The sequence below is a fragment of the Exiguobacterium sp. SH0S2 genome, assembly GCF_004337185.1.
Classification (GTDB): Bacteria; Bacillota; Bacilli; order Exiguobacteriales; family Exiguobacteriaceae; genus Exiguobacterium; species Exiguobacterium aurantiacum_A.
The window spans coordinates 574,618-631,380 of the sequence record NZ_SJVB01000001.1 but is presented as its reverse complement, the minus strand read 5'-3'; the positions used below and the strand labels follow the sequence as shown (position 1 = coordinate 631,380).

General features: G+C 50.7%; 60 protein-coding genes (1 of these 60 only partly in view). 45 read left to right on the top strand and 15 right to left on the bottom strand.

All coding sequences use genetic code 11. The features are described from left to right. The 3 genes in view from opp3C to EVJ21_RS03255 are tightly spaced (at most 23 nt apart) and all read left to right on the top strand, a layout consistent with a single transcriptional unit that may run on beyond the window. Positions 1-999, top strand: the 3' portion of a protein-coding gene (gene opp3C / locus EVJ21_RS03265; RefSeq protein WP_070327636.1) for an oligopeptide ABC transporter permease. 27 nt of this gene lie to the left of the window's left edge; only the last 999 of its 1,026 coding nucleotides appear in the window; its start codon lies off the left edge, out of view; the stop codon is at positions 997-999. 23 nt (positions 1,000-1,022) lie between these two features. Continuing rightward, entirely contained in the window at positions 1,023-2,096 is a 1,074-nt protein-coding gene (locus EVJ21_RS03260; protein ID WP_131440849.1) for an ABC transporter ATP-binding protein, read from the top strand. After that, positions 2,096-3,046 carry an ABC transporter ATP-binding protein gene (locus EVJ21_RS03255; RefSeq protein ID WP_131465411.1) on the top strand — a complete coding sequence of 317 codons (951 nt, stop codon included), beginning with the start codon at positions 2,096-2,098 and terminating at the stop codon, positions 3,044-3,046. The genes EVJ21_RS03260 and EVJ21_RS03255 overlap by 1 nt, the downstream gene beginning before the upstream one ends. A gap of 78 nt (positions 3,047-3,124) precedes the next feature. Here the strand turns inward: EVJ21_RS03255 and EVJ21_RS03250 are convergent, their stop codons facing one another. Then, positions 3,125-3,655: an HD domain-containing protein gene (locus EVJ21_RS03250; protein WP_070327633.1), complete on the bottom strand. Its 531-nt coding sequence runs from the start codon at positions 3,653-3,655 to the stop codon at positions 3,125-3,127. A 223-nt stretch (positions 3,656-3,878) separates the two neighbouring features. Here EVJ21_RS03250 and EVJ21_RS15415 point away from each other — a divergent pair, with 223 nt between their 5' ends. The 4 genes from EVJ21_RS15415 (at position 3,879) to EVJ21_RS03235 (ending at position 6,727) form a co-directional block, all read left to right on the top strand. Further along, positions 3,879-4,016, top strand: a complete 138-nt coding sequence (locus EVJ21_RS15415; protein ID WP_167331259.1) for a hypothetical protein — start codon at positions 3,879-3,881, stop codon at positions 4,014-4,016. Positions 4,017-4,192: 176 nt separating this feature from the next. Then, complete coding sequence (gene spxA / locus EVJ21_RS03245; protein ID WP_015881217.1) at positions 4,193-4,591, top strand: transcriptional regulator SpxA; 399 nt, start codon at positions 4,193-4,195, stop codon at positions 4,589-4,591. A gap of 175 nt (positions 4,592-4,766) precedes the next feature. Next, a complete protein-coding gene (mecA, locus tag EVJ21_RS03240) occupies positions 4,767-5,423 on the top strand; it encodes an adaptor protein MecA (RefSeq protein ID WP_071399493.1) in 657 nt (218 codons plus the stop codon). Positions 5,424-5,491: 68 nt separating this feature from the next. Continuing rightward, positions 5,492-6,727, top strand: coding sequence for a DUF2254 domain-containing protein (locus EVJ21_RS03235; RefSeq protein ID WP_131465409.1), 1,236 nt, complete (start codon positions 5,492-5,494; stop codon positions 6,725-6,727). Between the two features lie 63 nt (positions 6,728-6,790). Here EVJ21_RS03235 and EVJ21_RS03230 read toward each other — a convergent pair whose 3' ends face one another. Continuing rightward, positions 6,791-7,516, bottom strand: a complete 726-nt coding sequence (locus EVJ21_RS03230) for an SDR family NAD(P)-dependent oxidoreductase (protein ID WP_131489875.1) — start codon at positions 7,514-7,516, stop codon at positions 6,791-6,793. 83 nt (positions 7,517-7,599) lie between these two features. Between EVJ21_RS03230 and cls the strand changes: the two genes are divergently transcribed. Genes cls through pepF form a run of 3 tightly spaced genes read left to right on the top strand, consistent with a single transcriptional unit; the run spans position 7,600 to position 12,005 of the window. Beyond that, on the top strand, positions 7,600-9,111 hold the full coding sequence (cls, locus tag EVJ21_RS03225) for a cardiolipin synthase (RefSeq protein ID WP_070327629.1): 1,512 nt from the start codon (positions 7,600-7,602) through the stop codon (positions 9,109-9,111). A 12-nt stretch (positions 9,112-9,123) separates the two neighbouring features. Then, positions 9,124-10,185, top strand: a complete 1,062-nt coding sequence (locus tag EVJ21_RS03220; RefSeq protein ID WP_131489874.1) for a competence protein CoiA — start codon at positions 9,124-9,126, stop codon at positions 10,183-10,185. 17 nt (positions 10,186-10,202) lie between these two features. Next, positions 10,203-12,005 (top strand): oligoendopeptidase F, encoded by a 1,803-nt coding sequence (gene pepF, locus EVJ21_RS03215; RefSeq protein ID WP_131489873.1) that lies wholly within the window; start codon positions 10,203-10,205, stop codon positions 12,003-12,005. 226 nt (positions 12,006-12,231) lie between these two features. Here the strand turns inward: pepF and EVJ21_RS03210 are convergent, their stop codons facing one another. Together EVJ21_RS03210 and EVJ21_RS03205 are read right to left on the bottom strand one after the other, a co-directional pair. Next, positions 12,232-12,756: a DsbA family protein gene (locus tag EVJ21_RS03210; protein ID WP_236633408.1), complete on the bottom strand. Its 525-nt coding sequence runs from the start codon at positions 12,754-12,756 to the stop codon at positions 12,232-12,234. Positions 12,757-13,089: 333 nt separating this feature from the next. After that, positions 13,090-13,671, bottom strand: coding sequence for a CYTH domain-containing protein (locus EVJ21_RS03205; protein WP_201738984.1), 582 nt, complete (start codon positions 13,669-13,671; stop codon positions 13,090-13,092). A 108-nt stretch (positions 13,672-13,779) separates the two neighbouring features. On the opposite strand from EVJ21_RS03205, the gene yjbM reads away from it, so the two are divergent. The 3 genes from yjbM to EVJ21_RS03190 are packed head-to-tail and all read left to right on the top strand — an operon-like array spanning position 13,780 to position 16,107. Continuing rightward, positions 13,780-14,424, top strand: coding sequence for a GTP diphosphokinase (gene yjbM, locus EVJ21_RS03200; protein ID WP_070327625.1), 645 nt, complete (start codon positions 13,780-13,782; stop codon positions 14,422-14,424). 12 nt (positions 14,425-14,436) lie between these two features. After that, entirely contained in the window at positions 14,437-15,234 is a 798-nt protein-coding gene (locus EVJ21_RS03195) for an NAD kinase (RefSeq protein ID WP_070327624.1), read from the top strand. 3 nt (positions 15,235-15,237) lie between these two features. Continuing rightward, entirely contained in the window at positions 15,238-16,107 is an 870-nt protein-coding gene (locus EVJ21_RS03190) for an RluA family pseudouridine synthase (protein ID WP_131465403.1), read from the top strand. 41 nt (positions 16,108-16,148) lie between these two features. On the opposite strand, the gene EVJ21_RS03185 is transcribed toward EVJ21_RS03190, so the two are convergent. Then, positions 16,149-17,315 carry an FtsW/RodA/SpoVE family cell cycle protein gene (locus EVJ21_RS03185; protein WP_071399502.1) on the bottom strand — a complete coding sequence of 389 codons (1,167 nt, stop codon included), beginning with the start codon at positions 17,313-17,315 and terminating at the stop codon, positions 16,149-16,151. Between the two features lie 149 nt (positions 17,316-17,464). On the opposite strand from EVJ21_RS03185, the gene fabI reads away from it, so the two are divergent. Further along, the gene (gene fabI, locus EVJ21_RS03180) at positions 17,465-18,238 is read left to right on the top strand and encodes an enoyl-ACP reductase FabI (RefSeq protein ID WP_071399503.1); all 774 of its coding nucleotides are present in this window, start codon (positions 17,465-17,467) and stop codon (positions 18,236-18,238) included. A gap of 83 nt (positions 18,239-18,321) precedes the next feature. Further along, entirely contained in the window at positions 18,322-18,510 is a 189-nt protein-coding gene (locus EVJ21_RS03175; protein WP_016510315.1) for a hypothetical protein, read from the top strand. A 2-nt stretch (positions 18,511-18,512) separates the two neighbouring features. Here the strand turns inward: EVJ21_RS03175 and EVJ21_RS03170 are convergent, their stop codons facing one another. Further along, positions 18,513-19,022: a YjcG family protein gene (locus EVJ21_RS03170; RefSeq protein ID WP_070327620.1), complete on the bottom strand. Its 510-nt coding sequence runs from the start codon at positions 19,020-19,022 to the stop codon at positions 18,513-18,515. Between the two features lie 174 nt (positions 19,023-19,196). Here EVJ21_RS03170 and EVJ21_RS03165 point away from each other — a divergent pair, with 174 nt between their 5' ends. The 7 genes from EVJ21_RS03165 to EVJ21_RS03135 all read left to right on the top strand — a co-directional run bounded on the left by EVJ21_RS03165 (position 19,197) and on the right by EVJ21_RS03135 (position 24,798). Continuing rightward, entirely contained in the window at positions 19,197-19,742 is a 546-nt protein-coding gene (locus EVJ21_RS03165) for a phosphatidylglycerophosphatase A family protein (protein ID WP_070327619.1), read from the top strand. Beyond that, a complete protein-coding gene (locus EVJ21_RS03160) occupies positions 19,742-20,326 on the top strand; it encodes a phosphatase PAP2 family protein (RefSeq protein ID WP_070327618.1) in 585 nt (194 codons plus the stop codon). The genes EVJ21_RS03165 and EVJ21_RS03160 overlap by 1 nt, the downstream gene beginning before the upstream one ends. Continuing rightward, positions 20,323-20,856 carry a hypothetical protein gene (locus EVJ21_RS03155; RefSeq protein ID WP_131470811.1) on the top strand — a complete coding sequence of 178 codons (534 nt, stop codon included), beginning with the start codon at positions 20,323-20,325 and terminating at the stop codon, positions 20,854-20,856. Before EVJ21_RS03160 ends, EVJ21_RS03155 begins: the two co-directional genes overlap by 4 nt. Further along, positions 20,853-21,035 (top strand): hypothetical protein, encoded by a 183-nt coding sequence (locus EVJ21_RS03150; protein ID WP_131489871.1) that lies wholly within the window; start codon positions 20,853-20,855, stop codon positions 21,033-21,035. Before EVJ21_RS03155 ends, EVJ21_RS03150 begins: the two co-directional genes overlap by 4 nt. A 179-nt stretch (positions 21,036-21,214) precedes the next feature. Next, positions 21,215-23,233: a BglG family transcription antiterminator gene (locus EVJ21_RS03145; protein WP_131489870.1), complete on the top strand. Its 2,019-nt coding sequence runs from the start codon at positions 21,215-21,217 to the stop codon at positions 23,231-23,233. A 3-nt stretch (positions 23,234-23,236) separates the two neighbouring features. Next, the gene (locus EVJ21_RS03140) at positions 23,237-23,503 is read left to right on the top strand and encodes a PTS sugar transporter subunit IIB (RefSeq protein ID WP_034776979.1); all 267 of its coding nucleotides are present in this window, start codon (positions 23,237-23,239) and stop codon (positions 23,501-23,503) included. Positions 23,504-23,535: 32 nt separating this feature from the next. After that, positions 23,536-24,798, top strand: a complete 1,263-nt coding sequence (locus EVJ21_RS03135; RefSeq protein ID WP_131489869.1) for a PTS ascorbate transporter subunit IIC — start codon at positions 23,536-23,538, stop codon at positions 24,796-24,798. A gap of 53 nt (positions 24,799-24,851) precedes the next feature. Here the strand turns inward: EVJ21_RS03135 and EVJ21_RS03130 are convergent, their stop codons facing one another. Next, positions 24,852-25,139 carry a hypothetical protein gene (locus EVJ21_RS03130; RefSeq protein ID WP_070327615.1) on the bottom strand — a complete coding sequence of 96 codons (288 nt, stop codon included), beginning with the start codon at positions 25,137-25,139 and terminating at the stop codon, positions 24,852-24,854. A gap of 272 nt (positions 25,140-25,411) precedes the next feature. Continuing rightward, the gene (locus tag EVJ21_RS03125) at positions 25,412-26,143 is read right to left on the bottom strand and encodes a hypothetical protein (RefSeq protein ID WP_131440409.1); all 732 of its coding nucleotides are present in this window, start codon (positions 26,141-26,143) and stop codon (positions 25,412-25,414) included. A 151-nt stretch (positions 26,144-26,294) separates the two neighbouring features. On the opposite strand from EVJ21_RS03125, the gene EVJ21_RS03120 reads away from it, so the two are divergent. From EVJ21_RS03120 to nadE, 7 genes are all read left to right on the top strand, one after another. After that, positions 26,295-26,861 carry a GNAT family N-acetyltransferase gene (locus tag EVJ21_RS03120; protein ID WP_131489868.1) on the top strand — a complete coding sequence of 189 codons (567 nt, stop codon included), beginning with the start codon at positions 26,295-26,297 and terminating at the stop codon, positions 26,859-26,861. 2 nt (positions 26,862-26,863) lie between these two features. After that, positions 26,864-28,135 (top strand): alpha/beta fold hydrolase, encoded by a 1,272-nt coding sequence (locus EVJ21_RS03115; RefSeq protein WP_161568937.1) that lies wholly within the window; start codon positions 26,864-26,866, stop codon positions 28,133-28,135. 67 nt (positions 28,136-28,202) lie between these two features. Beyond that, the gene (locus EVJ21_RS03110; protein WP_070327611.1) at positions 28,203-28,442 is read left to right on the top strand and encodes a hypothetical protein; all 240 of its coding nucleotides are present in this window, start codon (positions 28,203-28,205) and stop codon (positions 28,440-28,442) included. A 70-nt stretch (positions 28,443-28,512) separates the two neighbouring features. Continuing rightward, a complete protein-coding gene (locus EVJ21_RS03105; protein WP_201739976.1) occupies positions 28,513-29,604 on the top strand; it encodes a virulence factor in 1,092 nt (363 codons plus the stop codon). A gap of 240 nt (positions 29,605-29,844) precedes the next feature. Continuing rightward, complete coding sequence (locus tag EVJ21_RS03100; RefSeq protein ID WP_070327609.1) at positions 29,845-30,039, top strand: hypothetical protein; 195 nt, start codon at positions 29,845-29,847, stop codon at positions 30,037-30,039. A gap of 100 nt (positions 30,040-30,139) precedes the next feature. Further along, a complete protein-coding gene (locus EVJ21_RS03095; RefSeq protein WP_236636553.1) occupies positions 30,140-30,949 on the top strand; it encodes a BsuPI-related putative proteinase inhibitor in 810 nt (269 codons plus the stop codon). A 116-nt stretch (positions 30,950-31,065) separates the two neighbouring features. Continuing rightward, on the top strand, positions 31,066-31,881 hold the full coding sequence (gene nadE / locus EVJ21_RS03090; protein ID WP_070327608.1) for an ammonia-dependent NAD(+) synthetase: 816 nt from the start codon (positions 31,066-31,068) through the stop codon (positions 31,879-31,881). Between the two features lie 51 nt (positions 31,882-31,932). On the opposite strand, the gene EVJ21_RS03085 is transcribed toward nadE, so the two are convergent. Further along, positions 31,933-32,322, bottom strand: a complete 390-nt coding sequence (locus tag EVJ21_RS03085) for a disulfide bond formation protein B (RefSeq protein WP_070327607.1) — start codon at positions 32,320-32,322, stop codon at positions 31,933-31,935. 110 nt (positions 32,323-32,432) lie between these two features. Between EVJ21_RS03085 and EVJ21_RS03080 the strand changes: the two genes are divergently transcribed. The 5 genes from EVJ21_RS03080 to EVJ21_RS03060 all read left to right on the top strand — a co-directional run bounded on the left by EVJ21_RS03080 (position 32,433) and on the right by EVJ21_RS03060 (position 37,901). After that, on the top strand, positions 32,433-33,311 hold the full coding sequence (locus EVJ21_RS03080) for a transcriptional regulator CcpC (RefSeq protein WP_070327606.1): 879 nt from the start codon (positions 32,433-32,435) through the stop codon (positions 33,309-33,311). Continuing rightward, a complete protein-coding gene (locus EVJ21_RS03075; RefSeq protein WP_070327605.1) occupies positions 33,308-34,429 on the top strand; it encodes an N-acetyldiaminopimelate deacetylase in 1,122 nt (373 codons plus the stop codon). The genes EVJ21_RS03080 and EVJ21_RS03075 overlap by 4 nt, the downstream gene beginning before the upstream one ends. 267 nt (positions 34,430-34,696) lie before the next feature. After that, positions 34,697-36,085, top strand: a complete 1,389-nt coding sequence (locus EVJ21_RS03070) for a cytochrome ubiquinol oxidase subunit I (RefSeq protein ID WP_131465385.1) — start codon at positions 34,697-34,699, stop codon at positions 36,083-36,085. Positions 36,086-36,099: 14 nt separating this feature from the next. Continuing rightward, entirely contained in the window at positions 36,100-37,131 is a 1,032-nt protein-coding gene (locus tag EVJ21_RS03065) for a cytochrome d ubiquinol oxidase subunit II (RefSeq protein ID WP_070327603.1), read from the top strand. Positions 37,132-37,238: 107 nt separating this feature from the next. Beyond that, entirely contained in the window at positions 37,239-37,901 is a 663-nt protein-coding gene (locus EVJ21_RS03060; protein WP_071399517.1) for a potassium channel family protein, read from the top strand. Between the two features lie 29 nt (positions 37,902-37,930). On the opposite strand, the gene EVJ21_RS03055 is transcribed toward EVJ21_RS03060, so the two are convergent. Further along, on the bottom strand, positions 37,931-38,719 hold the full coding sequence (locus EVJ21_RS03055) for a Cof-type HAD-IIB family hydrolase (protein WP_173647404.1): 789 nt from the start codon (positions 38,717-38,719) through the stop codon (positions 37,931-37,933). A 208-nt stretch (positions 38,720-38,927) separates the two neighbouring features. On the opposite strand from EVJ21_RS03055, the gene rnjA reads away from it, so the two are divergent. Then, positions 38,928-40,595, top strand: coding sequence for a ribonuclease J1 (rnjA, locus tag EVJ21_RS03050; RefSeq protein ID WP_070327600.1), 1,668 nt, complete (start codon positions 38,928-38,930; stop codon positions 40,593-40,595). A gap of 61 nt (positions 40,596-40,656) precedes the next feature. After that, on the top strand, positions 40,657-42,114 hold the full coding sequence (locus tag EVJ21_RS03045; protein WP_083273978.1) for a phospholipase D family protein: 1,458 nt from the start codon (positions 40,657-40,659) through the stop codon (positions 42,112-42,114). A 403-nt stretch (positions 42,115-42,517) separates the two neighbouring features. Here the strand turns inward: EVJ21_RS03045 and EVJ21_RS03040 are convergent, their stop codons facing one another. Both EVJ21_RS03040 and def read right to left on the bottom strand, forming a co-directional pair. Then, positions 42,518-44,143: an alpha/beta hydrolase gene (locus tag EVJ21_RS03040; RefSeq protein WP_131465608.1), complete on the bottom strand. Its 1,626-nt coding sequence runs from the start codon at positions 44,141-44,143 to the stop codon at positions 42,518-42,520. Between the two features lies 1 nt (position 44,144). Continuing rightward, a complete protein-coding gene (gene def, locus EVJ21_RS03035; RefSeq protein ID WP_131440389.1) occupies positions 44,145-44,684 on the bottom strand; it encodes a peptide deformylase in 540 nt (179 codons plus the stop codon). Positions 44,685-45,016: 332 nt separating this feature from the next. Here def and pdhA point away from each other — a divergent pair, with 332 nt between their 5' ends. The 4 genes from pdhA to lpdA all read left to right on the top strand — a co-directional run bounded on the left by pdhA (position 45,017) and on the right by lpdA (position 49,869). Continuing rightward, entirely contained in the window at positions 45,017-46,102 is a 1,086-nt protein-coding gene (pdhA, locus tag EVJ21_RS03030) for a pyruvate dehydrogenase (acetyl-transferring) E1 component subunit alpha (RefSeq protein WP_070327597.1), read from the top strand. Positions 46,103-46,105: 3 nt separating this feature from the next. After that, positions 46,106-47,083 (top strand): alpha-ketoacid dehydrogenase subunit beta, encoded by a 978-nt coding sequence (locus EVJ21_RS03025; RefSeq protein ID WP_070327596.1) that lies wholly within the window; start codon positions 46,106-46,108, stop codon positions 47,081-47,083. A 76-nt stretch (positions 47,084-47,159) separates the two neighbouring features. After that, a complete protein-coding gene (locus EVJ21_RS03020) occupies positions 47,160-48,452 on the top strand; it encodes a dihydrolipoamide acetyltransferase family protein (protein ID WP_070327595.1) in 1,293 nt (430 codons plus the stop codon). A gap of 4 nt (positions 48,453-48,456) precedes the next feature. Next, entirely contained in the window at positions 48,457-49,869 is a 1,413-nt protein-coding gene (gene lpdA, locus EVJ21_RS03015) for a dihydrolipoyl dehydrogenase (protein ID WP_070327594.1), read from the top strand. A gap of 16 nt (positions 49,870-49,885) precedes the next feature. On the opposite strand, the gene aac(6') is transcribed toward lpdA, so the two are convergent. After that, on the bottom strand, positions 49,886-50,329 hold the full coding sequence (gene aac(6') / locus EVJ21_RS03010; protein ID WP_131489865.1) for an aminoglycoside 6'-N-acetyltransferase: 444 nt from the start codon (positions 50,327-50,329) through the stop codon (positions 49,886-49,888). Positions 50,330-50,404: 75 nt separating this feature from the next. Between aac(6') and EVJ21_RS03005 the strand changes: the two genes are divergently transcribed. Next, on the top strand, positions 50,405-50,725 hold the full coding sequence (locus EVJ21_RS03005; RefSeq protein ID WP_070327592.1) for a DUF3055 domain-containing protein: 321 nt from the start codon (positions 50,405-50,407) through the stop codon (positions 50,723-50,725). Positions 50,726-50,830: 105 nt separating this feature from the next. Here the strand turns inward: EVJ21_RS03005 and EVJ21_RS03000 are convergent, their stop codons facing one another. After that, complete coding sequence (locus EVJ21_RS03000; RefSeq protein ID WP_070327591.1) at positions 50,831-52,312, bottom strand: aminotransferase class I/II-fold pyridoxal phosphate-dependent enzyme; 1,482 nt, start codon at positions 52,310-52,312, stop codon at positions 50,831-50,833. A gap of 184 nt (positions 52,313-52,496) precedes the next feature. Here EVJ21_RS03000 and EVJ21_RS02995 point away from each other — a divergent pair, with 184 nt between their 5' ends. From EVJ21_RS02995 to EVJ21_RS02985, 3 genes are all read left to right on the top strand, one after another. Further along, positions 52,497-52,763, top strand: a complete 267-nt coding sequence (locus tag EVJ21_RS02995) for a UPF0223 family protein (RefSeq protein ID WP_070327590.1) — start codon at positions 52,497-52,499, stop codon at positions 52,761-52,763. 247 nt (positions 52,764-53,010) lie between these two features. Then, on the top strand, positions 53,011-53,199 hold the full coding sequence (locus EVJ21_RS02990) for a hypothetical protein (RefSeq protein WP_015881266.1): 189 nt from the start codon (positions 53,011-53,013) through the stop codon (positions 53,197-53,199). Between the two features lie 78 nt (positions 53,200-53,277). Continuing rightward, complete coding sequence (locus EVJ21_RS02985) at positions 53,278-54,531, top strand: inositol monophosphatase family protein (protein ID WP_131489864.1); 1,254 nt, start codon at positions 53,278-53,280, stop codon at positions 54,529-54,531. Positions 54,532-54,566: 35 nt separating this feature from the next. Here EVJ21_RS02985 and EVJ21_RS15410 read toward each other — a convergent pair whose 3' ends face one another. After that, entirely contained in the window at positions 54,567-54,743 is a 177-nt protein-coding gene (locus EVJ21_RS15410) for a DUF5325 family protein (RefSeq protein ID WP_167615659.1), read from the bottom strand. Positions 54,744-54,907: 164 nt separating this feature from the next. On the opposite strand from EVJ21_RS15410, the gene typA reads away from it, so the two are divergent. Further along, positions 54,908-56,752, top strand: coding sequence for a translational GTPase TypA (gene typA, locus EVJ21_RS02980; RefSeq protein WP_070327588.1), 1,845 nt, complete (start codon positions 54,908-54,910; stop codon positions 56,750-56,752). The last annotated feature ends 11 nt before the right edge of the window (positions 56,753-56,763 follow it).

Below are 56,763 nucleotides of genomic sequence, written 5' to 3'. Positions count from 1 at the left end.
CAGTTCGACCAAGACATGTTCCAACGTGTCGAAATGAACGAACAGCTCGGTGAACGAATTGCCGGGAAAAGTTTGAACTTCTGGCAAGATGCATGGCTTCGTCTTAAGAAAAACAAAGCGGCCATCTTCTCGCTGTCGATCATTTTAATTTTAGTGTTGCTCGCGTTGTTCGGTCCGATGCTTTCAGCCCGTGACGCCTATGAACAAAATATCTCACAAGCGAAACTACCGCCTAAAGTCACAGGACTTGAGTGGGCCGGATTTGACGGCATGGCCAACCTCGGTGGGCGTGACATCAACTTCTATGAACAGAAAAACGTCGAAGAGAACTTCTGGTTCGGTACCGATTACCTCGGGCGTGATCTTTGGTCGCGTGTTTGGGAAGGGACTCGTATCTCGCTCTTCATCGGTTTGATGGCCGCAATCATCGATACGGTCATCGGTGTCGCTTACGGCGGCGTCTCGGCTTACTTCGGTGGCCGCATTGACAACATCATGCAACGGATCGTCGAGATTTTGACTGGTGTTCCTAACTTGATCTTGATCATCTTGTTCATCTTGATCTTTGACCCAGGTGTCTTCACCATTATCTTGGCGATGGCCATCACCGGCTGGATCGGGATGAGTCGACTCGTCCGCGGTCAGATTTTGAAACTGAAAAACCAAGAGTTTGTGTTGGCTGCCCGTACGCTCGGTGCTTCAAGTAACCGTTTGATTTTCAAACACTTGATCCCGAACACGCTCGGTGCGATCATCATCACACTCATGTTCACGATTCCATCTGCCATCTTCTTCGAGGCGTTCCTCAGCTTCATCGGGATCGGACTTCAACCGCCACAAGCGTCACTTGGTACGTTGATCAACGACGGATACAAAGAGCTACGGACGTTCCCGTACTTGCTCGTCATTCCGTCAATCATCATCGTCTTGCTCATGGTCAGCTTCAACTTGCTCGCCGATGGCTTGCGTGATGCGTTCGACCCGAAAATGCGTAAATAATTTAAACAGAGGGGGACTCGTGCATGGAAACGATTTTATCTGTCCGAGACTTAGCGGTCTCGTTCCATACGTATGCCGGAACGGTACAAGCCGTCCGCAACGTATCGTTTGATTTGAAAAAAGGCGAGACGCTCGCAATCGTTGGTGAATCGGGTTCTGGTAAATCCGTCACATCGAAAGCGATCATGCGTCTCATTCCGAACCCGCCAGGTGAGATCACGAACGGAGAAATTTTGTTCGAAGGAAAAGACTTGGCGAAGTTGTCAGAAAAAGAAATGTTGAAAATCCGCGGGCGCGACATCGCGATGATCTTCCAAGATCCAATGACGTCACTCAACCCAACGATGACAATCTTCAAACAGATTGCCGAAGGATTGAAGCAACACCAAGGATTGACGGGGGAAGATGCGAAGAAGCGTACGCTCGAATTGCTCACACTCGTCGGGATTCCGAACCCAGAGGCACGTCTTAAACAATATCCGCACCAACTTTCAGGCGGTATGCGTCAACGGATCGTCATCGCGATCGCGCTCGCATGTAACCCGAAAGTGTTGATTGCCGATGAGCCGACGACGGCACTCGACGTGACGATCCAAGCCCAAATTTTAGAATTGTTGAAAGACATTCAGCAAAAAACGGGTACGGCTATCATCTTCATCACGCACGACCTCGGTGTCGTCGCGAACATGGCTGACCGTGTCGCCGTCATGTACGCCGGTAAAATCGTCGAAAGAGGAACGGTCGATGAGATCTTCTATGAGCCGCGTCACCCGTACGCTTGGGGACTGCTCGGATCGATGCCGCGTCCGACCGATGATCCGAACGAAGCGCTCCCGGCCATCCCGGGCACGCCGCCTAACTTGCTTGACCCGCCGAAAGGTGACGCGTTCGCACCGCGTAATCCGTATGCGATGAAAATTGATTTCGAGAAAGAACCGCCGATGTTCCAAATTAGCGATACACACTATGCAGCGAGCTGGCTCTTGCACCCACAAGCACCGCAAGTGACGCCGCCGCGAGCGATCCGCGATCTCGCGCTCAAATATCGTCCTGACAGCGCGTTCGCGAAATCGATTTTGAAAGGTGGTGCTGAATAATGGAACGTGAAAAATTATTAGAAGTACGAGACCTGAAGCAGCACTTTAAAATTGGCCGAGGCCGCGTCGTCAAAGCGGTCGACGGCATCTCGTTCGATATTTACAAAGGTGAAGTGCTCGGTCTCGTTGGAGAGTCGGGTTGCGGTAAATCGACGACAGGTCGTACGATCATCGGCCTTTACGATGCAACCGACGGCGATGTTCTTTTCAAAGGTGAGAACGTCCACGGGAAAAAGAATAAAGCTGAGAAGTTAAAATTCAACCGGGCTATGCAGATGATCTTCCAAGATCCGTATGCGTCGCTCAACCCGCGGATGACGGTCGCTGATATCATCGCTGAAGGCATCGATATCCACGGCCTTGCCAAGACGAAAGAAGACCGGATGAACCGTGTGTACGACCTTCTCGAGACGGTCGGCCTCACGAAAGAGCATGCGAGCCGTTACCCGCACGAATTCTCAGGCGGACAGCGTCAGCGGATCGGGATTGCCCGTGCGCTCGCTGTTGAACCGGACTTCATCATCGCCGATGAGCCGATCTCAGCACTCGACGTGTCGATCCAAGCTCAAGTCGTCAACTTGATGAAAGAGTTGCAACGTGACCGTGATCTCACGTACTTGTTCATCGCCCACGATTTGTCGATGGTCAAGTATATCTCGGACCGGATCGGCGTTATGTACCAAGGTCACCTCGTCGAGCTTGCACCGGCAGAGCGCCTGTACGAGAACCCGATTCACGCTTATACGAAATCGCTCTTGTCTGCAATCCCGCTTCCGGATCCAGAACATGAACGGACACGTAAGCGGATCGTCTACGAATCTGGCTCACTTGGTGCTGTCGGACGGTCGGATGAAGATTCGAGCATCCCTGCGCTTCGCGAAGTCGAACCAGGTCACTATGTTTCGCTCACAGACGCAGAATATGAGGCGTATAAAGCCCAGCTCGTCTAATACGAAAAGCCCTAAAATCCAATTGGATTTTAGGGCTTTTTTGCTCAAACGAAAACACCGTGGGAGACCCGGACGGTGTTAGGCGTTTGAGATGCGCGGCAAGTTCGAGAGACGCTCGACGACGGCATCGATTAAACGGACGCGAGCGAGCGCGTCTTCAATCTCCATCGTCTCGTAGTGGTGGAGGCCGCCCGGCTGTTCGACGAACGTATCGGCGTCATGGACGAGCTGTTGGAGCGGGGTCCGTTGGATGCGGTTAGGCGGAAGGTAAGAATCCGTATGAAGCAGGATCATGACGGAAATTTCCTTGGCCCGAGCCGGATCTTCTCCGAGCCGGATCAACAGTTTATGGGCTCGTTCCGCGCCTTTGATGGCGTGGATATCGTTTTGGCGATACAAGTCGTAGTTCCACTTGCCTTCGGTGTACCATTCGTAATGACCGATGTCGTGGAGCAGTGCAGCCTTCGTTGCTAGATCGGTGTCGAGCCCTCGTCGTGTCGCCAATTCGAGAGCGCGTTCACAGACGTCAACGGCATGTTTTAATCCAGATCGTGTCAAGTATTTCTGGGTGACGTGATGCTGCATGATCGTTTCTAACGTGATTCTCATTCGTGCTCTCCTCCTTGGTGATTTCAAAGATTATTTCTATTAACTATACGGGAATGGATAAGCAAATGCAAATTTGGAACATGTGAAATCATGATTTTTTACGAGATTGTTCAACATTTTTCAATAGAATGTGCTATAATTTAACTATAGATTAGTGCAACTTTAAGATTTTCAGATACAGTAATGGTTGGTTTTTTCCTTTCGTCCATGGGGGTGAGAGACCATGAAAGAGCGTGACAAAGTACTGCAACAGAAAAAGAAACTGTTAAAAGAAGTGCTCAAGAAGAAATTGAAAGACTTGCAAGTGAAGCCAGGGAAAGAAACGGTGTCACAACCGGTTTCTCGGATTCCAGCTTCGTAGAACGGTCGATCAAGGTCGCATTCTTCTGAATGCGTCCTCTTTTCTTACCCCGATGAGAAAGAATATCATTGAAGTTTCAATAAATAAGAATTATTATAATTACGTGAACGAGATTTTGGGTATACAAGAAGAGTCACTAAAAAAATGGACGAACATTTGATCAGGGAGGAACGAAAATGGTCACACTTTATACGTCTCCGAGCTGTACATCGTGCCGAAAAGCACGGGCTTGGCTCGAAGAGCATGATATCCCATTTACAGAACGAAACATATTCTCAGAACCACTCTCACTCAATGAGATTAAACAGATTTTACGCATGACAGAAGACGGCACAGATGAGATCATCTCGACCCGCTCAAAAGTTTTCTCGAAAATCGATGTATCGGTCGACGCACTTTCGCTTCAGCAGTTGTACGATTTGATTCAAGAATATCCGGGCCTCCTTCGCCGTCCGATTTTGATTGATGAAAAACGCCTTCAAGTCGGATATAACGAAGATGAGATTCGTCGATTCTTGCCTCGCAAAGTTCGTACGTTCCAACTTCAAGAAGCGCAACGACTCGTCAACGAGTGAGGAAGCATACTGTCTAAGCAGTGTGCTTTTTATTATCTCGTTTTTCCGATAAAATAGTGGTACACACCCCATCATCAATAGATTGACAGGTCAAAAAAAGGGTACTATGATAACAAGACAATTTCCCCTCTCCTCCTTAAGAAGTAGGAGTGAGGTCAGAAGGGAGTGGACAATCGTGAAAATTGAGCGCATCAATGACAATACCGTCAAGTTTTTCATCACTTATGTCGATATCGAGAAACGCGGATTCGCCCGGGATGAAATTTGGTACAACCGAGAACGTGGTGAGCAGCTGTTCTGGCAGATGATGGACGAAGCGCACGAACGGGAAGATATCTCGTTCGATGGTCCACTATGGATACAAGTACAAGCGTTTGAAAAAGGACTTGAAGTGACCGTCACGATCGCGAAAAATGTGATCGACACAGAAGACGACGCAGAACTCGGGTCGCTCTTGCGCAACGCAATCGACGAAGCGCGTGATCAACAGTCTGTCCTCGACCAGTTGAGTGAACTCGATGAAGTCGAAGCTGAACCGGAGGCGTGGGCTCCGTTAGCTATGGATACGGATGACTTTGAGGCGATTATCGCTCTGAGCAAACGGGCCGGTGATACGCTGAGTAACGTCACCCTCAAGTTATTCCATTATGAAAACCGTTACTACTTGTGGATCGACTTCCCGGACGAGATGGAGCCGGAAGAAGAAGAGAACGTCCTCAGTCTTTTAGCCGAATATTTGTCGTTCAGTACGCAAACCCTCGCTATGCTCGAGGAGTACGGTAAACCGATTCTCGACGGAGACGTGTTCTCGAAAGTACGTCACTATTTTTAAACTCGAATCGCCTGTTCAAGCGGACAGGCGATTTTTTTACTAATTTATACATATGAAGAGGTGACTTGATGCTCAAGCGTTTACAATTGACGTTGTCAGACAGTACGTGGTTCGTCCCGTTTTTGTATGGGACAGGTGGTATCGTATTAACGTTTCTGACGCAGTATTTCGGTAGCTTTTTCCGCGAACTGTTGCCAGAAATCATTTATTTGGATCAGGATTCAGCGGCTTCCGTCCTTTCGTCGTCGTTCACGAGTCTCATGACGATGATGACGTTCAGTTTTTCGACGATTTTAGTCGTGCTGACGACGTATTCATCTCAATTCTCGCCCCGTACGATCAATAACTTTTTAACAAACTCGGCTTCGAAACATACGCTCGGTATTTTCATCATGACGACCGTGTACGGGATCACGAATTTATTTCTCATTCGGACTTCGGAAGAGGACGCCGTCCTCGCTTCAGGTGTCAGCGTCGTATTGGTCGTCAGTTCGATCTGGGCGTTCGTCAAGTTCATTCAGACGATCAGCGTCTCGATTCAAGCTGAACGCCTGTTATCGTCCTTACATCGAGAGGCATTATCCGTCATCGAAAAACAGAAGCAAGCGGTCGAAGATGGGAAGGTGAGCATCGTGCTGAAGCGATCGGTCCATACGTTCGAAGCAGGGCAGGCGGTGTACGCCTCACGGACCGGCTATGTTCAACTGTTCTCGAGCGAGAAACAAGAAGATCACGACATCAGTTTCGAATCGGTCGTCGCGGTCGGCGACTTTGTGGCGGAAGGAGATATTCTCGGATATTGGCTAGGGGATGACGCTCTCGACAAAGACGTGTTTCAAATCGGCGAGATCCGTTCATCGATTCAAGACCCGGCGTTCGTCATCGAAAAATTGAGTGAGATCGCCCTTAAAGGAGTGTCACCGGGAATTAATGACCCGAATACGGCGATTCATGCGATTCACTATATCGGGGACATCTTACGGGAATTAAGTGAACTTCCGGAAGGGGATTTCGTCTTCTCAAACGGCAAGAGTGATTGGCACATCAAACGGAAAGCGATGGAAGCGACGTTGTTCGAGGCGCTGGCGCCGATCAAGACGTACGCGAGCCATGACATTTTCGTGATGGCGTCGATTTTCGAGGCGATCCGAATCGGACGCCTGCGCGCTCATCCAACGCATCACGACACGTTTGAAGAGTTCGTCGATTACATTGAAGACGTGCTCACATGGGACGACTTACATCCGCGCGAAAAGGCGTTCTTGACGACCCAGATGATGCAAGCGAGGAAGATCAAGGCATAATATACAGCTGTTCGCACAAAAGCGAAAGGGGCCGTCTAATTCGTAGACGACCCCTTTTTGCGTTCAAGACAGGCTGTAGCCACCGTCGATGGTGATGGCTTGGCCGTTAATATAGCTCGACGCATCACTCAATAAAAACGTGACGACCGGTGCGACTTCTTCCGGTGAAGCGGCATTCCCACGGAAATGATGGCTCATCGCGTCTTTGAATTTTGCCTCGCCGCCGTACAGCTTATGGCTGAGCGGCGTATCGACCGGTCCGAAACAGACGGCGTTGAAACGAATCTTTCCTTTCATCCGATGGGCGAACGTCTTCGTCAACGCGATGACGGCCGCTTTCGAAGCGGCGTATGGACCGAGCATCGGCGGGAATTTGACGTGTCCGACGATCGCTGCGTTGTTGACTACGCTTGAACCGGTCGCGAGGAGCGGAATCGCACGTTGAATGAGGCGGTTTGTCGCCAACACGTTCAGTTCGAACACTTCGTCAAAAGCAGAGGCCGGCAACCGTTCAGGCGTACCGGGACGACCGAACGTCGCGGCGTTATTGAATACTCCGTGCAGGACGACTTGATCGGCTTCGAGGCGATCCATGAGCGCCTCGACCTCATCAGCTTGAGATAAATCACATTTCAGGAACGTGATGGTGTTATCCGATTCGAGTTCGAGTGCCGCACCTCTCGTCTCATCACGTCCGACGCCTAAGACGTCGTGTCCTTCTTCCGTTAACCGTAAGGCGACCGCATGACCGATGCCGCTCGTCGCCCCCGTCACTAGAAAAGTCCCCATATTTTCTCCACTCCCCTCAAAAAGATATCGTTCCGATGTATAATTAATGATAATACATGACAGAAACGGGGTCAGCTTATAATATGTTGCGACGCATACAAGTACTATTATCCCTTCTTTTGCTCGCAGGGCTCATTGCCGTATTATCTTATTACTGGAGCTCGCAAGTGATTGGGCTGTTCACGATCCTCGTCTTTCTGACGACGTTTAGCATCCTGCTCGTCATCTTGCTCGAGAACCGTAATCCGCAACGAACGCTCATCTGGGCAATCGTCATGCTCGGATTTCCGGTCGTCGGTTTATTCGCATACTTCGTCTTCGGTCAAAACTATCGGCGGAGACGCATGTTCAATGAGAAGGCGATGTTGGATGAAGAAACGTATCTCGCTTATCGGCAAAAAGCGATGACACTCTCGCCATCGCTCATGTTTCCGCACGATGATTATGAGAAGTTGCTCCACTTAACGTCTTCATTGAATCAATTACCCGTCTCGTCGAACACGTATACACAAATCCTCACGAACGGAAAAGAAAAGTTTTCGAAACTATTGCCAGCCTTGAACGGGGCGACGCGTCACATTCACCTCGAGTATTACATTTTCCGGGAAGATCGTATTTCTCGGGAAATTCAACGTATTTTGATTGAAAAAGCGCGGTCAGGGGTCGAGGTCCGGTTTTTGTACGATGCAGTCGGATCGATCCATACGAGCAGTTCTTTTTTCGAAGAGATGCGACAAGCTGGTGTTCACGTCCAGGCGTTCTTTCCCGTCGTCTTACCGCTCGTCTCGAGCAAGACGAACTACCGGAACCACCGGAAGATTGTCGTCATCGACGGGACCGAAGCGTTCACAGGCGGTTTGAACGTCGGGGACGAGTATTTAGGAGAGCATACGAAGTTCGGATTTTGGCGTGACACGCATCTCTACGTCAGAGGGGAAGGGGTATCGGAACTGCAGCTGATCTTCCTACAAGACTGGTACTATATGACGGGTGAGCGCTTGTTCACGCCGTTCTACCTAGAGCCGCTCGAGACGGTGCGGAGCGCGAGCGGCGGTGTCCAAATCGTCGCCAGCGGACCGGACGAGCCGTACGAGACGATGAAGTCGATTTATTTCGCACTTATCAATGCCGCCAAAAAATCGGTGTACATCTCGTCACCGTACTTGATTCCTGACGAGGATATTATGAGTGCGTTGAAGACAGCTTCTTTGTCGGGGATCGACGTCCGCATCGTCTTACCGAGCTTCCCGGACCATAAAATCGTCTTCTATGCGAGCCGATCTTATTATGAGGAGTTGCTCAGCTCTGGCGTCAAGATTTATTTGTACGAGGAAGGATTCATGCACTCGAAAGTCATCGTCATCGATGACGGCCTGGCGACGATCGGGACGGCGAACATGGACTTCCGCAGTTTTCATCTCAATTTTGAAGTGAACGCACTGCTGTACAACACGAACTCGGTTCATCAACTCAAGCAAGACATCTACAAAGATTTTGAAGGGTCTCATGAGTTGGAGTTGGGCGCGTTCGCAGAACGATCTTATTTCATCAAACTCGTTGAATCTTTGGCACGAATGTTTTCACCATTATTATGAGGGGGAAGCGGGATGCGGTTCGCAATCGATCAGACAGGGGAGTACGTCGATGCCCATACGTTGAGTCGGAGGCAAATCGAACCGGCTGCCCCTTTTTCATGTCCACAGTGCGGAGAACGGGTCATTGTAAAACGAGGAGCGAAGCGACGGCTCCATTTTTCTCACGTTCAAACGTGTGGGCGCGGAGAGTCGGCTGGTCACCGAACCGATAAATGGGGCGTCAGACAATGGCTGCAGGCGGGCGGATATGATGTCGAGCAAGAAGTGGATCTGAACGGGAGACGGGCTGACTTGGTCGCGTCAAAAGCGGAGGCGTCGTTCGTCGTCGAAATACAGGCCTCACCGTTAGCAGTCGATTCTTACGTAGAACGGACGAGACACTATGAGCGAAACGGTCTTGCCGTCATCTGGATCGCGAGCGGATTGCGTCTTGAACCGGTGCCGTCCTTCTCACCGTGGATGAGGTGTGAGATCGCACGGCGACGTACGCTGATCGTTCCGGTCAAGAACGCGTTGTACCGGTTCGTCGGGTGTCCGATCTCGCTCAGACGGGCACAAGGCACGTGGGTGCCCGTGACATCTTTCGACGTCTCGCCGTTCGAACCTTTTTATCGATTTGATGCGCACCGATGGATTCAACTCGTGCGGCGTAAGCGTATGGCGCCGCCTTATCCGACACCGCTCTACAGACGGCTGATTTTGAATCGTCTCTATCCGCTCGGCATGTTACCGTCACTGTTGCCGACGGTCTGTTATTTGCCGCTCCCGGCGCTGTGGGGTGTTCATGTTCATCCGTTCGAATTTCAAACGGTCTTGTATTTAAATCGACGGGAAGCGCCCAAGGATTCGCTCGCTTTTAGCATCGAGAAGACATGCCGCCAGTTCAACGCGACCCCGACAAGCGACTTTGTTTCTTCGTTTCAGTTACAATGGAGACAACTCTTGAACGTATTCGGCTTGTCAGAGTATGTCATCGACTGGCAAGTCCCGGTCACGCTCGAAGCAGCACTTCGTGACGATATTCGTTTGTTTCAAGGGTTTCAGCGATTCATGGCGAAATCGTATATAAACTGAGAAAAGGAAGTGGACATATGTCAGAAGTACTAACACGACAACAAGTACCCGTCGAGGAGACGTGGAACTTAGAAACCATCTATGCAGACGACAAAGCGTGGGAGCAAGACTTTGAGACACTCAAAGCCCGAATCCCTGAACTCGTTGAATTCAAAGGGAAACTCGGGGAATCGGCCGAGACACTTTACGCGGCGCTGCAGCTTCGTGACGAGATCTCGCGTCAACTGCATAAGCTGTATACATACGCCCATATGCGCTATGACGAAGATACGGCCAACAGCCATTATCAGGCGCTGAACGACCGTGCCGGGTCACTCGCCGCTCAAATTTCGGCTCAACTCGCCTTCATGACACCAGAACTGCTCGCCATCGACGAAAGTGAGATCACAGCGTTCATGGGCGGCCACGAAGGGTTGACCGTCTACCGTCATGCGTTCGATGAGTTGGCGCAAGAGCGGCCCCACGTCTTGACGGAAGCGGAAGAAGCGATCCTCGCCCAAGCCGGCGACGTGCTCGGGCAATCGAGCTCGACGTTCGGCATGCTCAACAACGCCGATTTGAAATTCCCTAAAGTAAAGAATGAGCAAGGAGAAGAAGTCGAACTGACGCACGGACGTTACATTACGTTTTTAGAGTCGGCAGACCGCAGCGTGCGTGAGACGGCTTTCAAAGCGATGTATGGGACGTACAAACAATACTTGAACACGTTCGCGTCAACTCTGTCTGGGAGCGTGAAGAAGGACAACTTTTATGCGACGGTGCGCAAGTTTGAGAGTGCGCGTCAATCGGCACTCCACAACAACTCGATTCCTGAATCGGTATACGATGGACTCGTTGAAGCGGTGAATGAACGGCTCGATCTGTTGCACCGTTATGTCGCGCTTCGTAAACGAGCGCTCGGTGTAGACGAGGTGCACATGTATGACCTGTACACGCCACTCGTCAAAGACGTCGAGATGAAAGTGCCTTATGAAGAAGCGAAAGAGCTCATGATCCAAGGTCTGGCTCCACTCGGAGACGAGTACGTCCAAATCGTCAAAGACGGTCTCGACTCACGTTGGGTCGACGTCCGGGAGACTCGCGGCAAACGTAGCGGTGCCTATTCGTCTGGCGCGTACGACACGCAACCGTTTATCTTGATGAACTGGCAAGACAACGTGAACAACTTGTTCACACTCGCCCACGAGTTCGGTCATTCGGTACACAGTCACTACACGCGTGCCACGCAACCGTACCCGTATGGGGACTATTCGATTTTCGTGGCAGAAGTCGCCTCGACGACGAATGAGGCGCTCTTGAACGACTATTTGTTGAAGACACGGACGGACAAAGCCGAGCGTCTTTACTTGCTCAACAATCAACTCGAGACGTTCCGGGGGACGCTGTTCCGTCAGACGATGTTCGCCGAGTTCGAACATAAGATCCATCAAGCGGCCCAAGATGGCATCTCGCTCACACCAGAATACTTGAACGAGACGTATCTTGAGTTGAACAAGCGTTACTTCGGCGACGACATCGTCATCGACGAAGAGATCGCGTTCGAGTGGGCCCGTATCCCGCACTTCTACTACAACTACTATGTATATCAGTATGCGACAGGAATTTCGGCGTCAGCGGCGTTGTCGCAACAAATCATGGACGAAGGCGCGCCTGCCGTTAAACGTTATATCGATAAGTTCTTAAAAGCCGGGTCGAGCGATTACCCGATCGAGGTGTTGAAGGCGGCCGGCGTTGACATGACGACGAAAGCACCTGTGTTAGCGGCGCTCGATCAGTTTGAATCCGTCCTCGATGAGATGGAATCACTCCTGTTTTCGTAAGCGTGCATGCGCGTGAACATTATGTGACAATATGAACAAAGTGCTTGTCAACAGGCGAGCCTATGGTTATATTATAAGTGTGAAATCAATCACAAACCCCTTTATTGACCGTAAACTTTCTCCCGTCTTGACACCTTCCCCGGGTGTTAAGATCGGCGTCTCTTGTCCCCGCTTGAGACGTCAAAAACCCACGGCTCCCCGGCCGTGGGTTTCTTTTTGTATCCGTTTATTTTTGTGTGGCCCATGCTTGACCGCTGCAGCCGGGAACAGGGCGGCAACGTTGCTGGAGCGACAGTTTTTTCAGTTCCCGCTCGATGATCGGCTTGTCGAGCTCTAAGATGAATGCGAGCTCAGTGATTGTCGAGGCGTCGTAGTGACGTAACACTTTTTCAACGTTCCAACCGGTTTGCCGATTCGGTACGTATCCGAGCAGTTCACTCATAACGGCTTGGTACACGTCGTAAGGATAGACGCCTTCGATTTTGAGCGCCTCGTCACGGGTGACGAACGTCATGGCGGGAAGTGATTCGATTTCCCAGTCTTTTAATATTTGATGGTCGACAGCGAGGGCGCTCAAGAGTTGATTCGACTGCATATCTGCCGCCAACTCATCGATGTCGAGTCCGTATCCAGCGTAAGAGCGCGCGATCTCCCACAGGTCGGCATCGTTAGAAGCGTCCTTCGTAAAGGCGTCGTTAATATGAAGGTGACGCAAAAAACGCATCGCATGGCGTTTCCCTTGTAATTCCATAGCCTTGATCATCGTGAGAAGGCGAACCTCTTCCTGACATCCGCCAACACAACTAGGAACCGTCGAGACCATCCGAAAACGAATCAAGTGCCCGTATTCGAGCTCGAGTTTTTTAATGAGTGTCATCACGTGAAAACCGTCGGGATCAGAGATGTCCATGAAATAGAATAACTCTAATGGCTTATATGTTACTTGGATAGAAGATTCTTCCAGTGAACAGGATGACTCATTACATTGTTCAAGTTCCATTGTGTCGCCTCCTCTCGTAAACAAAATCAAATATATCGTATGCTCATTGTAGCAACGAAAAAAAAAGGTTGGCAACGTATCTGCTCAACCTTCACTCCGTCCCATCTTTTCTTCCATGAATCGGACGATTTTATTTTTGGCCGGACGTAACGGGATATTGTGGCTCGAGAGCAGCTTTTCAAACGCGATTCGTCCTGCCGCTTCGTCCGTCACTTCGAATTCTATTTCATAATCACAAATCTCCAAATAATGACTTTCATCGAGCACGAGCAGACCGTCTGCCGTCTCGATTTCAGCACGCTTCGTCTCGAGGCGGCCCAAATGTTCGAGGGGTCCGGTCAAATTGAACGTGGCGAGGGCTTGTTTCATCTGTTCGTCGTGGACGATGCCGTACTTGAACAAATTTTCCGCCGCTTCTTCATTGATCGGTGCATGCGTCTCAAGCAGTCCGACATCGTGCGGTTGTTTGAGCGTCAAAACTTGACCGGTCTTCTTCTCGCGGATGCGCAAGGCCGCGCCTTGGCTGCGCAGTTCAAACGTGGGCGTATCGAAATAATCGTTGGCTTGCCATTTAATTTGGTCGGATAACTGATACGATTCGAGCAACGTCTCATACTCATCTTTCGTCAGCATCGATTTAAACTCAATTTCCACTTCTTGGGTCATTCATCATCGCTCCATTCTATGAACAATTGTTGGTTTATGATACCATACAATCGGATACATACGGAAAAAAGCAAGGTTTTCCGAAACGAACGAAAGTGGTGACAGCATATGCAATCAGTGGACTGGGATCAATTTTTAGTGCCGTATCAAATTGCGGTCGATGAGCTGAAAGTAAAGTTTAAAGCGATCCGTAAGCAATACAACTCGCAAAATGACCATTCTCCGATCGAGTTCGTCACCGGCAGGGTCAAGCCGGTCGGTAGCATCCTCGAGAAAGCGAAACGCAAACAGATCGCCTATGATCACTTGTCGACCGAGATGCAAGACATCGCTGGGCTTCGAATCATGTGTCAATTTGTGGACGATATCGTGCAGGTCCTCGAGCTGTTGCACCACCGGACCGACTTTAAAATCGTAGAGGAACGGAACTACATCACGAATCAAAAAGAATCGGGTTATCGGTCGTATCACATCATCATCGAATACCCGGTCCAGACGATCCACGGGGAATTCCCGACGCTCGTCGAAGTCCAAGTTCGGACGCTCGCGATGAACTTTTGGGCGACAATCGAGCACTCGTTAAACTATAAATACGATGGCGACATGCCGCAAGAAGTCCAAGAACGGCTGCGTCGGGCCGCGGAGGCGGCGTTTCTGCTCGATGCTGAGATGAGTCAGCTCCGCGTCGAGATTCAAGATGCGCAGCAAGTGTTTCGTGATAAAGAAATGAACGTCCAAACGGACCAAGACTAGGGGGGTGAGTGTATGCAGTTTGCGATTGTGTCAAGGGGAGATGCGCGTTCCGCGGAGATCGCGCGTGAGTTGACAGACAAGTTGACCGAGGCGGGACATTCCGTCTCGGAACAACCTCGGATCGTCGTTTCGGTCGGTGGGGACGGGACGATGCTACAGGCGTTCCATGAATATGTCGATCGGTTAGACGACACCCTTCTCGTCGGCATCCATACGGGCCATCTCGGTTTTTACGCCGACTGGCAACCGGACGAGCTCGATGAATTGACAGAGATGATCACGAGCGAGTCGTTTGAACCGGTATCTTATCCGCTCGTCGAAGTGTTGATCGACTATGAGGACGGGACGACGGAGCGGCAGTTGGCGATGAACGAGTGTACGATTAAAAATTACAAGCGCACGCTCGTGTGTGACTTGTCGATCCGTGATGATTACTTTGAAACGTTCCGCGGAGACGGGCTTTGCATCTCGACACCTTCCGGCTCGACCGCCTATAATAAAGCGCTCGGCGGTGCGATCGTCCATCCATCGATCGAGGCGATCCAAGTGACCGAGATGGCGTCGATCAATAATCTCGTCTACCGGACGATCGGCTCACCACTGTTGTTGCCGAAGCACCACCAAGTCAAAATCAAACCGCATACGAAAACGGAGTTTGAGCTCGCGTTCGACCATCAGGAAGCACTGTCGTGGTCGAACGTCCAGTCGATCCGTTGCGCGGTCGCGAGAGAAAAAGTGACGTTCGCCCGGTTCCGCCCGTTCCCGTTTTGGCGTCGGGTGCGCGAATCGTTCATCGAGGAAGGGAAGTAACATATGTACGGTTTTACATTACGTCGTGTCGCGGAGACGAACGTCCCGCTGCGCGATTTTTTGATGGGGGATTGTGGCATCTCACGCAAGATGTTGACGCAAGTCAAACACGGTGGCCTCATCTTAGTGAACGGGGAGCCGCGGACTGTTCGCTTTGATGTGTCGAGCGGCGATGAAGTGACGGTTCATTTTCCGCTTGAGCAGCCAGCGGAAACGATGGTCCGTTCACGGCGTCCGCTCACGGTCATCTACGAGGACGACTATTTGCTCGCCGTCGATAAGCCGGCAGGCATCGCGACGATCCCGTCTCGGCTTCATCCTGACGACACGCTTGCGAACGCTGTGCTCGGTTACTATGAACGAATTGGATTGCACTCGGCGATTCATGTGATCAATCGGCTCGACCGGGATACGTCTGGTGTCGTCTTATTCGCTAAATATGCGTACGTGCACCATCGTTTCAGCGAACTTCAAAAGCGAGGTGGTTTGTCCCGGACGTATATCGCCCTCGTCGAAGGACTGGTCGAACGACAGACGATTGATGCGCCGATCGGTCGGGCCGAACACTCGATCATGGAACGTGTCGTCACAGACGACGGGCAACGAGCCGTCACACACGTCCGTCACGTCGAGTCGCACGGTGACTATGCGGCGTTGACGATCCAACTCGAGACCGGACGGACCCATCAGATACGCGTCCACATGCGCCATATTGGTCATCCGTTACTCGGGGATACGATGTATGGCGGACGTCCCGTGCTCGCCCGTCACGCGCTTCACAGCTCGTCTGCCGCGTTCGATCATCCGTTGACAGGGGAGAGTATCGTAATCGAAGCGGCTTACCCCGTCGACTTTCAACTCGAACACGAGTGAACAAAACATAGCCCCGCGCTCAAATGAGTGCGGGGCTATGTTTAATCGTCGTCAAACATATACGTTTTTGATTTTGAGGCGACGTTCATGACGAGCCCGATGGCAATCATGTTCATGATGATCCCGGTACCCCCGTAACTGATGAACGGCAAGGTTAGGCCGGTGATCGGGAGGACACCGATTGTCATTCCGATATTTTGGAAGATCTGGAACGTGAACATGGCGATGACGGCGGTCACGATGTAACTTCCGAACGGACTGCTCGCTTCGAGCGCGATATGAATCATCCGGTACAAGAACAAGAAGAAGACGATAATCACGATTGCTGCACCGATAAAACCATAATGCTCAGCGATGACGGCGAAAATAAAATCGGTTTGCGACTCTGGTAGATAGACTAAACCTTGACCATAGCCAGTTCCGAACATTTGACCAGAACCGATGGCTTGAAGCGATTTGATCAACTGGAACGCTAAATCGTCAGAGTACTCATATGGGTAAATCCATGCTTGAAAGCGATTCAAGGCGTGGCCCGGAACGAAGCTTTGAAGCACCTCGAAATGCGAGAAAAACAAGTACATGAACCCACCGATCGTCACGGCGGCAGCGCTAAATAGACCGAGCAACCACTTCCAACCGATTCCTGACACAATGATGATGGCACCGAGCATCGTGATTAAAACAAGCCCGGTCCCTAAGTCTGGTTGCGTGACAATCAGCCCAAGAGGCGGGATAGCGAGTAATACTAGTTTCATTAACAGCCACGCATCCTGTTGAGACGAACCGTAACGTTTATTGTGGTCGTAGACGATTGTGGCCATGGAAATAAGTAAAAACAACTTCATAAATTCAGCTGGTTGAAAACTGAAACCAGGCACATTATACCATCCATACGCCCCATTAATATTTGGAACGAGTGTGGTATCCCGGAGCGGAATTAAGCCAACTAAAAGCAATAAACCAAAGGAATAGAGATACCAATGAATTTTTCGCAACTGCTCGTATTCGATTGTCATGATGGCAAACATGGCGACGAATCCAATGATGTAACGGATTCCTTGATCGAAGGCGAAGTTAATATGTTGTAATCGTGTTGGCAACATCGGTTGTGCCGTGTAAATGGCGCCTAGGCTAATGACCATCAAGAAGAAGACGATTGTCAGAAGTGTCGTGTCTAAACTTTTTAAATAAGATTGAATGCGGTTCATGATGAAGTCGTCTCACCCTTTCTATACGTAGTTTATCTTACCGTAACTATAAAAAATCGCAATACGTTACGAGGCGGTTGACAAAACAGACACCATTCTGTAATCTGATAACAGATGTTATAACCAGGTACTAAAAAGGGGAGTTCACAATGTCAATTTATCCAACGTTAACGAACAAGACGTACGTCGTCATGGGGATTGCCAATAAACGCTCGATCGCTTGGGCGATCGCGAAAACGCTCGACGCGGCAGGAGCGAAGCTCGTGCTCACTTATGCGTCTGAACGTTTCAAGTCAGGTCTCGAATCACTCGCTGCTGAATTGAGCCAAGAAGCACTGTTGCTTGAGTGTGATGTGACGAACGATGAAGCGATCGACACGACGTTCCGTTCGATCCATGAGCAAGTCGGCCTGATTCAAGGGATTGCGCATTCAATCGCTTTCGCGGATAAAGAAGCGTTGCGCGGTGAATTCTCGGAGATGACGCGCGGTCAGTTCGCACAAGCGCTCGATATTTCGGCGTACAGTTTGACGGCGGTCGTCAAGGCGGCAAAACCTTACTTCGCAGAGAACGCTTCGGTCATCACGCTCACGTATCTCGGAGGGGAACGGGTCGTACCGAACTATAACTTGATGGGTGTCGCTAAGGCCGCGCTCGATTCGAGCGTCAAATATTTAGCGAACGAATACGGCCCGCAAGGCGTGCAAGTCAACGCAATTTCGGCTGGACCGATTCGGACGTTGTCGGCGAAAGGCGTCGGCGACTTTAACAGCATCTTGTCTGAACTCGAGCAAAAGGCACCACTGCGCCGGAACGTCTCGGCTGAAGAAGTGGCCTCGACCGGTCTGTTCTTGTTATCAGGCATGGGGAGTGGCATCACGGGAGAAGTCATCCACGTCGACAGCGGCTACCATATTTTATAAGTTTGGGAAAGGGCGCGTAAATGCGCTCTTTTTGTATTATAGCGTAACCGTTTGGGGTAAGGACTTGTGAGGGAGGGAAGATCATGGGTCCTTATCAGATTGATTTTACGGTCGTCCAATATGGGAATCGCCAGGTCCAACCGACAGAACGGGCGAACATCGAACCGGTCACTCGCATCCAGCGGGTCCAGCGGATTATTCCGCGTCAAGAAGAATGGTTAGAAGCTGAACAAGAAAAAAGCCCCGGTCGTTTCGTCGACCGGAGCGTATAATATTAACCTCGGAACCGGAACGTCTCATAGACGTTCCATGTTTCGTTTTCGAGCTCATACATGACGGCCATACGGTTGATCGTCTCTTCAAAATGGACTTGTTCCATCCGCATCCGTTCGAGCACATCGAACAGCTCGGCGTCGGTCAGATCTTGTCCGATCGTGATGTGCGGGAGGAACTCGTACTTCGGAGGCTGATCGAGTGCACCTTCGTGTAAGCGAGTTTGTAGCGCAGCGAGTTCGCGCGTCGGCAACACTTTTAAGTAAAGGACGTTGTTCGTCGGCGCGAACGAGCGGGCACCGTCGATCTTCAACTGAATCGGCTTCGTCGTTTCAGCGATTTGTTGTAAATACTCGAGCACTTTTGGTAACTCGGCTTCGTCGACTTCGGTACGTTCTTTGATCGTCACGTGTGGCGAAATCAAAGCGTACTTCGTATCGTACCGTTTTCGATACGAGTTGGCGAAGTCTTGAACTTGTTTTGATGGAAATAAGACTACCCCAATCTTCATTCCAGTTCCCCCTTTATGAATGGTCTACTAGTTTATGATGACCGATTTATCGAATGAAGTCAAAGTGGGCTTAGTGTTTTTTTTTAAGTTTTCAGTATAATAGAGAATGAGTACTTCGAGACATGCTGTTCTCGAGATGAAGGGATGTGACGCGGGTAATTGCCCGCAACAATTATGAAACAAGTACCACACTCACGAGACGTAACAGAGGCTGCACGGGCCCGTTTGATTGAACGGGGCGTATCGATCGAATCGATCGCAGAGATCGTCTACCAAATGCAGGCGCCTTATTCACCGCACTTATCATTAAAAGACTGCATCGAGTCGGTTGAGGCCGTCCTTGAGAAACGCGAACTCCAACACGCGATTCTCGTCGGCTCAGAGCTCGATATGTTAGCCGAAAAAGGGCAGTTGTCAGAACCGCTCCTTTCAATCGTCGCTTCAGATGAAGGCCTATTCGGAGTCGATGAGACGATCGCGATCGGGGCCGTCAACACGTACGGATCGATTGCCGTCACGACGTTCGGTTACTTAGATAAAGCGAAGATCGGGATCATCAAGCAGCTCGATACGAAGATGGACGATGGTCAAGTTCATACGTTCATGGACGACCTTGTCGGTGCGATCGCGGCTAACGCATCGGGCCGTCTCGCGCACCGGTTGCGCGACATGAACGATTTCGGTGAAGACGAGATGCGTGAACGCAAAGGATTATATTGATGCATCGCGCAAAAACACTGACAATCGCCGGGACGCTTGGCTTCGCCATCGTCTCGGTGATTGTCATTTTAGGTGGGGCGGTTTCGCTCGATGGGTTCGTCTATCGGATTGTCGCACCGTTGTCTGGCCCGCTGTTTGTCTATGTGACGGAACTCGGCAGTGTGAAGGTATTGATCGCCCTCTCCTTTGTCGGCATGCTTTATTGGTTATGGCGCGGGGACAAACTTGAAGCGTTCCGGTTACCGCTCGTCGTCATCGGGACGTTAGTTTTGACTCAACTATTGAAGCGCGTGTACGGGATCGACCGGCCGCTCATCGATGCCGCTCTCGATGCGACGACGTATAGTTTTCCGAGCGGGCACGCCTCGGGTTCGCTCGCATTGTACGGTTTGCTCGCTTTTAGTTTATACCGGCGAAAGTACTCGCCTGTTTGGGTCGCGGTGCTCGTCGTGCTGCTCGTAGCCGTCTCGTTCAGCCGGGTCATTTTGAACGTTCACTATTTCAGTGACGTCGTGGGCGGATGGCTCGTCGCGTTCACGGTGATTGCCGGATCAGAATGGATCATAGGGAGGAAGAATCGTTGATACTCGTGTCTGAAGTTGAAAGTTGGTTGTTTATGGGAAGGGATCAAGCGGACGCGGCGAGTTCGCCGACGATATTGGTCGAAAAAGATGCGACTGGCGCGAAGTCATTTGCGTCGATGCGGACGTTGTTTCAATTGAAGAAATGGACGGGACAACGCCGCTTCGTTCCGCTCCTATCATGTGATGAAACGGGCTATCGCGCCTACGAGGTGTTTCATGTCGACGCGAAGCCACCGTTCGCGCTGCTCGAGCACGGACGTGTTCTGTTGAAAGATAATGAGGTGGACGCGGCCTATGCAGCGGCTCTTGCGAACGAGGGAACAATGTCTGCGGATGAAGTGATCACGTTTGCTTCCGACTACATCGAAGCAGCACTCGGCGAACCGGTCGTGCTCGCAATCAATCGAGAGATTCCGTCGCATGCACACGTGCCGATGGAACTGTTCGTACCGGGAGACGCGATTCAAACGGGTGCGTACTTATTTGCCTGGGCGAACGAAGCACAGAAGGAAAGGAATGAAGCAAAATGAACGAGTGGGAACAAAAGGTCAAAGCGTTACTCGACGGCTCAATCGATGAGTTGCTCGTACCGAAAGACGACTTTTTGACAGTACGGTCACTGTTGATCGAGAAAGAGTGGTTGTTCCAAGTCGTGGGCGCCGCCAAACATGGGGGCGTCACCATCTATCGGAGGAATGATTCGAATTAGAACTTGTGATCAGGCATGTATATCAGAGAGGTGGAGGACGGATACAACCCTTCGCCTCTTTTTCATGGACGAACGACTAGAGACAGAAATTTCGGGGGGATGGTCCGAAAACTCTGTAGTAAACGCTTACAATACCAAGGCGTAATTCACTTATACTGAACGTGTAGGAGGCCACTACCATGTTACTAAACGAAAAGAGCAAGCGAATCCTGAGCGTCATCATGCATGAGCAACGAGTGACGATTGAATCGCTCGAGCTGATGCTCCCGTATTCACGACGGACCATCGAGTATGAGCTGGAGCGGATTCAAGAATGGTTGGTCGATTGTGGACTGCCCGACATGCACGTGGACGGGGCAATGATTCAATTATCGGTGACACCTGAGCTGACGGAGCGGTTTGAACAGGCCGGGTTGATTTGGTCCGAAGAAGAACGTGAGTTGTTGATCGTTTTCTTCACGTTGGTGAACCGAGAGTTTTTATCGGCGTTCCATTTTCAACAGCTCCTTGACGTCTCCAAATTCACGGTGCAAGAAAGTTTGAACGGTGTGAAGAAAAGTGCGGCGCATTTCGGTCTCGATTTCGCCTATACCCGGAAATCAGGGTATCACGTGAACGGACATCCGCAAACGATCGCCCTGTATTTATATCGGATGATCGAACGTCTCGTCACCCGTTCGACGAAAGAACGTCTCGTCAGTGCCGTGCTCGCGGATTGGGAGACAGAATATGAAGAGCTTCTTCATCAACTGGAAACGTACGAGACGGTTCGACAGTTCCGCTTGGTCGAGAGCCATCGAGAAAAGCTCGCTTACTTCCTCTTGTTCGGAAGCCGAATGACGATGCCTACGTCCACTGACGAAGAGGACCTCGTTATGACGGAGAATACGGATGACGCGCTCCGACACCACTTTAGTCAAATGCCCCATCTTTGGGTGACGCTCGATATGCTGATCAAGAGCGGACCGAAAGTGGAGGAAGAGATGGATGAAGCGACGCAACATGAATTGGCTAGCGTCATGATGGACGTGATCGAGCGATTCGAACTTCTCAGTTGCACGTTCATTATCGAACGAGAAGCGCTTTGCGAGAAACTCGTGCTTCACTCGAAGGCGACGATGCAACGCGTCTATACGGGACTCGAGGCACCCGAAGAGCTCGAACGGTATGTCATGAAAGAGCATCAAGTGTTGAACGTGCTCGTGGAACGTTCGCTCGAGCCATTCCGGCAACGTCTCAGCAAAGACGTGCCGGCGACAGAAGTCATGTATTATACGCTCCATTTCGCGGCGAATCTCCATCAACAAGGACAGCATCTCGATGAGCAGATGAAAGCCATCGTCGTCTGTCCGAGCGGGATTAGCGTCTCGCATATGCTCGACCATATTTTGAAGAATCAATTTCCGGAAATCGTCTTTTTGCCACCAATCTCACAGCGGGACGTCGAGCAGTATGCGCCGCTCGTCGACTTGATTTTCACGACCGTCCCATTGCCGCGGAACATTCATGAGTTGGCGAATGTGACACTTGTCCCGGCCTTGCCGACACGGCTTGAACAAATCCAGTTGAAGCGACAAATCGAGCAACGGTTTTTGAAACGGAGCGAGCACTTCCCGATTCAACTCGACGACGTGTTGCAAGTCGTGAAAAAACATGCGACCGTCACGAACGAACGGCAACTGCGCCAAAATTTGCGGGCATTGCTGTATGCTGACACGACTCAAACTGTACACCAGGGGGGACAGCCGGTGCTGAATGAACTGATCACGCGAGAGAATATCCAACTGTTAGACAAAGTCGACGATTGGCAAACGGCCATCCGTCTCGCGGCCAAGCCGCTTGAAGCGAACGAATCGATTGTAACGAGCTACATCGATACGATGATTGAGAACGTAGAAGAACACGGACCGTATATCGTCCTCATGCCGGATGTGGCCATTCCGCACGCTCGGCCCGAGGATGGGGTCCGAAAGCTTGGCATGAGCGTATTAAAAGTGGGGGATCCGGTCGTCTTCCCTGAAAATAAATCGGTGCGGCTCTTCTTTGTGCTCGCGGCGATCGACCAGACGACACATTTGAAGGCGCTCGCCCAACTGACGGAACTGCTCGGTAACGAGGAAGATGTCACGAAATTGTTGTCGGCTCAGACGAGTGACGACATGTTACCAGTCATCAACAAATATTCAGAGGAGGAATAAATCATGAAAAAGATTTTAGTTGTATGTGGAAACGGGCTCGGTTCAAGTTTCATCATGGAGTTAAATGTGAAGAAGGCGCTCGATCAAATGGGTGCGGAGGCGGAAGTGTCGCATACGGACATCGCGACGGCACGTACGGAACCGGCTGATATTTATCTAGGAGCCAAAGACATCATCGGTACGCTCGATGACGGGACGCGTGAGATCGTGGCGCTTGAGAACGTCATGGACATCGAAGGGATCAAGGCACAACTAGAAGGTAAACTGTAAACGACTTCGGGGGTCGGAAGGGGGAACAATGAATGCTTGATTTGATTATGCGTGACATATTAGGGACACCTGCCATCTTGGTCGGTCTGTTCGCGTTGATTGGTCTCGTACTCCAAAAAAAAGATGTGGCATCGGTCGTTTCTGGGACGTTGAAGACGATCATGGGCTTCGTCATCATAGGCGCCGGGGCCGGGGTCATCATCGCGGCGCTTGATATTTTCGGACAGATGTTTGATGAGGCGTTCAGTATTCGCGGGGTCATCCCGAACAATGAGGCGATCGTCGCGGTCGCTCAAGACGCGTTCGGCGTCGAGACGGCGATGATCATGGTGTTCGGGATGGTCATGAATATCGTGCTCGCCCGGTTCACACCGTTCAAGTACATTTTTCTGACAGGCCATCACACGTTGTTCATGGCGAGTCTCCTCGCCGCGATTCTATCGGTGTCAGGTCTTGAAGGGGTCGTACTCGTCGCGGTCGGTTCAGTGTTGCTCGGGTTATGTATGGTTCTTTTCCCGGCGCTCTTGCAACCGTTCGTCCGCCAAATCACCGGCTCGGACGATTTCGCGATTGGTCACTTTGGTTCACTCGGCTATTTTGTTTCGGGTACAATCGGCAAATATGCAGGTAACAAAGAGCATTCGACAGAGCACATTCAAGTGCCTAAGCAGCTCGGGTTCCTGCGTGACACGTCGGTCGCCGTCTCCTTGACGATGACGCTCTTGTTCGTGGTCGTCGCCATCTTCGCCGGACCAGGTTTTGTCGAGAGTGAACTATCGGGCGGTTCGAACTATATCGTCTTCTCGATCATTCAAGCAATCACGTTCGCAGCAGGGGTATACATCGTCCTCGCCGGGGTTCGGATGTTGATTGCCGAGATCGTTCCGGCGTTCAAAGGGATTGCCGACAAGATGGTGCCGAACGCAAAACCGGCACTCGACTGTCCGACCGTGTTCCCGTTCGCTCCGAACGCGGTCATCATCGGCTTCTTGGTCAGCTTTGCGGCCGGACTGATTTCGATGTTCTTCTTGCCGCTGTTCGGGCTCGCCATCATCGTTCCAGGGTTAGTCCCTCACTTCTTCACGGGGGCGACGGCAGGCGTGTTCGGAAATGCGACGGGAGGTCGACGTGGTGCGATTTTAGGAGCGTTCGCCAACGGTCTCCTCATCAGTTTCTTGCCGGCACTGCTTCTACCGTTGCTCGGGAACCTTGGCTTTGAGAGCACGACGTTCGGGGATTCGGACTTCGCGCTCGTCGGTATTCTCATTAGCTGGTTCGTCTCGTTGTTCACATGAATCTGAGCACAAACGAAAGACCACGTCCGAACGGACGTGGTCTTGTTGCTGTTTTAGGCGTTGGAAGCCAATTTGATTTTTTGTCGTTTTAATTTGTGAAGCAGCCATGCATATAACACTTCACAAGAATGGTGAGGAAGGGTCAGTTCCACGAGTGGGCGCGACTGACCGAATATAGTGAAGCGCGAATGGTCCTCGTCGAGCATCGAGACTTGTATATCGGTCGCTTCTTGAAGCGAAATCCGCTGCTCGCCGGCAATTGCGTCTTTTAATTTCAGCATGTTTCCATTCGTCGCAAACTTGGTGAACGAAGAAATTCCCTGTACTTTCAGTTGTTCCATTTCGTAGATCTATCCATCGACAGATGAATAGATTTTCACCTCGCTTTCTCTATATTGCCTTCCGTCCCTCCAGAAGGTTATTCCTAGTATACCGTCCTATCGTTAAAAGAAAAGACTTAATTTAACGAAAAATTAAGACAATTTGTTATCAATTTTTAAAAATAACGATAAAGTCGTTAGACAAAGCGATTTGGAACGAAATAAAGACGAGCACGATAGCAAAAAAGAGCCTGAATTTTCCAGGCTCTTTTGACTTTCATACACGTATGAACTTAAAATCGTTCGATTTCCCATGCTCGGCGGCGATAGGTCAATTGCCCTTTTAAGGCGATCGATTCCTTCTTGGCGTCAAAGTCTTCTTCAAGCACAGACATGTCCTCGTATCGTCCGGCGACGTAAAACGAGATGGCGACTTGTCGATTGAACAGACTGCGTTTCGTATGGTCGAAATCGATAATCAGCCCTTGTGGGGATAAAGCCAAGATTTCATCGATGACAGGCAGTGGGATCGGGACGAAGCTGATATTACGGATGTCACGGTCGAGTTTACTTTGAAGCACGCTTTGCAGGAACTGATTGATCGTCGACCAGTCTTTTATGTAGAGGCTACTGTGACGATCGTTCGACTCGTTGAAATAAGCGATCTCATTTTGGATCGAGTTGAGGAACGGCGCTTTCAGCCCTCGTTCCATGTGGCTCAAAAACAAGATTTCCGCAATCTCATGGTCTGATAATGATTCGAGTAAATTATAGTCTGGAAAGTCGATGGCGGTGAAACTCGTCTGGTTGTTCAAGTATTTCGTCGAGAACGTTGAGAGTTCGTGTGCCTCGATATAGCGAAACCTCGTCCGGGATGATTGTCTCATCCCTTTAATGTCTGTTCGACAGATGATCATCGGTCGGGCGAGTGATAACGCTTCGACGACATCCGTCAGTGTCACCCCATGAAGGGTAAAACGTTGTAGTTCCCGGTCTTGTTTAATGTAGAACAACTGTTTTGACATATTAATCCCCTCAGTTCGAAGTCACTACAATTTGATTTTAGCAAATCCGTCTCGAGTGTGCCATGTTGGAGCGGTCGAGATGATTGAGATGATGGTTTTTGAGGAAAACTAGGTATAATTAGAGAAAAGGTAGAAGAAAGGCGGGTTCAGCATGTGGGGGTTGAAGAAGAGTTTTCCAGAGCTCGCTACAGATCGTTTTATCCTGAGAGAACTCGAGCCTAGGGACGCGCGGGCACTCTACGTGATCCTCTCGACCGAGGAAGTCATGCGCTATTACGGATCTGATCCGTTGCTTGCCGTGTATGAGGCGAAGAACGTCATCGCCTATTTTAAAGATCAATTTCAACAAGGGAAAGCAATTCGATGGGCGATATGTGACCGTGTGACCGATGAGCTCGTCGGGACGATCGGCTTTCATAACTGGACGCCCCAATATTTCAGGGCTGAAATCGGATTTGAAGTCGCGCCTAGTCATTGGCGCAGAGGTGTCGCCTATGAAGCGGCGACAGCCGTCATCGGGTACGGGTTCGACGAGTTCAAGTTTCACCGGATCTCGGCGCTCGTCGCACCAGAGAACGATGGGTCAAATCGGTTAGTGCGAAAGCTCGGCTTCACCGAGGAAGGCTTGCTGCACGACTATGCTTACAGTCACGGCCGTTTTATGGACTTGACGATGTACCGTCTACTAAAAGACGAATGGCCACAGAGAGGGAGATGACGATGAGACAAGTTGTATTGCTTCACGGCCTATGTGGGTCACCGGATTATTTTGACGAGCTCGTCCCGATGCTTGAAGCGGATGTGTACGCGTTGACGCTTCCAGGACATGATGACACCGAATCGGGTCCCGAGACGATCGATCAATTCGCGGATTGGGTGATCAGAGAGATACGTTTGCGCGAGCTCGATCGTCCGGTCGTACTGGGACATTCGTTCGGCGGATACATCACGACGAACCTTGTTCGACGCTATCCGGATGAATTATCTGGCTTCGGGTTGATTCATTCGACGGCCGGCGCGGATTCGGATCAAGCGAAGGCGAAACGAAACGCCGCGATTGAGAAAGTGATCGAAGAAGGTGTCCATCCGTTCATCGACGAGATGATCCCAGGCGTGTTCGCCCCGGATTCTGATCACACACTCATCGAACGTGCTAAACGAATCGGCTTCAACATGTCGAAAGAAGGAATCATCTCAGCTCAAGAAGCGATTCGGGACCGGGATGATGAGACAGGAACGGTGCGCGAGACGAACTTGCCCGGATTATTTATTTACGGCTCGAAAGACCCGAACATGGACGCGGAACGAGCTTTCATGGGGGCGGAGCGTCATACAAAACAGACGGTGCAAGCCAGTCATATGGGGATGATGGAGGCGCCTGAAACCGAAGCGCAACTCATTAACGCTTGGCTCGACGCGGAAGTGCGCTCGGTGCATAAGTTCAAACTGATCGCCGTATCAGGCAGTTTGCGTAAAGCATCGTTCAATACGGCGCTACTTCATTCAATCATCGAACTCGGTCGTGATCGGTTTGACGTGGAGGTCGCATCCATCGAATTGCCGCTCTATAATGACGACTTGATTGACCCGGATGAACCGGACGTCGTTGTCGCGTTCAAGCAAGTGGTCAGAGAAGCGGACGGTCTGCTCGTCGTTACCCCGGAGTACAATCACAGCATACCCGGCGTCTTAAAGAATGCGATCGACTGGCTATCGCTCGAACCGGGAACGCCACTTCGTGATAAACCGGTCATGATTGCCGGCGCCTCACCCGGCATGCTCGGGACGGTAAGGTGCCAAGTCCACCTCCGACAAGTATTTGCCACAAATCGGGCAAACGTTTTACCAGGAAACGAAATCTTTATCACGCATTGCAAAGAGAAGATTGGTGCTAAAGGACTTGAACATGAACCATCAATCCAACAAATCGATAGAGTGTTATCTGAGTATTACAATTGGATTGATTTTTGGAAGCGTAACGCAAAAAAATAACTTGAAGTCACGACCTTTGTCTGATAGAAATGAATTGTGAAAACAAACACAAAGGGAGCGACAACACATGGAAACGTATATCGAACTGTACAACGGCGGCGAGTTAGGGGACCAGGCAGTCATCAATGACGGGATGACGTTCGGCCGGGTCACGATTGTGGAATTATTTTATCAGACGAACCACATCTTCGGTTACGTGAAAGCGGACGGGGAGAAACGCTTCTTCCTAGAACCGATTGCTGGAGATGACACGTTCGACGTCGAAGGAGAGCGCTATTCCCTCCAACAGTTCATCGCCCTATTTTGATGTTCACGACGCAAGCGACTCGCTTGCGTTTTTTTGTTGTTTTCGTCACGATTGGTGTGAGGTGATGAAGATGAAACTTGTAGCAATTGAACCAACACCAAGTCCGAACAATTTAAAGATCATTGTCGAACCGGCTTTTTCTGGCCGCGGGGTCACATATGACAAGGCGAGTCAGGACGTCCCGGAGACGATCCGAGACATCATCGCGTTACGAGGCGTCAAATCGGTATACGCCGTCTCTGATTTTTTAGCGGTCGAACGGCATCCGAAACACGATTGGCACGACGTCATGAACGACATCCGTCGCGCGTTCGGCGAAGACGTCGCTGAAGGAGAAGCGAGCCAGTTGACGGCAGACTATGAGCCGGTCCACGTATCGGTCCAGTTCGTATTAGACGTCCCGATGCAGTTGAAACTCGTCAAAGGCGACGAGGAGAAACGGGTCGGTTTGTCTAAACGCTTTGTCGACGCAGCGATGCAGGTACAGCAGCAAGTGAAAAACGTCATTCAAGATCGCCGCTGGGTCGAACAAGCTCCGCGTTACGGGGAACTCGAAGACGTGAGTGCTGTCGCCCAAGAAGAGCTTGAAGCGGCCTATCCAGAAGATCGCGTCGCTCGGATTGTCGCCCGTGCTTTCGGGCGCGAGGCGGATTACGAGGCCAACGTGTCGCAACTCCAGTCGGAGGACTGGAAAGCACGGATGGCATTCTTGGATGAACTGCAAATCGAACCGGAGAACATGAATTACTTCCGCCGGGCACTCGAGGACAAGGTGATGGCGATCCGTCGTCAAGCAGTCGTCATGATTGGTACGTTTGAAGAAAATCGGGAGGATTACGTCACCTATATCGAGCAGGCACTCGTCGATCCGTCACCGATCGTGAGACGGACCGCGGGGGACACCGTCTCTGATTGGGCGTTGTCAAAATCTCAGCCATCGATGATCGAGGCGCTCAAAGATAAAAGTAAGCTTGTCCGTTGGCGGGCCGCACGCTTCTTGTTCGACTGTGGTGATGAGCAGGCCGTACCGGCTTTGAAAATCGCCGAGGACGACCGTGAGTTCGAGGTTTCTCTCCAAGCACGTCTCGCCAAAGAGCGAATTACGAGCGGAGAAACGGCACTCGGAACGGTATGGCAACAAATCTCGAACCGTTCGAAATAAACCATTCGACAAGTCAGGTTTGTTCAAATTTACAGTTATAGGAAGTGAGAGGAGTTCGCTTGGCGAATTGCCTCTCTTTTTCGTTTGTCCTTACATAATTCAACCAATCGGTTAACAATCGGTGCCAGTTATTCGACAGACAAGTCGAGCTCGGAGCGGGACTGTCGAACGATAGGACGTTTTTATTTGAATAACGTTGGTACACTGAAAGTATCTTATTTGGACAAAGGAGCAACACTCATGATTCTTTTTGCAGAAACAACTGAACTCGTAGCTTACAAAGAAGTGGTCGATGGCATGATCACCGTCATTTTTGAGACGATTCATAGTGAGACGTTCTCAATCTCTGCACAAGTTCGTTCTGACATCGACGTCGCTGACTCGTTGTTCGTGACCGGTTGGCAGCAATACGTGGAAAACCTACAAGTTTCTTAAAAAAGGTAAATAATATAGGGAAATCCATTACAAACGTCTGCACGAACGTATACACTAGTGCTATAGACGTTTTTTTATTTTGTTGAGGAGAGTGGAATACGTGAAAAAAACTTGGTTGCTAGTCGTGGTCGCTGCGATGATGCTCGTGGTAGCGGCGTGTGGTAAAGAAGAAGCAACTCCGAGCGATGTGGACGGGAACTCGTCGGCAGCTCCAGCTTTATTGACGCTTGAGACGGACGCGAGCTACAATGCCGACACAAAACAATTATCGGCGACGGTTTCGATGACGAACCCGAATGAAGGACCGGTCAAGGTGACCTTCAATTCATCGCAACGTTTTCAGTTGACGGTCATGAACGGAGAAACGACCGTTTTTGATTACGGCAGCGAATATATGTTCACTGAATCAATTATCGAAGAGACGTGGGAACCGGGTGAGACGAAAGTGTTTGACGAAGTGTTCCCGCTCACACTCGAGAGCGGAGAGTATACGGTTGATTTCGTCAGTCTCGCTCAAGTCGAAGGCGCACCAGAGATGGCAGCCACCGATCAAAAAACGTTATCAGTTGAAGCGGTAGAGGCGCCGCCTGCGGAAGAACCGGCAGAAGAGCCTTCTGAAGAGCCAACGGATGAGCCGAGCGAGCAGCCGGCCCAAACGGACGGTGCGTTCAGCGATGTCTCGATTAAGAGAAACGGGAATTTGATTGAAGTGGCTGGGTACACGAACGTCGAGGAGTTCGAATGGAGCGTCTCGGACGGGCATAACGTGTTTGCGCAAGGGGCGTCGCAACCGACGGCCGGCGGCTTCACGTTCGGTGTGTTATTAGATGAGGAACCGACATCAGGACAGTCGCTCTTCCTAGAGATGACACCGATCGGCGGAGACGTCGCATCGTTCCGCGTTCAATAACCGTTAGACGGAAACTCACGTTTCCGTCTTTTTTTTGGAATCCAAACGTATTGACGACAAAACCAGATTGTCAGACAATAAGGCAAACCGACTTACAAACAAGGAGGAAACGAAAGATGCAACAACACATCATCGAATCGACTCATGTGAAATCGCACATCGATCCAGTTCAAGAAGTCCGTCGACGAATCGACTTTTTAAAAACGTACGTCAAACGTGTGGGGGCGAAAGGACTCGTCCTCGGTATTTCAGGTGGACAAGACTCGACACTCGCGGGCAAGTTATGCCAACACGCGATGGAAGAGTTGCGGGCTGAGACCGGCGGCGACTATACGTTTTATGCGGTGCGCCTCCCATACGGCGAACAACATGACGAAGACGACGCCAAGCGGGCGCTTGATTTCATCCGGCCTGACAAGACGTTCACCGTCAACATCAAGCCGGCCGTCGATGCTTCGGTCGAGGCGTTCAAACAAGCAACGACGCTCGAACTCGGCGATTTCCATAAAGGGAACACGAAAGCGCGTGAACGGATGAAAGTCCAATATGACATCGCGGCGACGTTCGGGGCGCTTGTCGTCGGGACTGACCATGCGGCAGAGTATGTGACTGGATTTTATACGAAGCACGGGGACGGGGCAGCCGATTTGACGCCACTCACGGGACTGAGCAAGCGCCAAGGAAAAGCGTTGCTCCATGAGCTCGAAGCGCACGAGAGTCTGATTTATAAAGTGCCGACGGCTGACCTCGAGGACGACAAACCGGGTCTTCCCGATGAAGTCGCACTGGGGATGACGTATGACCAACTCGACGATTATTTAGAAGGGAAAGCCGTCGACCCGGCTATCGCCGAGCGGATCGAGACGATCTTTAAACGGTCGCGCCATAAGCACCATATGCCGGCGTCGCTCTATGACGAGTGGTGGCAATAAGCTAAATAAAGAGGAGACGCGGTCAATTTCGACCGTGTCTCCTCTTTCCATTCAACGAACAGTACGTTTTGGAACGAATTGAATAGCTAAAATCAGCGTGAACGCGATGAAGCTCAAGAGCGGGATCGTGACGAACCCGAAGTAGTTCACCCAACGGATGAGACAGTCGTTGCTGCAAAACGCATCCCCGTTCGGAATCCGTTCGAGCACGACGTGGTATAGGCTGATCAGCCAGCCGGCACCGGCCATCAGTCCGATGAAGAGACGGTTGACTTCACGGTTCGTTAACATGATAGTCAAGTAATAAATCGCGAGCGGGTACATGAATATGCGCTGAAACCAGCACAGCTTGCAGGGCAGATAAAGCATGACTTCGGAGAAGTACAAACTTCCAAGCGTCGCGACGGTCGCGACAATAAAGGCAAAATGATGACGTTGCATACGATTTCCTCCTGACGACTCAAAAATTGCGAATGAACATGATATGATACAGGTTAGCAACAATGAATTTAGTATACAGTCTTAGAAACGATATAGAAATAGGTGACGTCATGCAAGTATCAGAAGTGGAAGTGTTGATCGTCCTCGCCGAAGAGTTGAATATGAGAAAAGCCGCCGAGCGGTTGTTCGTCTCCCAACCGGCTTTAAGCCAACGCCTCGTCACAATCGAGCATCAGTGGGGCAAAAAGATTTTCGTCCGCTCGACGCGAGGCCTCGCCCTCACCCCGGACGGTGAGAAAATCATCGACTTCGCGAAAAAGATGTATAGCGAAGAGCAAGAACTTCGGGGAGAGTTGACGGCCAAGCAAGGCGAAGTGTATGGGACGCTCAAAATCGCGGTCGCCTCGATCATGGGACAGTATTGGTTGCCCCGCGTCTTGAAACGATTCATGGAACGGTATCCGTCCGTCCGAGTCAAACTCGTGACGGGCTGGTCGAGCGAGATGATGCGCTATATGCTCGAAGAGAGTTTCCATATCGGGATCATTCGCGGTAATCCGGACTGGCGCGGAGAAAAGATGAAACTGTTCTCAGATTCGCTTCACCTCGTTGATATGCGGATGACCGATTTAAAGCAGTTGAAAAATAACGAGCGCTCGTTCATTCAGTTTAAGAGTGACTCGACCTATTATCAAGAAATCCTTGAATGGTGGCAAGAGCGGTTCTCGAGTCCGCCGCTCACGACACTCGTCGTCGATCAGATCGAGACGTGCAAACAGATGGCGCTGCATGGGATTGGTTTTGCCATCTTGCCGGAGTCGACGATTCGCGATGTCGAGGCGATCAATAAGATCCCGCTCACGTCGTCGAACGGGACACCGCTCGTGCGTGACACGTGGATGTTGTCGACCGACTCGATGCTCGAGCTCGCGCAAGTGAAAGCGTTTTGGGAAATCGTTGAAGAAGTGACAAAGGAGAGTGTGGAATGAGTTGGGCCATAGAAGCTAGAAGACAGTTACATTTGATTCCAGAACCGGGTTACAAAGAGTTTAAAACACAAGCGACGCTTGAGGAGTTGATTCGTTCGTTTAACTCGTCACGGGTCCACATCTCGCATTGGCGCACCGGACTGTTCGTACGTGTCGACGGTCTTGTCGGCGACAAGACGATCGGGTATCGGGCCGATATGGACGGATTGCCGATCACGGAAGAGACAGGACTGGAGTTCGCCTCGGTCCATGAAGGCATGATGCATGCCTGTGGACATGACGTCCATATGGCGATCGCGCTCGGCTTGATCAAACGCGCGATCGAAGAGCCGCTCGATCATCATCTCGTCGTCTTTTTCCAACCGGCCGAAGAAGGGCCGGGCGGTGCGGAACCGATGGCGATGTCGGAGTTGTTCTATCATTTCCGTCCTGACGCGATGTTCGGTCTCCACGTGGCGCCGGAATATCCGGTCGGCACGATTGCCTCACGACCGGGCGTCTTGTTCGCGAGTGCGCGTGAGCTCCACCTCACGATTCACGGCAAGGGTGGGCACGGCGCTTTCCCGCATGCCGGGATTGACGCTGTCATCGTTCAGGCGGCATTGATCATGCAGCTGCAGACGATCATCTCTCGCAACATCGACCCGATGGGGAGCGCCGTGATCAGTATCGGTAAAGTCGCCGCCGGCACGAAAGAGAACATCATCGCCGAGACGGCCAAGCTCGATGGGACGATCCGGGCCCTGTCGGATAAAGAAATGGTCGTCCTTGAGCGCCGGATCCGTCAAGTCATCGCCGGTGTCGAGATGACGTATAACGTCCATATCGACCTCGAGTTCGGCAACCGGTACCATGAAGTAGTGAACGACGAACGGTATTTGTTCCAGTTCGAGGAAGCGGTCGAAGACGTCGGCTATTCGTATAAGACGTGCGTTCCGGCCATGACCGGTGAGGATTTCGGCTATATGTTGAAACAAGTGCCGGGGTTCATGGTGTGGCTCGGGGTGAACGACATGGGTTCAGGTCTTCATCAAGCGACGCTCAATCCAGATGAGCGGGCGATCGATGTCGCGGTCGAACTGTTCGACCATTTCTTTAGAACGGTCATTGTGAAGTGAACGAAGCGGACACGTTGCTGTCCGCTTTTTTTGTTGAAATGTGTTGAATTGTGCTTCCGATGTGAGGAAAAAGGGAAATTATTATGATTGTAAAGCGTCAATATTGTTAAGCTTGTTCAAATGTGAACATTTTGCGAACTCAAGCATTGAGACATTACAGCGCTATATAAAATCATTATGATAGGGGTATCCAAAGGAAATTATCTATGATGTTTCGTTTCACGCATCGGTGTGAAGCGCTAGAGAGAGATAGGAGGTAATCAATAGATGTTTCAAGATCCGGTCCTGATGAGTCGGGCGCTAACGGCACTCACGTTAGGTTTTCATGTGATTTTTGCCACAATCGGCGTCGGGGTTCCACTTTTAATTTTATTGGCAGAGTTTTTAGGTATTAAAAAGAAAGATCCGAAATACACTTTGATGGCTCGTCGGTGGTCGCGGGGCTATGTCGTGACCGTCGCGGTCGGTGTCGTCACCGGTACAGCCATCGGGCTGCAGTTATCACTGCTTTGGCCAAACTTGATGCGCGTCGCCGGTCAGACGATCGCGCTGCCGTTGTTCATGGAAACGTTCGCGTTCTTCTTTGAAGCGATCTTCCTCGGCATTTATTTGTACACGTGGGATCGGTTTAAAAACCCGTGGCACCATATGCTGATCGGGATTCCAGTCGCCGTTGGTGCACTGTTCTCAGGCTTCTTCATTACGACAGTCAACAGCTTTATGAACCAGCCTGTCGGATTTGATATCGTCGATGGGAAACTTGCGAACGTGAGTCCGCTCGAGGCGATGTTCAGCCCGGCGATGCCGACAAAGATGGCGCACGTATTAACGTCTGCCATTTTGACATCGGCGTTCATCTTAGCGGCGATTGCGGCCGTGCAGTTATTGCGCCAACGCCGTAACCAGCTCGACAAATTGTCTATCGAGTATCACAAAAAAGGTCTTCGTTTAACGATGACCGTCGCGCTCATCTTTGCGATTGCGACTGCGCTCGTCGGAGACTTCTCAGGTAAATACTTGGCGAAGTATCAGCCAGATAAGTTGGCGGCGGCAGAGTGGCATTTTGACACCTCCTCCGAAGCCGAACTCATCTTGGGCGGATGGCTCGAAGACGATGGTGAAGGTGGTTACGAAGTACGCGGGGCCATTAAAATCCCTTATGCGTTGTCAATCTTAGCGGGCGGTGTCCCAAACTATGAAGTGACGGGTCTTAATGAATTTGCGAAAGAGGACCAACCGCCACTGTTCATCCACTATCTGTTTGATGCGATGGTCGGAATCGGGATGCTTCTTGCGCTCATCTCATTCCTGTTCGTCCTCGGACGCTACATTAAGCGATTGCCTCAATTCAGCAAACCGATGCTGATTGCGATTGCGGCGGGAGGCCCTCTCGCCATGATGGCAATCGAGTTCGGGTGGTTCTTCGCCGAGTTTGGCCGTCAGCCATGGGCGCTCTATGATTTGATGCGCACGAGTGAGGCAGCGACGACGTCGGCTAACGTAGGTTGGATGCTCATCGCCTTCGCGATCCTATATGCGGTTCTTGGCGTGGTCACAGTGCTCGTCTTGACACGTCTGTTCAAGGACAACCCAGTCGGGAAAGAACTAAAACAATCGGAACATCGCGGCGAAGCGATGTTTGCGGATGAAGTGTGATCGGAGGATATGACATGCAAATTCAAGAATTAGGGATTGCCGTATTATGGACGTTTTTATACGGCTATCTCATCGTTGCATCGATTGATTTCGGTGCCGGCTTCTTCGCTTTCTATAGTAAGTACACGAAGCGAGACCAAAAAATCAATCGCCTGATTCAACGGTATTTGTCACCGACATGGGAAGTGACGAACGTCTTCTTCGTCTTCTTCTTCGTCGGAATCGTCGGGTTCTTCCCGGATACGGCTTACTATTATGGAACGGCCTTGTTAGTACCGGCCTCTGTCGTGTTGATCTTGCTCGCGATTCGCGGAAGTTTTTATGCGTTCGCGAACTACGGTTCGAAAGAGAGTACGTTTTACGTGTTCTTGTACGGGGCGACAGGTTTATTGATTCCGGCGGCGATGTCGACCGTGCTCACGGTCAGCCAAGGCGGATTCATTAACGAGACAGAGTCGGGTGTGTTCTTTGACGGATTGAAGTTGTTCACAAACTTCTACTCATGGACAGTCGTTATCCTTGCGATCGTGTCGGTGCTCTATATTAGTGCGATGTTCCTCTTGTTCTATGCGGACAAGGCACGTGATGTCGAAGCAGTCGGCCTCGTGCGCAAATGGGCGCTCTTCTGGAGTGTTCCGACGATCCTCGCTTCGGGCCTCGTCTTCTTCGGCTTAAAGTCACAGGCGGCATGGCACTATGAAAACATTTTGGCGGGTAACTGGTGGTGGTTCGCCGCGAGTTTCGTCTTCTTCATCATCGCCGTATCGTTCGTCTACTTGAAACGCAACTACGGACTCGCTTTCTTAATGGTCATGGGTCAGTTCTTCATGGCGTGGTTCGGATATGGCTATACGCATTTGCCGTATATCCTCTATCCGTATATCGACATTAACGGAAGCGTCGTCAACGAGTCGATGGCGATCGCGCTCGTCATCGTGTTCATTCTAGGATTGCTCTTACTCGTACCAGCGTTGTATTTATTGCTTCGTCTGTTCTTGTTCGACAATGACTATGTGCGTGGAAAGCGTTCAAGCGGTAAAGCATAAGACCGGGATTTCCCGGTCTTTTTTGTATAGTTTTTTTAGGGCGAATCGGTTACACTGTACGAAGAATCGGGAACAGAAACCGCTGTAGGGAAAGGGATGTTTTGAATATGACAGGTGAATTTGCAGTCATCGGGTTAGGTCGGTTTGGTGGGTCGATCGTGCGGGAGTTGTCGTCGAACGGATATGACGTGCTCGCCATCGACGTGGATGAAGAACGCGTCAATGAGTTCATGGGCCTAGCCACGCACGCGGTCATTGCTGACACGACCGATGAGAACGTCTTAAAGAGTCTTGGGATTCGTAACTTCGAACATGTGATCGTGGCAATCGGAGAAAATATTCAAGCCTCGATTTTGACGACGTTGATTTTGAAAGAGCTCGGTGTCCAAATCATCACGGTGAAAGCGACGAACGACTACCACGAAAAAGTCCTGCGTCGAATCGGTGCGGATAACATCGTCCACCCGGAACGCGATATGGGCGTCCGGATCGCCAACGGATTGATGAGCCAAAGTATCTTGGACTACCTCGAACTTTCAAATGAACATTCGATCGTCGAGATCAAGGCTTCTGATAAACTATCGAATAAATCACTGATCGATTTGGACCTTCGTGCCAAATACGGAGTCAACATCGTCGCCATCCGTCGTGGTGACGACGTCTTGATTTCCCCTCAAGCCGACGAGATGATCCTGCCGGAAGATATCTTGATCATCATCGGAAAAGATACTGACCTCGACCGGCTCGAACGCTCGCTTCGGTCAAGATAAAAACGAGAGGCGCGCGCCTCTCGTTGTTTTTAGATTAGCTTCATAGTTTTTAGTCCGTACTCGATCCCGTCTTCAAGAATCGATTTCGTCACAAAGTCGGCCGCTTCTTTTGCCTCGGCTCGTCCGTTGCCCATCGCGATGCCTGTACCGACGTATCGGAGCATCGCCAAGTCGTTCAACGCGTCACCGAAGGCGTATGTGTTCTCGAGGCGATAGCCGTTCGTCTCGATGAAGTGGCGAATGCCGTCCGCCTTGCTCGCCCCGCGATTGATGACGTCCATCGCATGCGGGTGCCACCGGATAAAATCGAATTCGCTATAAGCGTCGAGATAATGATGCTCTTCTTCAGGCGTGCAGTAGAGCAACGTCTGATAAACGTCCTGTTCAATGTGGAAGTTTGGCGCGTACGTCGGGATCGGCATATCGAGTTCACCGAGCGACTGTTCGACGACGTGGTCGTTCGGTTTCGTCGCGCCGCCACGGTCTTGTCCGAGATAGACGAGTGTGTGGTCAAACGTTCCCGCATGGTCCGTCAAACGGCTGAGCGCATGAGTCGGTAGCGTGTTCCGATAGACGATTTCCCCACGGTGGACGACGATTTGGCCGTTGTAGCACACCATGCTCTCGATTCCAAGTTGCTGCGGGATGTCTGAGAGCATCGCCGGGCCTCGTCCCGTCGCGATGAACGTCTCGACTCCGTTCGCACGAAGTTGTTCGATCGCCGCAATCGTCGAAGGCGGAATATACGTCCCTTCGTGGAGAAGTGTGCCGTCAATGTCAAAAAAGACTACTTTTTTATCTTCCATTCGAATCACCATGCTTTCTCTGTCTTGTTTAGGGTATTTCTATACAGAAAAGCATACCACGAAATCAAGAAACCGCCCTCAATCTGACGTCATTAGTGAAATTTTGTCACAATATGAGCTATAATGAAGAAAGAATCTTACGGAGACATAACTTTATCACGAGAATCACTTATGTATCACATAGATGAAAATCAACTAACTAGAAGTAAGGAGAGATTAAATGAAGTTTGTAAAGAACCATCAAACCGCTGTGTTCGCATTAGGCGGACTCGGAGAAATCGGGAAGAATACGTATGTCGCTCAATTTCAAGATGAGATCATTGTCATCGACGCCGGGATTATGTTCCCAGAGGATGACTTGCTTGGGATCGACTACGTCATTCCAGATTACTCATACTTGATCAAAAACAAAGAAAAAGTAAAAGGGGTGTTCATCACCCACGGTCACGAAGACCATATCGGTGGAATCCCGTTCTTGTTGAAACAAGTCAAACTGCCGATCTATGCGACAAAGCTCGCCCTCGGGTTGATCAAAGTGAAACTTGAGGAGCACGGCTTGCTTCGCGAGGCCGAATTGCATGAAATCGATGAGGATACGATCGTCAAGTTCAGAAAGACGAGTATCTCGTTCTTCCGGACGACCCACTCGATTCCGAACTCGCTCGGTGTCGTCGTCAAGACGCCACAAGGCAACATCGTCCATACCGGCGACTTCAAGTTCGACTTCACACCGGTCGGCGAGCCGGCTGATATCGCCAAAATGGCTGAGATCGGGAAAGAAGGCGTCCTTTGTCTCTTGTCGGACTCGACGAACGCAGAAATCGAAGGGTTCACGATGAGTGAAAAAGTCGTCGGCGGGACGATCAGTGAGACGTTCCGTAAAGCGGAAGGGCGCATCATCTTCGCGACGTTCGCCTCGAACATCTATCGTCTGCAACAAGTCATCGACTCTTGTGCTGAGACGGGCCGCCACTTGCTCATCTTCGGTCGCTCGATGGAAAAAGTCATGACGATCGGACAAGATCTCGGCTTTATCAACGTACCAAAAGGAATGATTATCGAGACGAACCAGATGCGCAACTTCCAACCACATGAAGTGGCGATTCTCTGTACCGGATCACAAGGTGAACCGATGGCTGCGCTCAGCCGGATTGCGAACGGGACACACCGTCAAGTTTCGATCATCCCTGGCGACACGGTCATCTTCTCATCGTCACCGATTCCTGGTAACGCCGTGTCGGTCGGTAAAACGATCAACCAACTGTACAAAGCGGGCGCTGACGTCGTCTACGGTAAACTCACGAACATCCATACGTCAGGTCACGGATCGCAACAAGAGCAGCTGCTCATGATCCGCTTGCTCAACCCGAAATTCTTCATGCCGATTCACGGAGAGTACCGCATGTTAGTGAAACATGCCGAGCTCGCGCAATCGGTCGGGATCCCGAAAGAGAACACGTTCGTAATGGACAACGGCGAAGTGCTCGCCGTCGATGCCGATTCGGCTGCCATTACAGGAAAAATTTCGGCGAACGCCGTCTATGTTGACGGAAACGGCATCGGTGACATCGGCAATATCGTCTTACGCGATCGCCGGATCTTGTCAGAAGATGGACTTGTCGTCGTCGTCATCAGCATCGACGGCAAGACGCGAAAACTCGTCTCCGGACCCGATATCATCTCGCGCGGATTCGTGTACATGCGTGAATCGGGCAGCCTGATTCGTGACGGTGAGCGCTTGCTCAAGAAGACGGTCGAACAAGGCTTATCGAACAAGCAGATGAAATGGTCAGAGATGAAGCAACTTGTCTCGGATACACTCACGCCATACTTGGCTCAAAAAACACGAAGACACCCAATGGTTCTTCCGATCATTATGGAAGTATAAACGAACGGGCTGTAGGTGACTACAGCCCGTTTTTTAGAGAATGAAAAAAGGGGCGGTGCGTATGGAACGGAAGAAGCGTAAGACAGGTTGGCTCAAGTGGGGACTTGCCGCATTTGCGATCTTATTTTTAGTCACGATGATTTATCATCAAGTAAAACCGCTGCCAGAAGGGGTGTCTCGAGCATCCGAACCGGTAAACATCTCGGATGACCAAATCGATTTTTTGTCTGATTTGACATACCAAGGAGAAGACACCGAAGTCAATGAGCAAGAGATCTTCCAAGATGTCGAGCGATCGATCCGCGAGGCCCGGGAGTATATCGTCATGGACTTTTTCTTATTCAATCCATATTCAAATGAAGATCGACCGTATCCGGACATCACGGCCCGCCTGTCGTCAGCACTCATAGAACAGATGGAGCTCTATCCGGACTTGAACGTCGTCTTGATCACAGACGAGATCAACACGACGTATAACGGTCACGCGTCTGACCATTTAGACGTGCTCAAGGAAGCGGGCGCGGAGATCGTCTACACGAACCTCGACGCGTTACGTGACCCGAATATCTTGTACTCGACGTTGTATCGCATCGGATTCCAATGGTTCGGGGACAGCCAAAACGGTTGGCTCCCGAACCCGATGGCGAAATCGGCACCGGACATCACGATTCGTTCTTATTTACGGTTACTGAACGTGAAAGCGAACCATCGCAAAGTCATGGTGACGGAGAACGACGGGTTCGTCCTCTCGGCGAATCCGCATGACGCGTCCGGTTACCATTCAAATGTCGGCGTCCGACTCGACGGTCCGATCCTAGCTGACATTCTTGAAGGGGAAGAGGCGATCGCCCGGTTCTCGAAAGGGGACGCGAGCCGTTTCCCGAGTGAAGAAAAGCTCGCCGCCTTACGTGACGAGGATTCGGACGGACCGATGCAGGTTCGTTACGTCACCGAGTCGAAAATTCAAGAAGCCGTCGTGAAAGCGATGGACGAGGCGGAAGCGGGCGAGACGATTTGGATCGGCATGTTCTATTTGGCCGATCGGAACATCATCCAAGCAATCCACGATGCCGCCGAGCGCGGCGTGTTCGTCAAGCTCATCCTTGACCCGAACACGAACGCGTTCGGGCGTGATAAGTCGGGTCTCCCGAACTTGCCGGTCACGGCTGAGCTCGTCGAAGTCAATCCGGAACAGATCGAGGTCCGTTGGTACGAAGTCGGGAAAGAACAATATCATCCGAAGATGCTCTACGTCGAAGGCGAGCAGCGTGTCGTTGTGATGGGGTCAGGCAACTATACGACCCGGAATATGAACGACTATAACCTCGAGGCGGACGTTGAAGTGACGACTGCGACCGAGACTGAGTTCATGCGCGAAGTCGATAGCTATTTCAAACGGCTTTGGAACAACGAGGACGGGACGTACACCGTCGCTTATGATGAGATTCAGACCGACTTGCCGATCGGCAAGTACTTGCTCTACTGGTTACAGAAGTTGACGTGGACGATGACCTACTGACCTAAAAACAAGCCCGTCCTCATCAGAGGGCGGGCTTCAGCTTGTTGACTAACATGATTGCTATGGCTCGTCCTTTCGGCGCCCACGCTTTCCGCAGGCAATCCCGGAGCCGCATCGCGACTCGCGTCGCTGCTGGGTCTCCGTTGGATTGCAATCCTGCAGGAGTCGCGGCGCCATCGGACGAGCAACGCACACGGTCCCATCTGGCGGCGGTCACCGCACAAAACATGAAGAAGCTGACCAGTTCATTGGCCTGGAGAGACCGTATACATACCATTTTTTCAATCTTGTGCCGGGCAGAGTGACTCGAGGTCATCGAACATAAAAAAGACGAACCAATTCGCGAAAAGCGAATTGGTTCGTCAACAGCCTAAGTCCGTCCTCATCAGAGGGCGGGCTTGTTTTATTGCGTTTCGACTGGATTGAACTCATTTGAATACTCGTATAAGAACTCGCCCGTCTCACGGAGCACGTCCGTCTTTCGATGAAGTGAGAAGTGATCGTATGGGACGGTCTCGGTACCGATATTGTTCGTGTATTCCTCGAGCAAGAGCGAGCTCGACGGTTCGATCAAGTTGAACTCGCCGCCTCGTCCTGAGAACGAATACACTTGGACGGAGCGGGGCCACGTTTCAAGCTTGGCCTGGAACGACTTGAGCCCATCAGAACTCGGCGACAAGTCGCGGATGGCCGGACTGCCCGTGTTCACACCGAAGTTGCTGGCGGATAAACCGAAGTTGGCGAGGCGCGTCCCGGCGAACGGGCTATCAAACGTAACGAGCTTATCGACGATATACTCGTCTTGGTTCAAAATGTAGTTGGCTGCGGCGACACCGCCCATACTGTGACCAATTACATACATGCGGTCGAACGAACGGTTTCGTTCCGCTTTGTACTCTTCGATGGCGAGGTTCAACCATTTCGTCTGGTTGTTCAAGGACGCTTCAGCATCCTCATATTCAATCCGGACGATCGGTCGGTTCGAACTGTAATCATTGATGACGCAGTCGACCGCTCCTTTCGCTGTCACCGTACAAAGCGCACCGTCTTTGGCAAGTCCGCGCTGCTCCATGTATTGGGAGAAGCGGAGGAACGTCCGGTCGGTCCCGAGCAGGCCGTGGACGGCGAACGTCGGGATGAACTCATCGGTTTGAGCGGCTTGACGGATGGCTTCGACTTTTCGATCGTTCGTCAGTTCTTCACGTACGGTCACGATAATGATGGCTAACGCTAACAGGATGATCAACATACCGAGCACGCGCGAACGGATTGATGTCCGGTCGGGGTTTCCGACATTTTTCCGAGATCTCCGCCAAACGAAGAAAGCAGTCACACTAGCAATGAGGGCAACGACGATCGTGATGATCCACGCTTTGACGTTCGGTACGTGCGCGACAAGCATCATATTGTTTTGGCGTCCGCCGTACACTTGCCACTCGACTTGTTTCATCGAACGAGGGTCAAGGCCGGTCCCGTCCTCGACGAACACACCGGTCGGTACCGTCAAATTGAAACGGATGTCGGCTTGGCGGATGTAACGCTCGGCGAGTTCTTTCGGGGAACCGCTCAAGTTGACACCAGGCAAGTCGACGCGATCGAGACGTAAATCCAAGTTCGTCTTCAATACGTATGAATCGAACCAAATGCCGTCTTCCTTTTGAACGTCAAATTCCACGTCGGGGGGAACGAGGACACCGGCCGGTCCGGTCTTCCATTCCTGTTTAATGTTTTGCAGCTCATCGACGTTTTTGAACGTCTTCTTTAACACCATACCTTCGTAATCGTCTTCGCTCGAATAGTCTCGAGTCGCATAGCCGTTATCGTTCGCTTGTTGTTTCCACGTTTCCCAGTCGAGCCGTAAGTTTAATAGCTTCATGACCGGGTGATCGCGGAACGCATACGTCGTCTCGAGCGTGACAGACTGATCGTAGTGGACGGTGGCGTCATATTCGATCCGGACGCATCCACCGATTAAAAGAAACAAGAATGGGAATAGGAACAACAGTGTCTTTTTTTTCACGCTCGTCACCTCAGATCGGTTCACCGTATGTTTCTAGCGGATTGGTCGTATTAATGCGGTCATAAAACAGGACGCCGTCCAAGTGGTCGAGTTCGTGTTGGCAGACGATGGCTCGCATCCCGCGAAGACGTAACTTGATCGGATTGCCGTCACGGTCAAATCCTTCGAGGGTGATGCGACGGTGACGGGGTACGTTGCCTTTGACGATGCGATCGACAGATAAGCAGCCTTCACCGCCGTTCAAATACGTCTGTTCGAGCGAGTGACTCGTGATTTTCGGATTGAAGATCGACAGCTTGAACGTCTCTTCTTCCTCTTTTAGTAGGACGGTGAAGAACCGGCGATTGACACCGAGTTGTGGTGCAGCAATTCCGACACCGCCGCGAAGCTCATATTTCTCACTGATCTCAGGGTCTTGGCTGTTGACGAGGAACGTTTCCATCTCGTCGAGCAGGGCGAGGTCTTCTGCCGTAGGTGGAAGCGAGACTTCACTTGAACGGTTACGGAGCCGCTCATCTCCTTCACGAATCACGTCTTTCATTGTTAACATGGGTAAACTTCCTTTCCAATTGCGATATGTCCAATTATATCATATTTAATGAGCGAATCGCTCAGATGGTACAGAAGGTGAAATGAAAATGATACAGAGCGTAAAACATTCGAAAAATGTGTTCATGTAAGCGTTTTTATGGAGTGAGCATATTTTTTGCGTTATTGTAACAACCCGTTTTATACTGACAAGGAAACGGCAGGAGAAGTCATACTTTCCTGAATCACGTTAATACAGATTGCTTTTTTGGACAGATACACTTAAGATTTGAGGTAGTGTTTGATCACAAAAAAAGACAATTGTCTCATAGTTGAAAGGATGAGGTGAAACGAATGAACAACGTTCAGGTACTTCAAAACGTGGAAGAAAACTTCCAAACGTTCCGTATTCTCGACGAGAAGGGCGAGGTCGTCAACCAAGACGCAATGCCAGATGTAACGGACGAGCAACTTCAGGAGCTTATGCGCCGCATGGTCTATACTCGAATTTGGGATCAGCGTGCCATCTCGCTTAACCGTCAAGGACGCCTAGGTTTCTACGCGCCAGTGGCAGGGCAAGAAGCAACGATGATCGGGACGCAATACGCGCTCGACAAGCAAGACTGGATTCTTCCGGGTTACCGCGATATCCCGCAACTCGTATTCCACGGACTTCCGCTTTATCAAGCGTTCTTGTTCTCACGTGGTCACGTGGCAGGAAACCGCATCCCAGAAGACGTTAACGTCTTAATGCCACAAATCATTATCGGTGCACAAATCATTCAAACAGCGGGTGTGGCCATGGGTCTCAAACGCAACGGCAACACGAACGTCGCCATTACTTACACGGGTGACGGCGGATCGTCACAAGGTGACTTCTACGAAGGTATGAACTTCGCAGGTGCATTCAAATCACCAGCTATCTTCGTCGTTCAAAACAACCGCTTCGCAATCTCGACACCTGTTGAGAAGCAGACGGCAGCTAAAACGATCGCGCAAAAAGCTGTAGCAGCGGGCATCAACGGAATCCAAGTTGACGGTATGGACGTACTTGCTGTCTTCGCCGCAACACAACAAGCGCGTAAAGACGCACTTGATGGGACACCGACGCTCATCGAAGCACTCACATACCGTTACGGACCACATACGCTCGCTGGGGATGACCCAACACGTTACCGTACGAAAGAACTCGATTCAGAGTACCAAGAAAAAGATCCACTCGTACGTTTCCGTCTTTTCCTCGAAGGCAAAAAGCTTTGGAGCGAAGACATGGAGAACGAAGTGATCGAACAAGCGAAAGCAGACGTGAAAGAAGCGATCAGCCTCGCGGACAAAGAACCAAAACAAAAAGTTTCGGACTTCATCAACAACATGTTCGAAACACTCCCTTCAAACTTGAAAGAGCAGCTTGAAGAATATACAGCAAAGGAGTCGAAGTAAGTTATGGCTCAAATGACAATGATCCAAGCGATTACTGATGCGATGCGCGTTGAAATGAAGCGCGACGAGAAAGTACTTCTTTTCGGAGAAGACGTTGGTAAAAACGGTGGGGTCTTCCGTGCAACGGAAGGTCTCCAAGACGAGTTAGGCGAAGACCGCGTCTTCGATACGCCACTCGCTGAGTCTGGTATCGGCGGTCTCGCGATCGGTCTTGCACTCACAGGCTTCCGTCCAATCATGGAAGTTCAATTCTTCGGATTCGTATTCGAAGTGTTTGACTCAGTTGCTGCCCAAATGGCACGTATGCGTTACCGTTCAGGCGGCGCTTACAGCCAGCCGGTTACAATCCGTTCACCTTTCGGTGGCGGCGTTAAAACACCAGAACTTCATGCGGACAGCCTTGAAGGATTGATGGCTCAGACACCTGGTCTTAAAGTCGTCATCCCGTCAACACCGTATGATGCAAAAGGTCTTTTGATCGCGTCAATCCGTGACAACGACCCAGTCGTATTCCTCGAGCACATGAAACTTTACCGTTCGTTCCGTGGCGAAGTACCAGAAGGCGACTACACGATCGAGCTTGGAAAAGCAGACGTGAAACGCGAAGGTACTGACGTTTCGATCATCACATACGGTGCGATGGTTCATACTTCACTCAAAGCAGCTGAAGAACTCGAAAAAGAAAACATCAACGTCGAAGTAATCGACCTCATGACAATCAGCCCGCTTGATATCGACACAATCGTCGAGTCAGTTAAAAAGACTGGCCGCGCGATCGTCGTTCAAGAGGCACAGCGTCAAGCAGGGATTGCGGCGAACGTCGTAACTGAAATTCAAGAACGCGCGATTCTTCACCTCGAAGCACCAGTGCTTCGTGTAACTGCACCAGACACGGTCTTCGCTTTCGCACAAGGTGAAGATGCATGGTTACCTGACCATAAAGATGTCGTTGCAAAAGTTAAAGAAGTTATCAACTTCTGATCGTGTTCATTTAACGATAAGGGAGAATTGTCTCCCTTGTCGTGTTTACATGATTATTCGATAGGAGGAAAAACCAGTGGCAGTATTTGAATTTAAATTACCAGACATCGGTGAAGGAATTCACGAAGGTGAGATCGTCAAGTGGTTCGTCAAAGCAGGGGATACAGTGAAAGAGGATGACATCCTCCTCGAAGTTCAAAACGACAAAGCCGTCGTTGAGATTCCTGCTCCGGTCGACGGAACAGTCAAGGAAGTTAAAGTCTCTGAAGGAACAGTTGCCATCGTCGGCGACGTCCTCATCACGTTCGATATCGAAGGTGACGCACCAGCCGGTGAAGAAGAGGCAGCTCCTGAACAGCCAAAAGCTGAAGAGAAGACAGAAGAGATTCAAGAAGACGTGAAAGAAGACGGTCCACGTGAAGTTCAACTTCACAAGTCTGAGCGTGTTATCGCCATGCCTTCGATTCGCAAGTACGCTCGTGAAAAAGGCGTCGACATCCGTGAAGTCAAAGGAACTGGCGACAACGGTCGCGTTCTTAAAGAAGACATCGACGCGTTCGCAAACGGTGAAGCACCGACAGCGGAAGCTACAACAGAGAAAACAGAATCTGTAGCGACGGCCTCGGCTGCGAAGACGGAAATCAAGCCTTACGAGTCAGCTACACCTGAACTCGAAACGCGCGAGAAAATCCGTGGTATCCGTAAAGCGATCTCGAAAGCGATGGTCAACTCGAAACATACGGCTCCGCACGTAACACTCATGGACGAAGTCGATGTCACGAAACTTGTCGCACTCCGTAAAGAGTTCAAACAAGTCGCGGCTGACCAAGGCGTGAAACTCACGTACTTGCCATTCGTCGTCAAAGCATTGACAGCGGCAGCGAAAGCTTACCCAACAATCAACGCGTCAATCGACGATGTAAACGAAGAAATCGTCTACAAAAACTACTACAACATCGGTATCGCAGCTGATACGGATAACGGCCTCGTCGTTCCTGTCGTCAAAGATGCGGACCGTAAATCAGTCTACGCACTTGCAAACAACATCAATGAGCTTGCTGGCAAAGCCCGTGAAGGCAAACTTGCTGGGGACGACATGAAAGGCGGATCGATCACAATCACGAACATCGGTTCAGCTGGTGGACAATGGTTCACACCTGTCATCAACCACCCGGAAGTTGCAATTCTCGGTATCGGCCGCATTGCTGAAAAAGCTGTCGTCAAAGACGGAGAGATTGTCGCAGCACCAGTGCTCGCACTTTCATTCAGCTTTGACCACCGTCTCATCGATGGTGCGACTGCTCAAAACGCGCTCAACATGGTCAAACGCTTGCTTCAAGATCCAGCACTTCTAATGATGGAGGGATAATAACATGGTAGTAGGAGAATTCGCACAAGAAACTGATTTACTTGTCATCGGCGCAGGTCCTGGTGGATACGTCGCAGCAATCCGCGGCGCACAACTCGGACTCAAAGTTACAATCGTTGAAAAAGGCAACTTTGGCGGTGTCTGCTTGAACGTCGGTTGTATCCCATCAAAAGCGTTGATCACGGCTGGGCACAACTTCCAGCACGCTAAAGGTCACTCGTCAATGGGAATCACATCTGACAACGTGTCAGTTGACTTCACGAAAGTCCAAGACTGGAAACAGTCGGTCGTCAACAAATTGACTGGCGGCGTCAAAGGTCTTTTGAAAGGCAACAAGATCGAGATCGTTCAAGGTGAAGCGTTCTTCGCAGCTGAAGACACAGTTCGTGTCATCACAGAAGATAGCTCAACTCCTTACAAGTTCAAGAAAGCGATCATCGCGACTGGTTCGACACCAATCGAGATCCCATCGTTCAAATGGTCAAAACGCGTTCTTTCTTCAACTGGCGCATTGGCTCTTCCAGAAGTTCCGAAAAAGCTCGTCGTCATCGGTGGCGGCTACATCGGAATGGAACTTGGGACAGCGTATGCGAACTTCGATACTGAAGTCGTAGTCGTTGAAGGCGCAAGCGACATCTTGTCTGGCTTCGAGCCACAAATGACGCAAATCGTCAAAAAGAAACTCAAACAAAAAGGCAACGTCACGATCCACACGAACGCTCTTGCAAAAGGCGTCGAGGAAACGGAAGACGGCGTTATCGTGAAGTTTGAAGTGAACGGCGAAGAACAGACTGTTGAAGCGGACTACGTCCTCGTCACAGTCGGACGCCGTCCGAACACTGGCGACATCGGCCTCGAGAATGCTGAAGTTAAAATCAGCGACCGCGGCATCATCGAGATCGACGACCAGTGCAAGACGTCGAACGAAAACATTTTTGCAATCGGCGACATCGTACCAGGACCACCGCTCGCACACAAAGCTTCTTACGAAGCAAAAGTTGCAGCGGAGGCAGCTGCAGGTAAGCCGGCTTACCTCGACTACTCAGCAATCCCAGCGGTCGTCTTCACTGACCCTGAACTTGCGACAGTTGGTTACACAGAACCGCTCGCTAAAGAAGAAGGACTCGATTTCACAGTATCGAAATTCCCATTCGCAGCGAACGGTCGTGCCCTCGCTCTCGACGAGCCAGACGGCTTCATGAAGCTCATCACGCGTAAAGAGGACGGTCTTTTGATCGGTGCTCAAATCGCGGGTACAGGCGCTTCTGATATGATTGCCGAGCTTGGTCTCGCCATCGAAGCAGGCATGACAGCTGAAGATATCGCGCTCACAATCCACGCTCACCCATCACTCGGTGAGATGGCAATGGAAGCGGCAGAAATCGCAATGGGTATGCCAATCCACGTCGTTAAGTAATACAAAAACTCTCTCGCTACTCGCGGGAGAGTTTTTTGATGTAGTGGACGGTTCGTTCGACTTCATCGAAATCGATTCGAGCATGAAAACGTTGGCTCCCCTCATTGTCAAGCTCCGTATCTGAAGCGAGTTCGTCACAGCCTTTCGACCGAGCGTATGATGCGGCAGCTTCGACGAGCCGGGTCGCCACATCCTGCCCGCGTACGGATTCGTCAACGTATATCCCTTCTAAGAACGCAGTTGGAGAAGAGACGGCGCCGGGAACATAGTCATGTCTGAAACTGAGCTGGCAAAACCCGACTGCCGTGTTGTCGGTCGCCAAAAAATAATGCATCTTGCCGGAACGCAATCCGAGACGAAGCTCGGCCGTCAACTCGATCAACGGGGCGTCGGGCCAGAGCGCTTGCATGAGCGTCAATAGTGCGGCTTCGTCGCGCGCGCTTGCTTTTCGAATGTTCATGAGTCATCCTCCCTAGGTTTCACAAGTTCAGTATAAAGGAAAATAACATATGAAGTCAGAAAGGAGGGAATGATCATGGCGTTTGATGAGGAGCTATTATATACCGTTTCCGAGACGAGCCGCGTTCGGTTTACCGGCATCGAAACCGAGACGTCTCGTTATGATTTCGGATTTGTCTATACGCACCAGTTCATGGGGAAAGTACTCGTCGTCTGCATGCAGACCGGACAGTCAGCCCTTCTCGATATGCATGCGCTCGAAGAACCGAGACAGCTTTATCCGATGCTCGGAATCAATCTGTATGACACCGATCATGTTGCTGAATTTTTGCGTCTTTGTCTCGAGGAAGGGACGAAAGATGAAAAAACTTCAGAATCACCTCTTGAAAAAATGTAAGCGTTTTCTTATAATGGGTAGTAGGGGAAGCAATTCGATCATCATAAGCATCTTTTCTTCTGATGACACAAAGCGAGCCGGTCAATTTGACCGGCTCGCTTTCGTTTAGCGGATTGCTTTCGTTTGTTGGATGACTTTAATCATTTGAAGCGACTCGTCTTCAAGACCTTGAACCGGTAAACCAGCTTCGATATTGGCCGTGATGTATTCGAGTGTCGATGCCGTGATCAATTCTCCAGGAATGATGATAGGAATCCCTGGTGGATACACCATGATGAACTCAGCCGAAATTCGTCCGACAGCGTTCTCGAGGGGAATCGTTTCCGTCTCTTCGTAGAACGCGTCTCGTGGGCTGAGCGCGAGTGGTGGGATCTCGGGGAGCATGATCGATAAAGAATCGTTCCCAGACTGCTTATACACCGATACGACATCGTGCATCGCATCGATAAGTGCTTGAATCGTCGACTCATCGTCGGCACTCGTCACGATGAAGAGGACGTTCAACAAATCGGACATCTCGACTTCGATGCGGTGATGTTCGCGCAAATATTTCTCGATTTCAAATCCGGTAATTCCAAGCTCACGAACCGATACGAGTACTTTCGTCTCATCTAAGGCGTACGTCGACTCAGAATGGAGCTCAGAGTGGCCGTAGACCGATAAATGCGGCATGTTGTTGATGGCGACGCGTGCCATTCGTGAGAGCGTGAGGGCGCGTTCGTTCATGGCCTCACCTTTTGTCGCCAATTGGCGCCGGGCTGCGTCGAGCGAGGCGAGAAGTAGGTAGGACGTCGACGTCGTCGTAATCATCGAGAGCATCGCGTGGATCCGCTCTGGAGAGACAAGACCGCGGCGTACGTTCAAAATCGAGCTACCTGTCATCGAGCCACCGAGCTTATGCACGCTCGTCGCAGCGACGTCTGCGCCCGCTTGCATCGCCGACAGAGGGAGCTCGTCGTGGAATGGCAAGTGGACACCGTGCGCTTCGTCAACGAGTACAGGGACGTCCTGAGCGTGAGCAACGGCGACGATGCGTTCGAGGTCACCAGCGACACCGAAGTACGTCGGGTTGATGACGAGGACGGCTTTCGTGTCAGGATGCAGCTCGAGCGCGCGCTCGACAGCGCTTGCCGTGATGCCGTGGGCGATCCCGTACGTCTCATCATATTCAGGATGAATGAATACAGGATGGGCTCCGGTCAAGACGAGCGCTGACATTACGGATTTATGCACGTTACGCGGGACGATAATTTTTTCGTTCGGCCCGACGACGCCCATGATCATTGCCATGATGGCGCTCGATGTACCTTGGACCGAGAAAAATGTCTCATCAGCACGGAACGCTTCAGCAGCGAGACGCTCGGCTTCAGCAATCGAAGCTTTCGGATGATGCAAGTCATCAAGTGGAGCGATGTTGATCAAATCGATTTTTAAAGCATTTTCGCCGATGAAGTCACGAAATTCGGGATCCATTCCTTTTCCGCCTTTATGACCGGGAATATGGAACGCAATCGGATTTGTATTGACGTGTTTGAGCAACGTCTCAAATAGCGGCGTGTCGAGCTGTGTAGACCCTTTAATTTTCAATAGTAAGCCCTCCTTGAAATCAGCGTTTGTATGGGATCGGTCGTTTACGTATACTAAGTTTCTTTACCCGGTGAATGATTGGTCTGCTATGCAGAAAAACGATGCAACAAAAAAACTATAGAGATTTCCAAGTCAACTTGCAATAGTTTTTTTTGTTGATACAATGGTTGTCGAGGTGAAGAATATGCAAATCAACTATCCAATCAATCCGGACTGGACGACGGAAGAACTGATCGAAGTCGTCGAGTTCTATAATCAAGTCGCACTCGCCAACGAAGGCGGCGTCGATCGGGAAGAATTTTTAGCAACGTATCGGTCGTTCAAACAAATCGTGACATCAAAATCAGAAGAGAAGCAACTGAGCGCTGTCCACGATGAGCAGACCGGATACTCTACCTATCGTACGGTCCAAGCGGCCTTGAAATCAAATACTAAGATTATCAGGTTGTAACAAATGAATTGCAGGAACCGACGAATCTGTCGGTTGCTGCTTTTTTTAGTTAATACCTTAAGAAATAGGGTACATATCACTAACGGTTATTTAAGGTTTAGGACCGGTTGAAGTGGGAATATATCCACTAAGATAAAAAATTCAAAATAGTCAGACAATTCTCTTTCTTTTTTGAATCTCATCTGATATACTCAATTCAACTTACTAAACCGTAACTTGTAGCCCAACAAAAGGAGTGTGGCATCTCATGAAACAAGTGATTGAGGCATTCAAAAGAAAAGACGCAGAAAAACGGATTCCGGTGCTGCGCCTAGAGATTGATTATGAATTGGCAACACTCTTCGATGCAATGGCGTCACAAGACGATGCCACTGTCCAGGCTAGCAAGCATCGGTTAGAGAAATACCGCCAAGAACTTTTGCGTCTCGAAGCCTGACCCACAACCGCTCATTCAACCAGTATTCCACGCGAATACTGGTTTTTGTTTGCTATAATACATAGAGAGGTGATAAATATGTTGGAATGGTTTGCGATTGATCTAATCAAACAAGCAGGGGAATATATCCGCCTTCAAATTGATGAAAGTTATCGGATCGAGCGGAAGACGGGCAAAGGGGACTTGGTCACTGAAATCGATCGAGCGGTCGAACAACTGATCGTCGACCGCATCCGAGCGGCATATCCGGAGCATCAGATCGTCGGAGAAGAAGGCATCTCGACACAGCCTGACAAGTTGACAGGGACGGTTTGGTTTGTCGATCCGATCGACGGGACGCTCAATTTTATTCATCAAAAGCGGATGTTCGCCATCTCGATCGCGATTATGGTCGATGAGGTCGTCGAGTATGGATTTGTCTATGATGTGATGGCTGACGAGCTGTTCGTGGCACGACGTGGTTATGGGGCGACGCTCAACGGACGGAAGTTGCCGCAGCTTCATGAACATCACGTCCGTGACGCATTTTTGAGTATGAATGCGACGTGGGTGACCCCGAACCAACAGATTGCGCCGGAAGTGTTGGCACCGATCGTCCGCGACTCTGTCGGGACACGAGCGCACGGGGCCGCCTCACTCGAACTGGCTTGGGTTGCGGCCGGACGGGTCGACGGCTATATCACGATGCGCAATATGCCGTGGGATTACGCGGCCGGAAAACTTCTCGTCGAAGAAGTCGGGGGACGCGTCGTCTCCTTATACGGTGAACCCGTCAGCTATAAAGGGAAGACATCGGTCCTCGGCGGGAGCGAGACGTTCGTCAAGGACGTCATCAAGCATTACGTCATCGCCAAAAACGTGGCGCCTGAAGTGAGGCCAGACCTTGTGATTGAACCGAACAAAACGTACGATCGCGTGCGCGATTTGCTCGTCTTGGCGAATCCGAACGAGGCGATGGTGCAAGCGCAATACGCACAGGGCACGACATTTGAGGCTTTACTCGGCGGTGAACTCGTCGGGGCGTATATGCTTGTCCGTCGCAGTGCGGAATCGGTCGAACTCGTCAACATCGCTGTCAAACCTGACCGTCAAAACCAGACGATCGGGCAACGGATGCTCCAAGACGCCATCCGTCGGGCGGCTAGCGGAAGTGCGAGCGAACTGCTCGTCTGCACGGGCAACTCAAGCATCGTCCAGTTGCGCTTCTATCAACAAGCCGGATTCCGTTTTGCTTCGGTCGAACGCGATTATTTTCCGAACCATGGCTACGAGGCGATCGAAGAAGACGGACTCGTGTTGCGAGACCGCATCTGTTTGACGCGAGAATTATAAAACAAGGCCCAAGGCGCTCGCCTCGGGCCTGTTCGTTATGGGCGTCGGTCTGCTAGGACACGGCGGCGCAAGTTGATGCCGAAGAATGTAGCGACCGCGCTCAACGCGAGACTGCCAACGATGATGGCGGTACTCGCTTCGGCGACACCGATGCCGATACCGACAAAACCGGCGACGACGGCGATTGCGATCAAGACGAACATGAGTTGCATCGAAATTCCCCCTTTTTTTCTTGGCTCTATCTCATTGTAAGCAAAATCAGCGCAATTGGAAACGGTAACAGACTATATAACGTGACAAAGGTGGTAGCACCTGTGCTATACTCTTTAAGTTGAATACAAAGTTGAAACTTTTCAAATAAGAGAGGAATAACTACATGAATTTAAGAACTAACCTCCGTAACGTAGCCATCATCGCCCACGTTGACCATGGTAAAACAACGTTAGTCGATGAACTATTGAAACAGTCTGGTACTTTCCGGACAAACGAAATGGTAGCAGAGCGCGCCATGGACTCGAACGATATCGAACGTGAGCGCGGGATCACAATCCTCGCTAAAAACACGGCAATCGATTATAAAGATACTCGCATCAACATCGTAGATACGCCAGGACACGCCGACTTCGGTGGTGAAGTTGAGCGGATCATGCGTATGGTTGACGGCGTTATTCTTGTTGTCGATGCACGTGAAGGCTGTATGCCACAAACACGCTTCGTATTGAAGAAAGCACTTGACCAAGGACTTCGCCCGATCGTTGTCGTCAACAAAATCGACAAAGCGATGGTCCGTCCGCTCGACGTCGTCGATGAAGTCGTAGACTTATTGATCGATCTCGGAGCAGATGAAGATCAACTTGAATTCCCTGTCGTCTATACGTCTGCAGTCAGCGGTTCAAGTTCGTTCGATCCTGATCCTGAGAAGCAAGAAGATACAATCACGCACGTACTCGATACGATTCTTGAGAACACACCGGCACCAATCGACAACTCGGATGAGCCGCTTCAGTTCCAAGTCACGATGCTCGACTATGATAACTACCTCGGTCGTATCGGAGTCGGTCGCGTCTTCCGTGGGAAAATCAAAGTCGGAGACCAAGTCTCACTTTGCAAAACGGACGGATCGATCAAACAACTTCGCGTCACGAAGCTATTCGGTTACTTCGGACTCAAACGTGTTGAAATCGAAGAAGCTAAAGCTGGTGACTTGATCGCCATCGCCGGGATGGAAGACATCAACGTCGGTGAAACGGTCACACCGGTCGGTAAAGAAGAGCCGCTTACGCTTCTTCGCATCGATGAGCCAACGCTTCAAATGCGTTTCATGACGAACAACTCTCCATTTGCAGGACGCGAAGGCGATTTCGTGACAGCACGTAAAATCGAAGAGCGTTTGATGAAACAACTTGAGACGGACGTTTCGCTCCGTGTCGAAAACACAGACTCGCCTGACCAATGGGTCGTATCAGGACGTGGTGAACTTCACCTCGGTATCTTGATCGAGAACATGCGTCGCGAAGGGTACGAGATCCAAGTTTCGAAACCACAAGTTATCATCCGTACAGCTGAAGACGGTACGAAAATTGAGCCTTTCGAGCGCGTCATCATCGACGTACCGGAAGAGTACACAGGTTCAGTCATGGAATCGATCGGTCTCCGTAAAGGTGAACTCGCGAACATGAACACGAACGATAACGGTCAAACTCGTATGGAATTTATCGTTCCTTCACGTGGTCTCATCGGATATCGTAACGAGTTCTTGTCGGCGACACGCGGATACGGAATCTTGAACCATACGTTCGAAGAGTATCGTCCGTTCATTCCTGCTGATATCGGCGGTCGCCGTAGCGGTGTCATGGTTTGTATCGAAGCTGGTAAGTCAACGGCTTACTCAATCGGTGCACTCGAAGACCGTGGGACGATCTTCATCGAACCAGGTACAGATGTATACGAAGGTATGATCATCGGTGAATGTAACCGTGACGTCGATCTCGCGATCAACGCCGTCAAAGGGAAACAGTTGACGAACATGCGTGCATCATCGAAAGACTCGACACAAGTCTTGAAACGTCCGCGCGTCTTCTCGCTTGAAGAGTCGCTTACGTTCTTGAACGATGACGAGTACTGCGAAATCACACCGCTCTCGATTCGACTCCGTAAAAAGGTCTTGAACAAGAACGAACGTGAAAAAGCTGACAAGCGTCGTAAACTTGGTAAAGAATAAGTAGAAAAGGG

Excerpts from the sequence above, each read along its gene's own strand:
- EVJ21_RS03085 (WP_070327607.1), bottom strand. The coding sequence starts at position 32,322 with ATGCAACGTCATCATTTTGCCTTTATTGTCGCGACCGTCGCGACGCTT.
- EVJ21_RS03080 (WP_070327606.1), top strand. The coding sequence starts at position 32,433 with ATGCAAGTATCAGAAGTGGAAGTGTTGATCGTCCTCGCCGAAGAGTTG.
- EVJ21_RS03150 (WP_131489871.1), top strand. The coding sequence starts at position 20,853 with ATGAACGAGTGGGAACAAAAGGTCAAAGCGTTACTCGACGGCTCAATC.
- EVJ21_RS03210 (WP_236633408.1), bottom strand. The coding sequence starts at position 12,756 with ATGGAATTACAAGGGAAACGCCATGCGATGCGTTTTTTGCGTCACCTT.
- EVJ21_RS03260 (WP_131440849.1), top strand. The coding sequence starts at position 1,023 with ATGGAAACGATTTTATCTGTCCGAGACTTAGCGGTCTCGTTCCATACG.
- cls (WP_070327629.1), top strand. The coding sequence starts at position 7,600 with ATGTTGCGACGCATACAAGTACTATTATCCCTTCTTTTGCTCGCAGGG.
- EVJ21_RS03005 (WP_070327592.1), top strand. The coding sequence starts at position 50,405 with ATGGCGTTTGATGAGGAGCTATTATATACCGTTTCCGAGACGAGCCGC.
- nadE (WP_070327608.1), top strand. The coding sequence starts at position 31,066 with ATGCAACAACACATCATCGAATCGACTCATGTGAAATCGCACATCGAT.
- spxA (WP_015881217.1), top strand. The coding sequence starts at position 4,193 with ATGGTCACACTTTATACGTCTCCGAGCTGTACATCGTGCCGAAAAGCA.
- pepF (WP_131489873.1), top strand. The coding sequence starts at position 10,203 with ATGTCAGAAGTACTAACACGACAACAAGTACCCGTCGAGGAGACGTGG.
- EVJ21_RS03190 (WP_131465403.1), top strand. The coding sequence starts at position 15,238 with ATGTACGGTTTTACATTACGTCGTGTCGCGGAGACGAACGTCCCGCTG.
- EVJ21_RS03175 (WP_016510315.1), top strand. The coding sequence starts at position 18,322 with ATGGGTCCTTATCAGATTGATTTTACGGTCGTCCAATATGGGAATCGC.
- EVJ21_RS15410 (WP_167615659.1), bottom strand. The coding sequence starts at position 54,743 with ATGCAACTCATGTTCGTCTTGATCGCAATCGCCGTCGTCGCCGGTTTT.
- EVJ21_RS03250 (WP_070327633.1), bottom strand. The coding sequence starts at position 3,655 with ATGAGAATCACGTTAGAAACGATCATGCAGCATCACGTCACCCAGAAA.
- EVJ21_RS03105 (WP_201739976.1), top strand. The coding sequence starts at position 28,513 with ATGAAACTTGTAGCAATTGAACCAACACCAAGTCCGAACAATTTAAAG.
- EVJ21_RS03065 (WP_070327603.1), top strand. The coding sequence starts at position 36,100 with ATGCAAATTCAAGAATTAGGGATTGCCGTATTATGGACGTTTTTATAC.
- EVJ21_RS03195 (WP_070327624.1), top strand. The coding sequence starts at position 14,437 with ATGCAGTTTGCGATTGTGTCAAGGGGAGATGCGCGTTCCGCGGAGATC.
- EVJ21_RS03100 (WP_070327609.1), top strand. The coding sequence starts at position 29,845 with ATGATTCTTTTTGCAGAAACAACTGAACTCGTAGCTTACAAAGAAGTG.
- EVJ21_RS03230 (WP_131489875.1), bottom strand. The coding sequence starts at position 7,516 with ATGGGGACTTTTCTAGTGACGGGGGCGACGAGCGGCATCGGTCATGCG.
- EVJ21_RS02990 (WP_015881266.1), top strand. The coding sequence starts at position 53,011 with ATGAAACAAGTGATTGAGGCATTCAAAAGAAAAGACGCAGAAAAACGG.
- rnjA (WP_070327600.1), top strand. The coding sequence starts at position 38,928 with ATGAAGTTTGTAAAGAACCATCAAACCGCTGTGTTCGCATTAGGCGGA.
- EVJ21_RS03125 (WP_131440409.1), bottom strand. The coding sequence starts at position 26,143 with ATGTCAAAACAGTTGTTCTACATTAAACAAGACCGGGAACTACAACGT.
- EVJ21_RS02985 (WP_131489864.1), top strand. The coding sequence starts at position 53,278 with ATGTTGGAATGGTTTGCGATTGATCTAATCAAACAAGCAGGGGAATAT.
- EVJ21_RS03070 (WP_131465385.1), top strand. The coding sequence starts at position 34,697 with ATGTTTCAAGATCCGGTCCTGATGAGTCGGGCGCTAACGGCACTCACG.
- yjbM (WP_070327625.1), top strand. The coding sequence starts at position 13,780 with ATGCAATCAGTGGACTGGGATCAATTTTTAGTGCCGTATCAAATTGCG.
- EVJ21_RS03205 (WP_201738984.1), bottom strand. The coding sequence starts at position 13,671 with ATGACCCAAGAAGTGGAAATTGAGTTTAAATCGATGCTGACGAAAGAT.
- EVJ21_RS03140 (WP_034776979.1), top strand. The coding sequence starts at position 23,237 with ATGAAAAAGATTTTAGTTGTATGTGGAAACGGGCTCGGTTCAAGTTTC.
- EVJ21_RS03110 (WP_070327611.1), top strand. The coding sequence starts at position 28,203 with ATGGAAACGTATATCGAACTGTACAACGGCGGCGAGTTAGGGGACCAG.
- EVJ21_RS02995 (WP_070327590.1), top strand. The coding sequence starts at position 52,497 with ATGCAAATCAACTATCCAATCAATCCGGACTGGACGACGGAAGAACTG.
- EVJ21_RS03055 (WP_173647404.1), bottom strand. The coding sequence starts at position 38,719 with ATGGTGATTCGAATGGAAGATAAAAAAGTAGTCTTTTTTGACATTGAC.
- EVJ21_RS03135 (WP_131489869.1), top strand. The coding sequence starts at position 23,536 with ATGCTTGATTTGATTATGCGTGACATATTAGGGACACCTGCCATCTTG.
- EVJ21_RS03160 (WP_070327618.1), top strand. The coding sequence starts at position 19,742 with ATGCATCGCGCAAAAACACTGACAATCGCCGGGACGCTTGGCTTCGCC.
- EVJ21_RS03115 (WP_161568937.1), top strand. The coding sequence starts at position 26,864 with ATGAGACAAGTTGTATTGCTTCACGGCCTATGTGGGTCACCGGATTAT.
- EVJ21_RS03220 (WP_131489874.1), top strand. The coding sequence starts at position 9,124 with ATGCGGTTCGCAATCGATCAGACAGGGGAGTACGTCGATGCCCATACG.
- EVJ21_RS03170 (WP_070327620.1), bottom strand. The coding sequence starts at position 19,022 with ATGAAGATTGGGGTAGTCTTATTTCCATCAAAACAAGTTCAAGACTTC.
- def (WP_131440389.1), bottom strand. The coding sequence starts at position 44,684 with ATGTTAACAATGAAAGACGTGATTCGTGAAGGAGATGAGCGGCTCCGT.
- EVJ21_RS03185 (WP_071399502.1), bottom strand. The coding sequence starts at position 17,315 with ATGAACCGCATTCAATCTTATTTAAAAAGTTTAGACACGACACTTCTG.
- EVJ21_RS03120 (WP_131489868.1), top strand. The coding sequence starts at position 26,295 with ATGTGGGGGTTGAAGAAGAGTTTTCCAGAGCTCGCTACAGATCGTTTT.
- EVJ21_RS03255 (WP_131465411.1), top strand. The coding sequence starts at position 2,096 with ATGGAACGTGAAAAATTATTAGAAGTACGAGACCTGAAGCAGCACTTT.
- fabI (WP_071399503.1), top strand. The coding sequence starts at position 17,465 with ATGTCAATTTATCCAACGTTAACGAACAAGACGTACGTCGTCATGGGG.
- EVJ21_RS03235 (WP_131465409.1), top strand. The coding sequence starts at position 5,492 with ATGCTCAAGCGTTTACAATTGACGTTGTCAGACAGTACGTGGTTCGTC.
- EVJ21_RS15415 (WP_167331259.1), top strand. The coding sequence starts at position 3,879 with ATGAAAGAGCGTGACAAAGTACTGCAACAGAAAAAGAAACTGTTAAAA.
- lpdA (WP_070327594.1), top strand. The coding sequence starts at position 48,457 with ATGGTAGTAGGAGAATTCGCACAAGAAACTGATTTACTTGTCATCGGC.
- EVJ21_RS03145 (WP_131489870.1), top strand. The coding sequence starts at position 21,215 with ATGTTACTAAACGAAAAGAGCAAGCGAATCCTGAGCGTCATCATGCAT.
- typA (WP_070327588.1), top strand. The coding sequence starts at position 54,908 with ATGAATTTAAGAACTAACCTCCGTAACGTAGCCATCATCGCCCACGTT.
- EVJ21_RS03025 (WP_070327596.1), top strand. The coding sequence starts at position 46,106 with ATGGCTCAAATGACAATGATCCAAGCGATTACTGATGCGATGCGCGTT.
- EVJ21_RS03130 (WP_070327615.1), bottom strand. The coding sequence starts at position 25,139 with ATGGAACAACTGAAAGTACAGGGAATTTCTTCGTTCACCAAGTTTGCG.
- pdhA (WP_070327597.1), top strand. The coding sequence starts at position 45,017 with ATGAACAACGTTCAGGTACTTCAAAACGTGGAAGAAAACTTCCAAACG.
- EVJ21_RS03075 (WP_070327605.1), top strand. The coding sequence starts at position 33,308 with ATGAGTTGGGCCATAGAAGCTAGAAGACAGTTACATTTGATTCCAGAA.
- EVJ21_RS03165 (WP_070327619.1), top strand. The coding sequence starts at position 19,197 with ATGAAACAAGTACCACACTCACGAGACGTAACAGAGGCTGCACGGGCC.
- EVJ21_RS03060 (WP_071399517.1), top strand. The coding sequence starts at position 37,239 with ATGACAGGTGAATTTGCAGTCATCGGGTTAGGTCGGTTTGGTGGGTCG.
- EVJ21_RS03045 (WP_083273978.1), top strand. The coding sequence starts at position 40,657 with ATGGAACGGAAGAAGCGTAAGACAGGTTGGCTCAAGTGGGGACTTGCC.